At 63.2% G+C, this 54,044-nt stretch carries 66 protein-coding genes (1 of these 66 running past the window's edge); 53 read left to right on the top strand and 13 right to left on the bottom strand.

Features of this window, described 5'->3' with window-relative positions; translation table 11 throughout:
• Window positions 1–2,769, top strand: partial view of a DNA-directed RNA polymerase subunit beta' gene (gene rpoC, locus SAZ10_RS18805; protein WP_318610893.1) — the 3' portion only. Its footprint begins 1,428 nt before the window's first position; the window shows 2,769 of its 4,197 coding nt (coding positions 1,429–4,197); its start codon lies off the left edge, out of view; its stop codon occupies window positions 2,767–2,769.
• Window positions 2,770–2,858: 89 nt separating this feature from the next.
• Here the strand turns inward: rpoC and SAZ10_RS18800 are convergent, their stop codons facing one another.
• On the bottom strand, window positions 2,859–3,731 hold the full coding sequence (locus SAZ10_RS18800; protein WP_318610892.1) for an alpha/beta hydrolase family protein: 873 nt from the start codon (window positions 3,729–3,731) through the stop codon (window positions 2,859–2,861).
• A gap of 238 nt (window positions 3,732–3,969) precedes the next feature.
• Here SAZ10_RS18800 and SAZ10_RS18795 point away from each other — a divergent pair, with 238 nt between their 5' ends.
• From SAZ10_RS18795 to SAZ10_RS18785, 3 genes are all read left to right on the top strand, one after another.
• Entirely contained in the window at window positions 3,970–5,073 is a 1,104-nt protein-coding gene (locus tag SAZ10_RS18795) for an NAD(P)/FAD-dependent oxidoreductase (RefSeq protein ID WP_318610891.1), read from the top strand.
• Between the two features lie 83 nt (window positions 5,074–5,156).
• The gene (locus tag SAZ10_RS18790; protein ID WP_318610890.1) at window positions 5,157–5,822 is read left to right on the top strand and encodes an O-methyltransferase; all 666 of its coding nucleotides are present in this window, start codon (window positions 5,157–5,159) and stop codon (window positions 5,820–5,822) included.
• 87 nt (window positions 5,823–5,909) lie between these two features.
• Window positions 5,910–6,440 carry a methylated-DNA--[protein]-cysteine S-methyltransferase gene (locus SAZ10_RS18785; RefSeq protein WP_318610889.1) on the top strand — a complete coding sequence of 177 codons (531 nt, stop codon included), beginning with the start codon at window positions 5,910–5,912 and terminating at the stop codon, window positions 6,438–6,440.
• 101 nt (window positions 6,441–6,541) lie between these two features.
• Here the strand turns inward: SAZ10_RS18785 and SAZ10_RS18780 are convergent, their stop codons facing one another.
• Together SAZ10_RS18780 and SAZ10_RS18775 are read right to left on the bottom strand one after the other, a co-directional pair.
• Window positions 6,542–7,483 carry a Gfo/Idh/MocA family oxidoreductase gene (locus SAZ10_RS18780; RefSeq protein ID WP_318610888.1) on the bottom strand — a complete coding sequence of 314 codons (942 nt, stop codon included), beginning with the start codon at window positions 7,481–7,483 and terminating at the stop codon, window positions 6,542–6,544.
• Window positions 7,484–7,680: 197 nt separating this feature from the next.
• The gene (locus SAZ10_RS18775; protein WP_318610887.1) at window positions 7,681–7,962 is read right to left on the bottom strand and encodes a transcriptional regulator; all 282 of its coding nucleotides are present in this window, start codon (window positions 7,960–7,962) and stop codon (window positions 7,681–7,683) included.
• Window positions 7,963–8,433: 471 nt separating this feature from the next.
• Here SAZ10_RS18775 and rpsL point away from each other — a divergent pair, with 471 nt between their 5' ends.
• The 33 genes from rpsL (at window position 8,434) to SAZ10_RS18610 (ending at window position 30,561) form a co-directional block, all read left to right on the top strand.
• Window positions 8,434–8,805: a 30S ribosomal protein S12 gene (gene rpsL, locus SAZ10_RS18770; RefSeq protein WP_144864310.1), complete on the top strand. Its 372-nt coding sequence runs from the start codon at window positions 8,434–8,436 to the stop codon at window positions 8,803–8,805.
• A 62-nt stretch (window positions 8,806–8,867) separates the two neighbouring features.
• Window positions 8,868–9,338: a 30S ribosomal protein S7 gene (rpsG, locus tag SAZ10_RS18765; RefSeq protein ID WP_318610886.1), complete on the top strand. Its 471-nt coding sequence runs from the start codon at window positions 8,868–8,870 to the stop codon at window positions 9,336–9,338.
• 30 nt (window positions 9,339–9,368) lie between these two features.
• Window positions 9,369–11,459 carry an elongation factor G gene (gene fusA / locus SAZ10_RS18760; protein WP_318610885.1) on the top strand — a complete coding sequence of 697 codons (2,091 nt, stop codon included), beginning with the start codon at window positions 9,369–9,371 and terminating at the stop codon, window positions 11,457–11,459.
• A gap of 66 nt (window positions 11,460–11,525) precedes the next feature.
• Entirely contained in the window at window positions 11,526–12,701 is a 1,176-nt protein-coding gene (tuf, locus tag SAZ10_RS18755) for an elongation factor Tu (RefSeq protein WP_318610884.1), read from the top strand.
• A 66-nt stretch (window positions 12,702–12,767) separates the two neighbouring features.
• Complete coding sequence (gene rpsJ / locus SAZ10_RS18750; protein WP_007066362.1) at window positions 12,768–13,076, top strand: 30S ribosomal protein S10; 309 nt, start codon at window positions 12,768–12,770, stop codon at window positions 13,074–13,076.
• 61 nt (window positions 13,077–13,137) lie between these two features.
• Window positions 13,138–13,848, top strand: a complete 711-nt coding sequence (rplC, locus tag SAZ10_RS18745) for a 50S ribosomal protein L3 (protein ID WP_318610883.1) — start codon at window positions 13,138–13,140, stop codon at window positions 13,846–13,848.
• On the top strand, window positions 13,848–14,468 hold the full coding sequence (gene rplD, locus SAZ10_RS18740) for a 50S ribosomal protein L4 (RefSeq protein ID WP_318610882.1): 621 nt from the start codon (window positions 13,848–13,850) through the stop codon (window positions 14,466–14,468). Before rplC ends, rplD begins: the two co-directional genes overlap by 1 nt.
• Window positions 14,465–14,758, top strand: coding sequence for a 50S ribosomal protein L23 (locus SAZ10_RS18735; protein WP_318610881.1), 294 nt, complete (start codon window positions 14,465–14,467; stop codon window positions 14,756–14,758). Before rplD ends, SAZ10_RS18735 begins: the two co-directional genes overlap by 4 nt.
• A gap of 17 nt (window positions 14,759–14,775) precedes the next feature.
• Complete coding sequence (rplB, locus tag SAZ10_RS18730; RefSeq protein WP_318610880.1) at window positions 14,776–15,609, top strand: 50S ribosomal protein L2; 834 nt, start codon at window positions 14,776–14,778, stop codon at window positions 15,607–15,609.
• Window positions 15,610–15,625: 16 nt separating this feature from the next.
• On the top strand, window positions 15,626–15,904 hold the full coding sequence (gene rpsS, locus SAZ10_RS18725) for a 30S ribosomal protein S19 (protein WP_318610879.1): 279 nt from the start codon (window positions 15,626–15,628) through the stop codon (window positions 15,902–15,904).
• A gap of 2 nt (window positions 15,905–15,906) precedes the next feature.
• Window positions 15,907–16,296, top strand: coding sequence for a 50S ribosomal protein L22 (rplV, locus tag SAZ10_RS18720; protein ID WP_318610878.1), 390 nt, complete (start codon window positions 15,907–15,909; stop codon window positions 16,294–16,296).
• A complete protein-coding gene (gene rpsC, locus SAZ10_RS18715) occupies window positions 16,296–17,000 on the top strand; it encodes a 30S ribosomal protein S3 (protein ID WP_318610877.1) in 705 nt (234 codons plus the stop codon). The genes rplV and rpsC overlap by 1 nt, the downstream gene beginning before the upstream one ends.
• Before the next feature lie 25 nt (window positions 17,001–17,025).
• Complete coding sequence (gene rplP / locus SAZ10_RS18710; RefSeq protein ID WP_318610876.1) at window positions 17,026–17,439, top strand: 50S ribosomal protein L16; 414 nt, start codon at window positions 17,026–17,028, stop codon at window positions 17,437–17,439.
• A 13-nt stretch (window positions 17,440–17,452) separates the two neighbouring features.
• Entirely contained in the window at window positions 17,453–17,653 is a 201-nt protein-coding gene (gene rpmC, locus SAZ10_RS18705; RefSeq protein ID WP_318610875.1) for a 50S ribosomal protein L29, read from the top strand.
• Window positions 17,654–17,663: 10 nt separating this feature from the next.
• Window positions 17,664–17,906, top strand: a complete 243-nt coding sequence (rpsQ, locus tag SAZ10_RS18700) for a 30S ribosomal protein S17 (RefSeq protein ID WP_318610874.1) — start codon at window positions 17,664–17,666, stop codon at window positions 17,904–17,906.
• Between the two features lie 60 nt (window positions 17,907–17,966).
• Window positions 17,967–18,335 (top strand): 50S ribosomal protein L14, encoded by a 369-nt coding sequence (gene rplN / locus SAZ10_RS18695; RefSeq protein ID WP_318610873.1) that lies wholly within the window; start codon window positions 17,967–17,969, stop codon window positions 18,333–18,335.
• Between the two features lie 11 nt (window positions 18,336–18,346).
• Complete coding sequence (gene rplX / locus SAZ10_RS18690) at window positions 18,347–18,661, top strand: 50S ribosomal protein L24 (protein ID WP_318610872.1); 315 nt, start codon at window positions 18,347–18,349, stop codon at window positions 18,659–18,661.
• The gene (gene rplE / locus SAZ10_RS18685; protein ID WP_318610871.1) at window positions 18,654–19,265 is read left to right on the top strand and encodes a 50S ribosomal protein L5; all 612 of its coding nucleotides are present in this window, start codon (window positions 18,654–18,656) and stop codon (window positions 19,263–19,265) included. The genes rplX and rplE overlap by 8 nt, the downstream gene beginning before the upstream one ends.
• Window positions 19,266–19,290: 25 nt before the next feature.
• The gene (gene rpsN / locus SAZ10_RS18680) at window positions 19,291–19,596 is read left to right on the top strand and encodes a 30S ribosomal protein S14 (RefSeq protein ID WP_318610870.1); all 306 of its coding nucleotides are present in this window, start codon (window positions 19,291–19,293) and stop codon (window positions 19,594–19,596) included.
• A gap of 12 nt (window positions 19,597–19,608) precedes the next feature.
• A complete protein-coding gene (rpsH, locus tag SAZ10_RS18675; RefSeq protein ID WP_318610869.1) occupies window positions 19,609–20,007 on the top strand; it encodes a 30S ribosomal protein S8 in 399 nt (132 codons plus the stop codon).
• 44 nt (window positions 20,008–20,051) lie between these two features.
• Window positions 20,052–20,585 carry a 50S ribosomal protein L6 gene (rplF, locus tag SAZ10_RS18670; RefSeq protein WP_318610868.1) on the top strand — a complete coding sequence of 178 codons (534 nt, stop codon included), beginning with the start codon at window positions 20,052–20,054 and terminating at the stop codon, window positions 20,583–20,585.
• Window positions 20,586–20,698: 113 nt separating this feature from the next.
• A complete protein-coding gene (gene rplR / locus SAZ10_RS18665) occupies window positions 20,699–21,061 on the top strand; it encodes a 50S ribosomal protein L18 (RefSeq protein ID WP_318610867.1) in 363 nt (120 codons plus the stop codon).
• Window positions 21,062–21,132: 71 nt separating this feature from the next.
• Complete coding sequence (rpsE, locus tag SAZ10_RS18660) at window positions 21,133–21,699, top strand: 30S ribosomal protein S5 (RefSeq protein WP_318610866.1); 567 nt, start codon at window positions 21,133–21,135, stop codon at window positions 21,697–21,699.
• Between the two features lie 23 nt (window positions 21,700–21,722).
• Window positions 21,723–21,920 carry a 50S ribosomal protein L30 gene (gene rpmD, locus SAZ10_RS18655; RefSeq protein WP_318610865.1) on the top strand — a complete coding sequence of 66 codons (198 nt, stop codon included), beginning with the start codon at window positions 21,723–21,725 and terminating at the stop codon, window positions 21,918–21,920.
• A 23-nt stretch (window positions 21,921–21,943) separates the two neighbouring features.
• Window positions 21,944–22,417, top strand: a complete 474-nt coding sequence (gene rplO, locus SAZ10_RS18650; RefSeq protein WP_318610864.1) for a 50S ribosomal protein L15 — start codon at window positions 21,944–21,946, stop codon at window positions 22,415–22,417.
• A 209-nt stretch (window positions 22,418–22,626) separates the two neighbouring features.
• Window positions 22,627–23,967 carry a preprotein translocase subunit SecY gene (secY, locus tag SAZ10_RS18645; protein ID WP_318610863.1) on the top strand — a complete coding sequence of 447 codons (1,341 nt, stop codon included), beginning with the start codon at window positions 22,627–22,629 and terminating at the stop codon, window positions 23,965–23,967.
• Window positions 23,964–24,569 (top strand): adenylate kinase, encoded by a 606-nt coding sequence (locus SAZ10_RS18640; protein ID WP_318610862.1) that lies wholly within the window; start codon window positions 23,964–23,966, stop codon window positions 24,567–24,569. The genes secY and SAZ10_RS18640 overlap by 4 nt, the downstream gene beginning before the upstream one ends.
• Before the next feature lie 177 nt (window positions 24,570–24,746).
• The gene (gene rpsM / locus SAZ10_RS18635; RefSeq protein WP_318610861.1) at window positions 24,747–25,115 is read left to right on the top strand and encodes a 30S ribosomal protein S13; all 369 of its coding nucleotides are present in this window, start codon (window positions 24,747–24,749) and stop codon (window positions 25,113–25,115) included.
• Window positions 25,116–25,261: 146 nt separating this feature from the next.
• Entirely contained in the window at window positions 25,262–25,651 is a 390-nt protein-coding gene (gene rpsK / locus SAZ10_RS18630; RefSeq protein WP_318610860.1) for a 30S ribosomal protein S11, read from the top strand.
• Between the two features lie 109 nt (window positions 25,652–25,760).
• Window positions 25,761–26,771: a DNA-directed RNA polymerase subunit alpha gene (locus SAZ10_RS18625; protein WP_318610859.1), complete on the top strand. Its 1,011-nt coding sequence runs from the start codon at window positions 25,761–25,763 to the stop codon at window positions 26,769–26,771.
• Window positions 26,772–26,868: 97 nt separating this feature from the next.
• Window positions 26,869–27,300, top strand: a complete 432-nt coding sequence (gene rplQ, locus SAZ10_RS18620; RefSeq protein ID WP_318610858.1) for a 50S ribosomal protein L17 — start codon at window positions 26,869–26,871, stop codon at window positions 27,298–27,300.
• Window positions 27,301–27,540: 240 nt separating this feature from the next.
• On the top strand, window positions 27,541–29,103 hold the full coding sequence (locus SAZ10_RS18615) for a DegQ family serine endoprotease (protein ID WP_412535243.1): 1,563 nt from the start codon (window positions 27,541–27,543) through the stop codon (window positions 29,101–29,103).
• 141 nt (window positions 29,104–29,244) lie between these two features.
• Entirely contained in the window at window positions 29,245–30,561 is a 1,317-nt protein-coding gene (locus SAZ10_RS18610) for a replication-associated recombination protein A (RefSeq protein ID WP_318610856.1), read from the top strand.
• Between the two features lie 5 nt (window positions 30,562–30,566).
• Here the strand turns inward: SAZ10_RS18610 and SAZ10_RS18605 are convergent, their stop codons facing one another.
• From SAZ10_RS18605 to SAZ10_RS18590, 4 genes are all read right to left on the bottom strand, one after another.
• Entirely contained in the window at window positions 30,567–31,322 is a 756-nt protein-coding gene (locus SAZ10_RS18605) for a hydroxypyruvate isomerase family protein (RefSeq protein ID WP_318610855.1), read from the bottom strand.
• Entirely contained in the window at window positions 31,322–31,975 is a 654-nt protein-coding gene (otnC, locus tag SAZ10_RS18600; RefSeq protein ID WP_318610854.1) for a 3-oxo-tetronate 4-phosphate decarboxylase, read from the bottom strand. The genes SAZ10_RS18605 and otnC overlap by 1 nt, the downstream gene beginning before the upstream one ends.
• Complete coding sequence (gene otnK / locus SAZ10_RS18595) at window positions 31,972–33,240, bottom strand: 3-oxo-tetronate kinase (protein ID WP_318610853.1); 1,269 nt, start codon at window positions 33,238–33,240, stop codon at window positions 31,972–31,974. Before otnK ends, otnC begins: the two co-directional genes overlap by 4 nt.
• 86 nt (window positions 33,241–33,326) lie before the next feature.
• Window positions 33,327–34,508 (bottom strand): Gfo/Idh/MocA family oxidoreductase, encoded by a 1,182-nt coding sequence (locus SAZ10_RS18590; RefSeq protein WP_318610852.1) that lies wholly within the window; start codon window positions 34,506–34,508, stop codon window positions 33,327–33,329.
• 278 nt (window positions 34,509–34,786) lie between these two features.
• Here SAZ10_RS18590 and SAZ10_RS18585 point away from each other — a divergent pair, with 278 nt between their 5' ends.
• The 8 genes from SAZ10_RS18585 (at window position 34,787) to SAZ10_RS18550 (ending at window position 43,758) form a co-directional block, all read left to right on the top strand.
• The gene (locus tag SAZ10_RS18585; RefSeq protein ID WP_318610851.1) at window positions 34,787–35,659 is read left to right on the top strand and encodes a MurR/RpiR family transcriptional regulator; all 873 of its coding nucleotides are present in this window, start codon (window positions 34,787–34,789) and stop codon (window positions 35,657–35,659) included.
• A 94-nt stretch (window positions 35,660–35,753) separates the two neighbouring features.
• Window positions 35,754–36,536, top strand: coding sequence for an SDR family oxidoreductase (locus tag SAZ10_RS18580; RefSeq protein ID WP_318610850.1), 783 nt, complete (start codon window positions 35,754–35,756; stop codon window positions 36,534–36,536).
• Window positions 36,533–38,038 (top strand): mannitol dehydrogenase family protein, encoded by a 1,506-nt coding sequence (locus tag SAZ10_RS18575; protein ID WP_318610849.1) that lies wholly within the window; start codon window positions 36,533–36,535, stop codon window positions 38,036–38,038. The genes SAZ10_RS18580 and SAZ10_RS18575 overlap by 4 nt, the downstream gene beginning before the upstream one ends.
• A 41-nt stretch (window positions 38,039–38,079) precedes the next feature.
• Window positions 38,080–38,994: a sugar phosphate isomerase/epimerase gene (locus tag SAZ10_RS18570; RefSeq protein WP_318610848.1), complete on the top strand. Its 915-nt coding sequence runs from the start codon at window positions 38,080–38,082 to the stop codon at window positions 38,992–38,994.
• A gap of 51 nt (window positions 38,995–39,045) precedes the next feature.
• Entirely contained in the window at window positions 39,046–40,086 is a 1,041-nt protein-coding gene (locus tag SAZ10_RS18565) for an ABC transporter substrate-binding protein (protein WP_318610847.1), read from the top strand.
• 179 nt (window positions 40,087–40,265) lie between these two features.
• Window positions 40,266–41,801: a sugar ABC transporter ATP-binding protein gene (locus SAZ10_RS18560; RefSeq protein WP_318611077.1), complete on the top strand. Its 1,536-nt coding sequence runs from the start codon at window positions 40,266–40,268 to the stop codon at window positions 41,799–41,801.
• Window positions 41,798–42,772, top strand: a complete 975-nt coding sequence (locus SAZ10_RS18555) for an ABC transporter permease (RefSeq protein ID WP_318610846.1) — start codon at window positions 41,798–41,800, stop codon at window positions 42,770–42,772. Before SAZ10_RS18560 ends, SAZ10_RS18555 begins: the two co-directional genes overlap by 4 nt.
• A complete protein-coding gene (locus SAZ10_RS18550; protein ID WP_318610845.1) occupies window positions 42,769–43,758 on the top strand; it encodes an ABC transporter permease in 990 nt (329 codons plus the stop codon). The genes SAZ10_RS18555 and SAZ10_RS18550 overlap by 4 nt, the downstream gene beginning before the upstream one ends.
• 96 nt (window positions 43,759–43,854) lie before the next feature.
• On the opposite strand, the gene SAZ10_RS18545 is transcribed toward SAZ10_RS18550, so the two are convergent.
• From SAZ10_RS18545 to SAZ10_RS18525, 5 genes are all read right to left on the bottom strand, one after another.
• Window positions 43,855–44,289, bottom strand: a complete 435-nt coding sequence (locus SAZ10_RS18545) for a type II toxin-antitoxin system VapC family toxin (RefSeq protein WP_318610844.1) — start codon at window positions 44,287–44,289, stop codon at window positions 43,855–43,857.
• A complete protein-coding gene (locus SAZ10_RS18540; RefSeq protein ID WP_318610843.1) occupies window positions 44,286–44,534 on the bottom strand; it encodes a hypothetical protein in 249 nt (82 codons plus the stop codon). The genes SAZ10_RS18545 and SAZ10_RS18540 overlap by 4 nt, the downstream gene beginning before the upstream one ends.
• A 45-nt stretch (window positions 44,535–44,579) precedes the next feature.
• Entirely contained in the window at window positions 44,580–46,115 is a 1,536-nt protein-coding gene (locus tag SAZ10_RS18535; RefSeq protein ID WP_318610842.1) for a cation:proton antiporter, read from the bottom strand.
• 328 nt (window positions 46,116–46,443) lie between these two features.
• Window positions 46,444–47,523, bottom strand: a complete 1,080-nt coding sequence (locus SAZ10_RS18530; protein WP_318610841.1) for an S-adenosylmethionine:tRNA ribosyltransferase-isomerase — start codon at window positions 47,521–47,523, stop codon at window positions 46,444–46,446.
• Window positions 47,520–48,248: an SDR family NAD(P)-dependent oxidoreductase gene (locus SAZ10_RS18525; protein ID WP_318610840.1), complete on the bottom strand. Its 729-nt coding sequence runs from the start codon at window positions 48,246–48,248 to the stop codon at window positions 47,520–47,522. The genes SAZ10_RS18530 and SAZ10_RS18525 overlap by 4 nt, the downstream gene beginning before the upstream one ends.
• 85 nt (window positions 48,249–48,333) lie before the next feature.
• On the opposite strand from SAZ10_RS18525, the gene soxR reads away from it, so the two are divergent.
• The 8 genes from soxR (at window position 48,334) to SAZ10_RS18485 (ending at window position 53,810) form a co-directional block, all read left to right on the top strand.
• Entirely contained in the window at window positions 48,334–48,768 is a 435-nt protein-coding gene (gene soxR, locus SAZ10_RS18520) for a redox-sensitive transcriptional activator SoxR (RefSeq protein WP_318610839.1), read from the top strand.
• 117 nt (window positions 48,769–48,885) lie between these two features.
• Window positions 48,886–49,746 carry an SAM-dependent methyltransferase gene (locus SAZ10_RS18515; RefSeq protein WP_318610838.1) on the top strand — a complete coding sequence of 287 codons (861 nt, stop codon included), beginning with the start codon at window positions 48,886–48,888 and terminating at the stop codon, window positions 49,744–49,746.
• Between the two features lie 40 nt (window positions 49,747–49,786).
• Window positions 49,787–50,194, top strand: coding sequence for a fluoride efflux transporter CrcB (gene crcB, locus SAZ10_RS18510; protein WP_318610837.1), 408 nt, complete (start codon window positions 49,787–49,789; stop codon window positions 50,192–50,194).
• Window positions 50,191–50,697 carry a fluoride efflux transporter CrcB gene (crcB, locus tag SAZ10_RS18505; protein WP_318610836.1) on the top strand — a complete coding sequence of 169 codons (507 nt, stop codon included), beginning with the start codon at window positions 50,191–50,193 and terminating at the stop codon, window positions 50,695–50,697. Before crcB (SAZ10_RS18510) ends, crcB (SAZ10_RS18505) begins: the two co-directional genes overlap by 4 nt.
• A complete protein-coding gene (locus SAZ10_RS18500) occupies window positions 50,694–51,041 on the top strand; it encodes a DUF190 domain-containing protein (protein WP_318610835.1) in 348 nt (115 codons plus the stop codon). Before crcB (SAZ10_RS18505) ends, SAZ10_RS18500 begins: the two co-directional genes overlap by 4 nt.
• Window positions 51,042–51,119: 78 nt before the next feature.
• Window positions 51,120–52,106 carry an RluA family pseudouridine synthase gene (locus SAZ10_RS18495; protein WP_318610834.1) on the top strand — a complete coding sequence of 329 codons (987 nt, stop codon included), beginning with the start codon at window positions 51,120–51,122 and terminating at the stop codon, window positions 52,104–52,106.
• Window positions 52,103–53,017 carry a DMT family transporter gene (locus SAZ10_RS18490; RefSeq protein ID WP_318610833.1) on the top strand — a complete coding sequence of 305 codons (915 nt, stop codon included), beginning with the start codon at window positions 52,103–52,105 and terminating at the stop codon, window positions 53,015–53,017. The genes SAZ10_RS18495 and SAZ10_RS18490 overlap by 4 nt, the downstream gene beginning before the upstream one ends.
• A 4-nt stretch (window positions 53,018–53,021) precedes the next feature.
• Entirely contained in the window at window positions 53,022–53,810 is a 789-nt protein-coding gene (locus tag SAZ10_RS18485) for an ATP12 family chaperone protein (RefSeq protein WP_318610832.1), read from the top strand.
• Here the strand turns inward: SAZ10_RS18485 and SAZ10_RS18480 are convergent.
• Window positions 53,807–54,044, bottom strand: a 238-nt coding sequence (locus SAZ10_RS18480; RefSeq protein WP_318610831.1) for a hypothetical protein, incomplete at its 5' end; no start/stop codon positions are given. The two genes, SAZ10_RS18485 and SAZ10_RS18480, sit on opposite strands and share 4 nt — an antisense overlap.

The following is a 54,044-nucleotide window of genomic DNA, read 5'->3' as shown; positions in this document are numbered from 1 at the left end:
GAAGCGCAGCTCGAAGCGCGCGTGCTGATGATGTCGACCAACAACATCCTGCACCCGGCCTCCGGTGCTCCGATCATCGTGCCGTCGCAGGACATGGTTCTCGGCCTCTACTACCTGTCGATCGTCAATCAGAACGAGCCGGGCGAGGGCATGGTGTTCGCCGACATGGGCGAGCTGCAGCATGCGCTCGAGACCAAGGCGGTAACGCTGCACGCCAAGATCAAGGGCCGTTTCCGGACGGTCGACGAGCAGGGCAATGTCGTGTCGAAGATCTATGACACGACGCCCGGCCGCATGATGATCGGCGAGCTCTTGCCGAAGAACCCGAACGTGCCCTTCGACATCTGCAACACCGAGATGACCAAGAAGGCCATCTCCAAGATGATCGACACGGTCTATCGCCACTGTGGCCAGAAGGAGACGGTTATCTTCTGTGACCGCATCATGGCGCTCGGCTTCACGCAGGCTTGCCGGGCCGGCATCTCGTTCGGCAAGGACGACATGGTGATCCCGGATGCCAAGGCGAAGCTGGTGGCCGACACCGAGGCGCTCGCGAAGGAGTACGAGCAGCAGTACAATGACGGCCTGATCACACAGGGCGAGAAGTACAACAAGGTCGTCGACGCCTGGGCGAAGTGCTCGGAAAAGGTCGCCGACGAGATGATGGGCGGCATCAAGGCGGTCGAGTTCGACGACAACGGCCGGCAGAGGCCAATGAACTCGATCTACATGATGAGCCATTCGGGCGCCCGCGGCTCGCCGACGCAGATGCGTCAGCTCGCCGGCATGCGTGGCCTGATGGCCAAGCCGTCGGGCGAGATCATCGAGACGCCGATCATCTCGAACTTCAAGGAAGGCCTGACCGTTCTGGAGTACTTCAACTCCACGCACGGCGCCCGCAAGGGCCTCGCCGACACCGCGCTGAAGACGGCCAACTCCGGCTACCTGACGCGCCGCCTCGTCGACGTCGCCCAGGACTGCATCGTCACGACTATCGACTGCGGCACCGACAAGGGCCTCACCATGCAGCCGATCGTCGATGCGGGCCAAGTGGTGGCCTCGCTCGGCCAGCGCATCCTTGGCCGCACGGCGCTCGTGGACATCGCCCACCCGGTCTCCGGCGAGGTGCTGGTCAAGGGCGGCAAGCTGATCGAGGAGCGCGACATCGATGTGATCGAGAAGGCCGGCATCCAGTCGGTGCGCATCCGCTCCGCGCTCACCTGCGAAGTGAGGACGGGCGTCTGCGCGGTCTGCTACGGGCGCGACCTGGCGCGCGGCACGCCGGTCAACATCGGCGAGGCGGTCGGCGTCATCGCGGCGCAGTCGATCGGCGAGCCAGGCACCCAGCTCACCATGCGTACCTTCCACATGGGCGGCACGGCGCAGGTCGTCGACCAGTCCTTCCTGGAAGCCTCGTATGAGGGCAAGGTGCAGATCCGCAACCGCAACGTCGTGCGCAACTCCGACGGCCAGCTCATGGTGATGGGCCGCAACATGGCGGTTCTGATCCTGGACGAGGCCGGCAAGGAACGCGCGACGCACCGCGTCACCTACGGTTCGCGCATCTTCGTGGACGACGGCGACAAGGTGAAGCGCGGCCAGCGCATCGCCGAGTGGGACCCGTACACCCGGCCGATCCTCACCGAAATCGAGGGTCACGTGGCGTTCGAGGATCTCGTCGACGGCCTTTCGGTGCAGGAGACGACCGACGAATCCACCGGCATCACCAAGCGCGAGGTCATCGACTGGCGCTCGACGCCGCGTGGCTCGGACCTCAAGCCGGCGATCACCATCCTCGATGCGAAGGGCAAGGTCGGCAAGCTGGCCAAGGGCGGCGACGCCCGCTTCCAGCTCTCGGTCGAGGCGATCCTTTCGGTCGAACCGGGCGCTCATGTGAAGCCCGGCGACGTGATCGCGCGTATTCCGATGGAGAGCGCCAAGACCAAGGACATCACCGGCGGTCTGCCGCGTGTGGCCGAGCTGTTCGAGGCGCGTCGTCCGAAGGATCACGCCATCATCGCCGAGATCGACGGTACGGTGCGTTTCGGGCGCGACTACAAGAACAAGCGCCGCGTCATCATCGAGCCGCACGACTCGACGCTGGAGCCGGTCGAGTACCTGATCCCGAAGGGCAAGCCGTTCCATCTTCAGGACGGCGACGCCATCGAAAAGGGCGACTACATCCTCGACGGCAACCCGGCGCCGCACGACATCCTGGCGATCAAGGGCGTGGAGGCGCTGGCCTCCTACCTCGTCAACGAGATCCAGGAGGTCTACCGGCTGCAGGGCGTGGTGATCAACGACAAGCACATCGAGGTGATCGTTCGCCAGATGCTGCAGAAGGTCGAAATCACCATCCAGGGCGACTCGACCTACATCCCGGGCGACCACGTCGACGTGATCGAGCTGGAGGAGGTCAACGACCGCCTGATCGAGGACGGCAAGAAGCCGGCGGAAGGCCAGCCGGTGTTGCTCGGCATCACCAAGGCCTCGCTGCAGACGCCGTCCTTCATCTCGGCCGCCTCCTTCCAGGAGACGACGCGGGTGCTCACCGAAGCGGCTGTCGCCGGTAAGGTCGACACGCTGCAGGGCCTCAAGGAGAACGTCATCGTCGGCCGCCTGATCCCGGCCGGCACCGGTGGTACGATGAGCCAGATCCGGCGCATCGCGACCCACCGCGACGAGCTCATCCTCGACGAGCGCCGCAAGGCCTCGGGCGTGGAAGTCGCCGAGCCGATGCTCGCCGACATGTCGACCGCCGCGCAGTAAGGCACGGCGGAAGGCAATGCGAATTGAAAAGGGGCCCGTTTTCGGGTCCCTTTTTCTTTAAGCTCCGATGTTGCTCAAGGCAGCCAAGGCTACCTCGCGCATGTCCGATCGAGCTTCGGCGCCAGCCACTCAAGAGCCGGGATGATCGCCTGCTGCCAGGTGTCCCAGAAGTGACCGCCTTTGCCGATGCGTAGCGTGGTGTCGATCCCGAGCTCGCGCAACTTGTTGTGGAACAGGGCGGATGCCTCGATGAGATCGGGATAGTCCTGATCGCCGATCGTCAGGTAGAAGGCGGGTCGTTGGGAGGCCATGCGCAGCTTGCCCACGCGGTTGAATGCGTTGGCGGCATTGAAGCGCTCACGATCGAACGGGTCGCCGAAGACATTTCGGTAAAGCGACGGGATCCATCTCAGGCGCGGGTCATCCTGGGCCAGGGGCTGATGGAGGGCACCCGAAAGGCTCATCACTGCGACGTAGGTGTCGGGATGGTTCAGGCCCTGCAGAACCGCGCCTGCCCCTCCCATGGACAACCCGCCGACGGCGCGGCCGAACCTGCAGGCAGCAGTGGGGAACCTGTAGTCCACGGCGTGAACGAGGTCGGTGGCGAGTGCGGTGTCCACCCTGCCGTATCCGCCCGGATCGGGATTATCCACATACCAGCTGTCGCCGAACCCTGGCGCGACCACTATCAGTGGAGGAATGCGACCGTCGGCGATCGCCTGGTCGAGAATCGGTCCGAGATTGCCCCAGGTGAACCAGTCGCGGTCCTTTCCGGTCAGCCCGTGCAGCAGGTAGACGACCGGCCAGCGCTCGCCTTCTGCAGGATGGGGGAACGGCTTGTAAGCCGCGTAAGGGATCGGGCGGCCGAGGACAGGGCTGTCGGCCTTGAGCCCGTATTCGACGATGCCGGCAGCGTTCGCTCCGGCGACGATGCCGAACAGCGCGAAAAGGGCAAGGCTCACGAGCTTTTGAGTTTTTCCAAGCAAGACATCCCCCACCAGCAGCTAGGAAAACGTTTTCCCATGGTCTGTAGCTTTCACCAATGGCACGGAGAAAGCAAGCTTCGGGGAGTGAAGAAGCAAGTTCCCGGTGAGCCGGTTCAGCCGTTGCACTTCGATCAACCGGAAGAAATGGGGGAGGAGGCAGCCAACCTTTTGGCTGAATTGCTCATCAGTTCAAAAAGGTGAGTACATTCAAGGCATGGAGAACATTGACTGCCTAGTTGTCGGTGCGGGTGTCATCGGTCTTGCTATCGCGCGCGCTTTGGCCCGAGCGGGTCGCGAGGTGGTCATCCTCGAGGCGGAACAGGCAATCGGCACCGGTATCAGCTCGCGCTCGAGCGAGGTGATCCATGCAGGCATCTACTATCCGACTGGACTGGCGAAAACGCGGGCCTGCGTTACCGGCAATGAAAGGCTCTATCGCTTCTGCGAGGAGTACCAGGTGCCGCACCGACGATGCGGCAAGCTGCTCGTTGCGACCGGCGAGGCCGAACTGCCGAAGCTCGAGGCCATTCGTGCGCAGGCAACGGCCAACGGCGTGCATGATCTCCGTCCGCTCTCGGCTGCCGAGGCAAGGGCAATGGAGCCGCAGCTCTCCTGCGTCGCTGCAGTCATTTCTCCCTCCACCGGAATCGTCGACAGCGCCGCGTTCATGAACGCGCTGCTCGGTGATGCCGAAGCGCACGGGGCAATGCTCGCGCTTGGCACACCCGTTCTCGGTGGCGCAGTCGAGAATGAAGGCATCGTCGTGGAAACAGGTGGGGTCGAGCCGATGCTGCTCCGCGCGAGGCTGCTGATCAATGCCGCGGGCCTCGCTGCGCAGACGGTAGCCCGAAGCCTGCGCGGCATGCCGGAAGGCAAGATACCGCGCCTGCATCTGGCCAAGGGCAACTACTATTCGCTGGCAGGCCGCGCGCCGTTCAGCCGTTTGATCTATCCCATGCCGGAAGGAGGCGGGCTCGGCGTTCATCTCACCCTCGACATTGGCGGACAAGCCCGCTTTGGCCCGGACGTCGAATGGGTCGATGAAATCGACTACCAGGTCGATCCGCGGCGTGCAGATGGCTTCTACGCTGCGATACGGCGATACTGGCCCGACCTACGCGACGGCACGTTAGAGCCCGCTTATGCAGGCATCAGGCCCAAGATCGAGCGGCCAGGCGGACCGTCGACAGATTTCATGATCCAGACCGCTGGCTGTCACGGGATTCCCTCGCTCGTGAATTGTTTCGGCGTGGAGTCCCCAGGCTTGACTTCGAGTCTTGCAATTGCCGAAGGGGTTCTTGCTCAAATAGCGGTATGATCGGCACCGCCTCACGGTGACGAGCGCTCGCGGCAAGCCGACGCGCGCCTTTCCAGCACATGGACAACCGAACGGAGAGAAGCATGAGCCAGAAAATCTGGACCGCGGTAGACAACTATATCGCGCAAAGCCTCATTCCCGCCGATCCGGCCCTCGATGCCGCGCTCGAAGCGAACCGGGAGCATGGCCTGCCGGCGATTGACGTGTCGCCGGCGCTAGGCAAGCTGCTCAACCTGCTCGTTCGCATGAGCGGTGCCAGACGGATCCTCGAGATCGGCGCGCTCGGCGGCTATTCGACGATCTGGCTCGCTCGCGCGCTGCCGGCCGGCGGCCGGGTCGTGACACTGGAGCTCGATCCGCGCCACGCCGAGGTGGCGAGTGACAATATCAGGCGGGCAGGGCTCTCCGAGCGCGTCGACCTGCGCGTCGGGCCTGCGTTGGAATCCCTGTCGAAGCTCGAAGCCGAAGGCGCAGAGCCGTTCGATTTCATTTTCATCGACGCCGACAAGCCGAACAATCCCAACTATCTCGTCTGGGCGATGAAGCTGTCGCGGCCGGGCAGCGTCATTATCTGCGACAACGTCATCCGCGACGGTGCGGTGTTGAATACCGACGGCGGAGACCTCAATGTCGAAGGCGCGCGGGCGGCGTTCTCCTTCATCGGAGGCGAGAAACGGCTTGCGGGCACTGCAATCCAGACCGTCGGCGCGAAGGGCTATGACGGGTTTGCGATCGCGGTCGTGGAGTAGCTGCAAGAATCGGTATGCGAGGCGCTCGCCCACCGTCTAGATTGAGATGGTGGACCAGACGGCAGCAACGGAGAATCGATCTTTCAAATGGACGCGGTTCCAGACCTCACCTGCGAGACGATCGAGACCCCAATCGGCGACCTGCTGCTGATCGCCGATGGGAACGGGGCGTTGCGCATTGTGGAGTTCGCCGACTGCCGGCACCGTATGGATTGTTGGCTCGCCCGCCGATTTCGCTCGGGTAGTTCCGTTATCGAAGGCAGGGTGTCGGAGGCGATCAAGGCGTCTTTTGCGGCTTATTTCGACGGCAATCTCGCCGTTCTCGAACAAATCCCGGTGGCGCTCGACGGCACCGCATTCCAGATCGAGGTCTGGTCTGCGCTGCGTCGAATTGTGCCAGGCCGGACCTTTGCTTATGGCGCCTTTGCGGAGAGCCTCGGCCGCCCACAATCGGCGCGAGCGGTCGGTCACGCCAACGGAGCCAATCCACTGTCGATCGTGATTCCCTGCCATCGCCTGGTCGGCGCCGACGGAGCGCTCACCAACTATGGCGGCGGCATCGAGCGCAAGCGGTGGCTGCTCGAGCATGAGGCGCGCCACGCCGTCGGCCTGGTTTAGAGCGGCGTGCAATCAAGCGAAAGATCGCGGCGTCGCTCTAACTATTTGTCCAGGCATTGGATTTTATCCGAAAACCACTACGCACTTTCCGCTTCGGTCCTTTAATCGAAGAAGGGTTCCACGACCCGGCGCTTACCGAGCATGAAGGCGTCGGCAACATGCTGCAGCGGCGCGATATCGACATCGGAGACACCGGTGCGGACGACTTCGGCGAATCGCTCATAGAGCCTAGGATACTCCGCTTCCGGCTCCTCGTGCAAAGTCTTGCCGTCTATGGCGAGCCTGGCCCCGCCCGAGGAAAGCACCATGCGCCCGGCGGCGGTCTCGGCGACGATGTCCCATGTCTGCGGGCCGGTCTGCAGCCAGTCGAGATCCATGGTCAACGGCATGCCATTCGAGGCACTGAAGCTGATCTCGGCGGCGACCGGCGCATCGCGGTTCTCGGGAAAATCCAGCGTGGCGGAGGTGACGAAGAAGGCGGTCGGAATGATGTGAGTGGCGATCGAAAGCGCATTGATGCCCGGATCGAAGACGCCGAATCCGCCCGCTCGCCAGATCCATTCCTGGCCGGGATGCCAGCGGCGGACATCTTCCTTCCAGGTGATCGTGACCGAGTTTGGCGGGTTGGCTGCGAGGAACGCCCGAGCAGCTTCGACGGCGGGCGCATAGCGCGAATGCCAGCTGGCGAAGAGGGAGACCCCTTTGTTTGCGGCGAGTACCTTGAGGTCCTCGACCTCGCTGACGGTCGCGCCCGGCGGCTTTTCCAGGAAGACATGCTTGCCGGCTTCGAGCGCCTGGCGCGCAGCCTGGTAACGGACCTGCGGCGGCTGGCAAAGTGAGACTGCGTCGAGCTCCTTTACCGCATCGAGCATCTCCTCGATCGAGGTGAAGCTCTGCACGCCGTCGACGGTTGCATTGCGGCTGGCGGTTGCGACGAGACGATAGTCGGGGTTCTTGGCGAGCGCCGGCAGATGCTGGTCGCGCACGATCTTGCCGACGCCGACAATGCCGAGGCGGATGGGCGAGGTGGTGTTTGCCGGCATGGAGGCTCCCGCGTGGTTGATGAAGGGTGCGCTGTCTTAGCAGAACGGGGGAGGCGGGCAAGTTGCAGCAGGCTGCGGGCGGGCCGTTCTGTCGGCGGCGCAAGGCTGCTTGGAACAAGCCTGCGACATCGCCTTCATCTCTGGCTCGACCGCTTCAAGGTATCTCGTCGACGAACGCCGCGGTTTTCCAGAGATCTTCAGTCGCTCTCGTCGAACGTCACGATCGAGACTTCGCCCTCCAGCGCGCCCTGATAGGCCGACAGGTGCGGCTCCTCGTCGGGTGCGCCCTCCATGTCGCCGATCTGGTCAAGCTCGGCTTCCGCATAACCTTCGCTCGTGAGCGCATTGAGCGCCGCACGGACAGCCGAATCGTCATCGGGGGCGGTGAGCATGATGTGGACGCCCTCGGGCCTGCCGCCCTTCCTGCGCCAAACCCGGCCAGTGATGATCGTCACCGGCCGCTGCTCGTTGTCGTTCATGGCTTGATTCCTCGGTTTCATGACCCAACATATAGGGCCTTCGCCAGGATTGGCAGGAAGTTCGGCATGCCGGAATGCGGTGCGCCATTTTCTGCCGTCAGCGCATCTAGAAGCGACAGAAAATTTCATGTCGAGCTCCTTTTGGAGTGCGGCTGATATCAAGCTGCGGTCCGGCAAAGATTATTGGCCGGGCGGGGTTGACGGGTAAGGGTCTTCACAGTATGACCCGCGCCGTCTGAGCCGATGTGAGGCTTCTCTTTTCGGAGCGACGCGCTCTGGAGTTCGCCTCAAACAGGGTTCGTTTTACGAGCGACTAGACAATCCGGCGTGCATGAAGCGGGCTTCCGCTTCCTCTGCTTTTGTTCGGGCGCTACCGCGGTAATGCGGTTTGTGGCCCGAATTTGCGTATGGAAACGGTGCTCGCGAAAGGCCCTTGGGCTTTAGACACAGGTTTGAGAAAGAGGAAGGTTGATGCCTACCGTAAACCAGCTGATCCGCAAGCCGCGCGTTGCGCCGGTGAAGCGCAATAAGGTTCCGGCCATGCAGGCCAACCCGCAGAAGCGGGGTGTTTGCACGCGCGTCTACACGACGACGCCGAAGAAGCCGAACTCTGCGCTGCGCAAGGTGGCGAAGATCCGTCTGACCAACGGTTTCGAGGTGATCGGCTACATTCCGGGTGAAGGTCACAATCTTCAAGAGCACTCCGTGGTGATGATCCGCGGCGGTCGCGTGAAGGACCTTCCCGGTGTGCGCTATCACATCATCCGAGGCGTGCTTGACACGCAGGGTGTGAAGAATCGCAAGCAGCGCCGTTCGAAATACGGTGCCAAGCGTCCGAAGTAAGGTTTTCCCGGCTTCGGCGCTTTTGTTCTGCGCTGATGCCGACGAAGTGAGAGACGAGAAACATGTCACGACGTCACAGTGCAGAAAAGCGCGAGATCAATCCGGATCCGAAGTTCGGTGATCTGGTCGTCACCAAGTTCATGAACGCCGTCATGTATGACGGCAAGAAGTCGGTCGCCGAGACCATCGTGTACGGCGCGCTCGACCAGGTGCAGGTCAAGACCAAGCAAGAGCCGGTCTCCATCTTCCATCAGGCGCTCGACAACGTTGCGCCTCATGTTGAAGTTCGCTCGCGTCGCGTCGGCGGTGCCACCTACCAGGTGCCGGTCGATGTGCGTCCCGAGCGCCGCCAGGCGCTTGCAATCCGCTGGCTCATCCAGGCTGCGCGCAACCGCAATGAGCAGACCATGGTCGACCGCCTCTGCGGCGAGCTGATGGATGCCGCCAACAATCGCGGCACTGCCGTGAAGAAGCGCGAAGACACTCACAAGATGGCCGAGGCGAACCGCGCCTTCGCTCACTACCGCTGGTAACGGCGCGACCGAACCAAAGAGGCACCTCCCATGGCCCGCGAATACAAGATCGAGGACTACCGAAACTTCGGTATCATGGCGCATATCGACGCCGGCAAGACGACGACGACCGAGCGCGTTCTCTATTATACCGGCAAGTCGCACAAGATCGGCGAAGTCCATGACGGCGCGGCCACCATGGACTGGATGGAGCAGGAGCAGGAGCGCGGCATCACGATCACGTCGGCTGCGACCACGACCTTCTGGAAAGGTCGTGACGGCAAGACGCGCCGGTTCAACATCATCGACACGCCCGGCCACGTCGATTTCACGATCGAGGTGGAGCGCTCGCTCCGCGTGCTCGACGGTGCGATCGCGCTGCTTGACGCCAATGCCGGCGTGGAGCCGCAGACCGAGACCGTCTGGCGCCAGGCCGACAAGTATCATGTGCCGCGCATGATCTTCTGCAACAAGATGGACAAGATCGGTGCCGACTTCTACCGCTCGGTCGAGATGATCGGTTCCCGCCTCGGCGCGACGGCTGTCGTCATGCAGCTGCCGATCGGCGCCGAGAACGAGTTCAAAGGCGTGGTCGACCTCGTCGAGATGAAGGCGATGGTGTGGCGCGACGAGTCGCTGGGCGCGCAGTGGGACGTGGTTGAGATCCCGGCCGACCTCAAGGCAAAAGCCGAGGAATACCGCGAAAAGCTGATCGAAGCGGCCGTCGAGATGGATGAGGTGGCGCTCGAGAAGTACCTTGAGGGCAATCTTCCGTCCAACGACGAAATTCGGGCGCTGATCCGTAAGGGCACGATCGAAGTCAAGTTCTTCCCGATGTTCTGCGGCTCGGCCTTCAAGAACAAGGGTGTGCAACCGCTTCTGGACGCTGTTGTCGATTACCTGCCGTCGCCGATCGACGTGCCGCCGATCAAGGGTATTGATCCCAAGACGGAAGCCGAGGTGGTGCGCAGGCCGGACGACAACGAGCCGCTGTCGATGCTCGCCTTCAAGATCATGAACGATCCGTTCGTCGGCTCGCTCACTTTCTGCCGCATCTATTCGGGCAAACTCAGCAAGGGTGTGTCGCTCGACAACACGGTGAAGGGCAAGAAGGAGCGCATCGGCCGCATGCTGCAGATGCATGCGAACTCGCGAGCAGACATCGAGGAAGCCTATGCGGGTGACATCGTAGCGCTCGCGGGCCTCAAGGAAGTGACGACCGGCGACACGCTTTGCGACCCGCTGAAGCCTGTGATCCTTGAGCGCATGGAGTTCCCCGAGCCGGTCATCCAGATCGCGATTGAGCCGAAGACCAAGAACGACCAGGAGAAGATGGGCCTTGCGCTGCATCGCCTGGCCGCCGAAGACCCATCCTTCCGCGTCAAGACTGACGAGGAATCCGGCCAGACCATCATCGCCGGGATGGGCGAATTGCATCTCGACATCATCGTCGATCGCATGCGGCGCGAGTTCAAGGTCGAGGCCAATGTCGGCGCTCCGCAGGTCGCCTATCGTGAGACGATCACACGCGCTGCCGAGCATGACTACACGCACAAGAAGCAGTCGGGCGGCTCCGGCCAGTTCGCACGCATCAAGGTGCTGTTCGAGCCCAACACCGAGGGCGAGGATTTCGTTTTCGAATCCAAGATCGTCGGTGGCTCGGTGCCGAAGGAATACATTCCTGGCGTTGAGAAGGGCATCGAGAGCGTGATGGGCTCCGGTCCGTTCGCGGGTTTCCCGATGATCGGCGTGAAGGCGACGCTCATCGACGGTGCGTATCACGATGTCGACTCGTCGGTGCTGGCGTTCGAGATCGCGGGCCGTGCCTGCTTCCGCGAGGCGGCGCCGAAGCTTGGCGTGCAGCTGCTCGAGCCGATCATGAAGGTCGAGGTGGTGACGCCGGAGGATTATGTCGGCAACGTCATCGGCGACCTGAACTCGCGGCGTGGCCAGATCCAGGGTCAGGAGTCTCGCGGCATCGCGGTTGTCATCAATGCGATGGTGCCGCTCGCCAACATGTTCAAGTACGTCGACAATCTGCGTTCGATGTCGCAGGGCCGTGCCCAGTACACGATGCAGTTCGACCACTATGAGCCGGTGCCGACGGCAGTCGCCCAGGAAGTACAGAAGAAATACGCGTGATCCGAATGGGTTACGTCGGAAACATCATGTAAGGCCGCAGTCGGCTGACAGGAATGGAGACCTCAGATGGCCAAGGGTAAATTTGAGCGCAACAAGCCGCATGTGAACATCGGGACGATCGGGCATGTCGACCACGGCAAGACGAGCTTGACGGCGGCGATCACGAAGTTCTTCGGCGAGTACAAGCCATACGACCAGATCGACGCGGCGCCGGAGGAGAAGGCGCGCGGCATCACGATCTCGACGGCGCATGTGGAATATGAGACGGCGGTGCGCCACTACGCACATGTCGACTGCCCCGGCCACGCCGACTACGTGAAGAACATGATCACCGGCGCGGCGCAGATGGACGGCGCGATCCTGGTTGTGTCGGCGGCCGACGGCCCGATGCCGCAGACGCGCGAGCACATCCTTCTGGCCCGCCAGGTCGGCGTGCCGTCGATCGTGGTGTTCCTGAACAAGGTCGACCTCGTCGACGACCCGGAGCTTCTGGAGCTGGTCGAGCTCGAGGTGCGCGAGCTGTTGTCGAAATACGAGTTCCCCGGCGACGACATTCCGATCGTGAAGGGCTCGGCGGTTGCCGCCCTCGAGGACAGCAACAAGGAAATCGGCGAGAACGCGATCCGCAAGCTGATGGAAGAGGTGGACCGCTACATCCCCACCCCTGAGCGTCCGATCGACAAGCCGTTCCTGATGCCGATCGAGGACGTGTTCTCGATCTCGGGCCGCGGCACGGTGGTGACGGGGCGCGTGGAGCGCGGCATTGTGAAGGTCGGCGACGAAATCGAGATCATCGGCATCAAGCCGACCTCGAAGACGACGGTGACGGGCGTCGAGATGTTCCGCAAGCTGCTCGACCAGGGCCAGGCCGGCGACAACATCGGCGCGCTGCTGCGCGGTGTCGACCGCGAGGGCGTGGAGCGCGGCCAGGTGCTTGCCAAGCCGGGCTCGGTGACGCCGCACACCAAGTTCAAGGCCGAGGTCTACATCCTGACCAAGGAGGAGGGCGGGCGCCACACGCCGTTCTTCACCAACTACCGTCCGCAGTTCTACTTCCGCACGACGGACGTGACCGGTGTGGTGCAGCTGCCGGAGGGCACGGAAATGGTGATGCCGGGCGACAACGTGTCGATCGACGTCGAGCTGATCGTGCCGATCGCGATGGAGGAGCGTCTGCGCTTCGCTATCCGCGAGGGCGGCCGTACCGTCGGCTCCGGCATCGTCGCCAGCATCGTCCAGTAATAAGAAGAAGCAACCGATCCGGCCGGAGCGCGAACTCAGTGCTCCGGCGGAACAAGGAAAAGACGCATGAACGGACAGAATATCCGCATCCGCCTCAAAGCGTTCGATCACCGAGTGCTCGATGCTTCGACGCGTGAGATCGTGTCGACGGCCAAGCGCACCGGCGCGAACGTCCGCGGCCCCATTCCGCTGCCGACGCGGATCGAAAAATTCACCGTGAACCGCTCGCCGCACATCGACAAGAAGAGCCGCGAGCAGTTCGAGATGCGTACGCACAAGCGGCTGCTCGACATTGTCGACCCGACGCCGCAGACGGTCGATGCGCTCATGAAGCTCGACCTGGCGGCAGGTGTGGACGTCGAAATCAAGCTCTAACGAGCCAAGACCATGAGCCGGCCGGGCTTGCCCGAAGGCTCCTCTGAAGGAAGATGAACCGATGCGTTCAGGAGTGATTGCACAGAAGGTCGGGATGACCCGCGTCTACAACGACGCAGGGGAGCATGTTCCCGTGACGGTGCTGCGCATGGAAAGCTGCCAGGTCGTGGCACAGCGCACCGAGGAGAAGAACGGCTATACCGCCGTTCAGCTCGGCGTCGGGCTGTCGAAGGTGAAGAACACCTCGAAGGCGCTACGCGGCCATTTTGCGAAGGCCGAGGTCGAGCCGAAGGCGAAGCTCGCCGAGTTCCGGGTTACTCCCGAGAACCTGCTCGACGTCGGCGTTGAGATCACGGTCGACCATTTTGTCGCCGGCCAGAAGGTCGATGTGACGGGCACGTCGACCGGCAAGGGCTTTCAGGGCGTCATCAAGCGCCACAATTTCGGCGGCGGCCGCGCGACCCACGGCAACTCGGTGTCGCACCGCACGCACGGTTCGACCGGCCAGCGCCAGGATCCCGGCAAGGTGTTCAAGGGCAAGAAGATGGCCGGCCATATGGGCACGTCGCGCGTCACCACGCAGAACGTCGAGATCGTTTCGACCGATGCGGACCGCGGGCTGATCCTGATCCGCGGCGCGGTTCCCGGCACGAAGGGCTCCTGGATACTGGTGCGCGACGCCGTGAAGGCACCGCTCCCGGCCAATGCGCCGAAGCCGGCCGCCATCCGCACCAAGAAGAATGAGGCTCCGGCCGAGAAGGGGGCTGAATAATGGACATCACGATCACCACGCTTGCCGGTGCAGATGCAGGCAAGGTGAAGCTCTCGGAAGAGATCTTCGGCCTCGACCCGCGGGAGGACATCCTGCAGCGCGTCGTGCGCTGGCAGCTTGCCAAGCGCCAGCAGGGCACACATCAGGCCAAGGGCCGCGCTGATATCGCCCGCACCGGTGCCAAGATGTACAAGCAAAAGGGCACGGGCCGCGCCCGCCACCATTCGGCACGCGCTCCGCAGTTCCGGGGCGGCGGCAAGGCGCATGGCCCGGTCGCTCGCAGCCATGAGCACGAGCTGCCGAAAAAGGTGCGCGCGCTCGGCCTGAAGCACGCGCTGTCGGCCAAGGCTAAGGCAGCGAGCCTGATCATTGTCGACGATCTGAAGCTTGCCGAGGCCAAGACCAAGGGGCTCTCCGAGAGCTTCGCCAAGCTTGGCCTGTCGAACGCGCTGGTCATCGGCGGCGCCGAGCTCGACCGGAACTTCAAGCTGGCGGCGGCCAACATTCCGAATATCGACGTGCTGCCCGTCCAGGGCATCAACGTCTACGACATTTTGCGCCGCGGCACGCTGGTTCTTTCCAAGGCGGCTGTCGAGGCACTCGAGGAGCGCTTCAAATGACTGACCTTCGCCACTACGACGTGATCGTCAGCCCGGCCATCACCGAGAAGTCGACAACGGCTTCCGAGCACAACCAGGTCGTCTTCAACGTGACCCGGAAGGCTTCGAAGCCCGAAATCAAGGCTGCCGTCGAGGCGCTGTTCGGCGTCAAGGTGACGGCGGTGAACACGCTTCTGCGCAAGGGCAAGATGAAGCGGTTCCGCGGAACCGTTGGCCGCCAGAGCGACGTGAAGAAAGCGATTGTCACGCTGGCCGACGGCCATTCGATCGACGTCGCGACGGGCCTCTAAGGCACGAGGGCTAGAAAATGGCACTGAAGAAATACAAGCCCGTAACGCCGAGCACCCGCCAGCTGGTGCTGGTCGACCGTTCGGCTCTCTACAAGGGCAAGCCTGTCAAGGGACTGACCGAGGGGCTCACCTCGTCCGGCGGCCGCAACAACTACGGCCGGGTGACGGCGCGTTTCCAGGGCGGCGGCCATAAGCGGGCCTACCGCATCGTCGACTTCAAGCGCCGCAAGCTTGGCGTGGCGGGAACGGTCGAGCGGATCGAGTATGACCCGAACCGCACAGCCTTCATCGCGCTGGTGAAGTATGAGGATGGTGAGCTGTCCTACATCCTGGCGCCGCAGCGCCTCGCCGCCGGCGACCAGGTCGTCGCCGCCGAGACCGCCGACGTCAAGCCCGGCAATGCGATGCCGCTCTCGGCCATGCCGGTCGGTACGATCGTGCACAATGTCGAGCTGAAGCCCGGCAAGGGTGGCCAGGTCGCACGCTCGGCAGGCTCCTACGCGCAGCTCGTCGGCCGCGACCAGGGCTGGGCGATCCTGCGCCTGAATTCCGGCGAGCAACGCGTCGTTCACGGCTCGTGCTTCGCCACCGTTGGCGCGGTGTCGAACCCGGACCACGGCAATGTCAATCTCGGCAAGGCCGGCCGTAAGCGCTGGCTGGGCAAGCGTCCGCACAACCGCGGCGTCGCCATGAACCCGGTCGACCATCCGCATGGCGGCGGCGAGGGCCGCACCTCCGGCGGCCGTCACCCGGTGACACCGTGGGGCAAGCCGACCAAGGGCAAGAAGACGCGGTCCAACAAGGCGACCGACAAGTTTATCATGCGCTCGCGCCACCAGCGCAAGAGCTAAGAAGGGATAGTCAGACGTGACCCGTTCAGTTTGGAAAGGCCCGTTCGTCGACGGCTTTCTGCTCAAGAAGGCAGATAAGGTCCGCGAGGGCGGCCGCAACGAGGTGATCAAGATGTGGAGCCGCCGCTCCACCATCCTGCCGCAGTTCGTCGGCCTCACCTTCGGTGTCTACAACGGCCAGAAGCATGTCCCGGTGCTGGTCTCCGAGGAAATGGTCGGCCACAAGTTCGGCGAATTCGCTCCGTCCCGGACCTATTACGGTCATGGCGCGGACAAAAAGGCGAAGAGGAAGTAACAATGAGCAAGGCCAAGGCCCCGCGAAGGCTTGCCGACAACGAGGCACGTGCGGTTCTGCGCACGATCCGCATCAGCCCGCAGAAGCTGAACCTCGTCGCGGCGCTGATCCGCGGCAAGAAGGTCGCGACTGCGCTGAACGACCTGGAGTTCTCGCGCAAGCGCATCGCCGGCACCGTCAAGAAGACGCTGGAATCGGCGATCGCCAATGCTGAGAACAACCACGATCTCGATGTCGACGCGCTCGTCGTGGCCGAGGCCTATGTCGGCAAGTCGATCGTCATGAAGCGGTTCCATTCGCGTGGTCGTGGCCGCGCCAGCCGCATCGAGAAGCCGTTTTCGCACCTCACGATCGTCGTTCGTGAAGTCGAAGAGCAAGGGGAGGCCGCCTGATGGGCCAGAAAGTCAATCCGATCGGGCTTCGTCTCGGGATCAACCGCACCTGGGATTCGCGCTGGTTCGCGAACACCGGCGAATATGGTGACCTGCTGCACGAAGACATCAAGATCCGTGAATACCTGAAGAACGAGCTCAAGCAGGCTGCGGTCTCCAAGGTTGTCATCGAGCGCCCGCACAAGAAGTGCCGCGTCACGATCCACGCAGCGCGTCCGGGTCTCATCATCGGTAAGAAGGGTGCGGATATCGAGAAGCTTCGCAGGAAGCTCACCGAGATGACGAAGTCGGAAACGCACCTCAACATCGTCGAGGTTCGCAAGCCCGAGATCGACGCGACGCTGATTGCGCAGTCGATCGCACAGCAGCTCGAGCGGCGCATCGCGTTCCGCCGCGCCATGAAGCGTGCGGTGCAGTCGGCGATGCGGCTGGGTGCCGAAGGCATCCGCATCAACTGCTCGGGTCGTCTGGGCGGCGCCGAAATCGCGCGCATGGAATGGTACCGCGAAGGTCGCGTGCCGTTGCACACGCTGCGCGCCGATGTCGATTACGGCACGGCTGAGGCGCAGACCGCCTACGGCACCTGCGGCGTCAAGGTGTGGGTGTTCAAGGGCGAGATCATGGAGCACGACCCGATGGCGTCGGAGCGCCGTGCCACCGAAGGTGATCATGCGCCGAGCGCGCGCCGTCGCGAAAACGCGTGACGGCAAGATACTGGAGTAACTAGAGATGCTGCAGCCAAAGCGCACGAAGTTTCGCAAGCAGTTCAAGGGCCGTATCCACGGTGTCGCCAAGGGTGGCACGAACCTGGATTTCGGCGGCTTCGGACTGAAGGCAATGGAGCCGAACCGCGTCACCGCGCGCGAGATCGAAGCTGCGCGCCGTGCGATCACCCGCGAGATGAAGCGCCAGGGCCGTGTCTGGATCCGTGTGTTTCCGGACGTGCCCGTCACCTCGAAGCCAACCGAGGTGCGTATGGGTAAGGGCAAGGGCGCGATCGACTACTGGGCATGCCGCGTCAAGCCCGGCCGCATCATGTTCGAGATCGACGGCGTTCCGGAGGAAACTGCGCGCGAGGCGCTGCGTCTCGGCGCTGCCAAGCTCTCGGTGAAGACGCGCTTCGTACAGCGCATCGCTGAATAGGAAGGCCAGGAACATGAAAGCCGAGGATATTCGGACCAAGACTCCGGACCAGCTTGCCGACGAACTCGCCGCCCTCAAGAAGGAGCAGTTCAACCTGCGCTTCCAGAAGGCGACCGGCCAGCTCGAGAAGACCGCGCGCGTCAGGCAGGTCCGCAGGGACATCGCGCGCATCAAGACCATCACGGCCCAGAAGGCCGCAGCCAAGAAGGCTTAAGGACAAGATCATGCCAAAGCGCGTCATGCAGGGCACTGTCGTCAGCGACAAGAACGACAAGACGGTCGTCGTCCAGGTCGAGCGCCGCTTCACGCATCCGATGATGAAGAAGACGGTTCGTCTCACCAAGAAGTACAAGGCGCACGACGAGAACAACACGTTCAAGGTCGGCGACACGGTGCTCATCGAGGAATCGAAACCGATTTCCAAAGACAAGCGCTGGGTCGTGATCACCGAACAGCAGGCGCAATAAACAACCGGGAAGCCGGGGAGGGCGATGCCGCTCCCCTAGATAAGAAGAAGGCGGCCAGTCATGATTCAGATGCAAACAAACCTCGACGTCGCGGACAATTCCGGCGCTCGTCGTGTCATGTGCATCAAGGTGCTGGGCGGCTCGAAGCGGAAATATGCTTCGGTCGGCGACATCATCGTCGTGTCGATCAAGGAAGCTATTCCGCGCGGCCGCGTGAAGAAGGGCGATGTGATGAAGGCGGTCGTGGTGCGCACGGCCAAAGACATCCGCCGTCCGGACGGCAGCGTGATCCGTTTTGACAACAACGCGGCCGTACTGGTCGATAACAAGAAAGAGCCGATCGGCACGCGTATCTTCGGGCCGGTTCCGCGCGAGCTGCGCGCCAAGAACCATATGAAGATCATCTCGCTCGCGCCTGAAGTGCTGTAAGGAACCGGGAAATGCAGAAGATCCGCAAGGGCGACAAGGTCGTCGTGCTCGCCGGCAAGGACAAGGGCCGCACCGGTGAAGTGCTGTCGGTCTCGCCGAAGGAAGAAAGAGCCGTGGTGCGCGGCATCAACATGATCGTGCGCCATCAGAGGCAGACGCAGTCTCAGGAGGCCGGCCTCATCCGCAAGGAAGCGCCGATCCACCTGTCAAACCTCGCTATCGCCGACCCGAAGGACGGCAAGCCGACGCGCGTCGGCTTCCAGACCCAGAAGGACGGCACGAAAGTTCGAGTCGCCAAGCGCTCGGGAGAAGTCATCAATGGCTAAGGCAGCAGAAGCAGGGAAGGCAGAGGCCGCGAAGGCGGCCGGCGACGCTCGCCCGAAGGATTACACGCCGCGCCTCAAGAAGGTCTATCAGGAGACCATTCGCAAGGCATTGCGCGATCAGTTCAAGTACGACAACGAGATGCAGGTTCCGCGTCTCGACAAGATCGTCATCAACATGGGTATCGGCGAGTCGACTGCCGATTCCAAGAAGCCGACGGTGGCGGCCGAGGATCTCGCGCTGATCGCCGGCCAGAAGCCGGTCATCACCCGCGCCAGGAAGTCGATCGCCGGCTTCAAGGTGCGCGAGAACATGCCGATCGGCACCAAGGTGACGCTGCGCCAGGAGCGCATGTACGAGTTCCTCGACCGGCTCGTGAACATCGCTCTGCCGCGCGTGCGAGACTTCCGCGGCTTGAACCCGAAGAGCTTCGACGGACGCGGCAACTACGCGCTCGGCATCAAGGAGCACATCGTTTTCCCCGAGATCAACTACGACAAGGTCGACCAGATCTGGGGCATGGACATCATCGTTTGTACGACTGCGAAGACGGACGACGAGGCACGAGCTCTGCTCAAGGCCTTCAACTTCCCCTTCCGGCAGTAACGGCAGCGAGAAAAGGATTATCTGAATGGCAAAGACCAGCTCAGTCGAGAAGAACAACCGGCGCCGCAAGCTCACCGGCCGTTACGCCGCCAAGCGCGCCGCGCTGAAGGCGATCGTGATGGATCAGAAGAAGCCGATCGAGGAACGTTTCCGCGCACAGCTCAAGCTGGCAGCGCTGCCGCGCAACTCGTCCAAGGTGCGTATTCGCAACCGCTGCGAGGTCACGGGCCGTCCGCGCGCCTACTATCGCAAGCTCAAGATGTCGCGTATCGCGCTGCGCGGGCTGGGCGCGCTCGGTGCCATTCCCGGCTTGGTCAAGTCGAGCTGGTAAGGAGGACTTAACATGTCTTTGAACGATCCTCTCGGCGATATGCTGACACGCATCCGCAACGCTTACGGCCGCAAGAAGACCAAGGTCTCGACGCCGGCCTCGCGGCTGCGCGCCCGCGTCCTCGAAGTGCTTAAGGCGGAAGGCTACATCCGCGACTACAGCCAGGTCGACTATGACAACGGCAAGTCGGAAATCGAGATCGAGCTGAAGTATTTCGACGGCGCTCCGGTCATTCGCGAGATCTCGCGCGTCTCCAAGCCGGGCCGTCGCGTCTATGTTTCGGTCAAGTCGATCCCGCAGGTCGCCAACGGGCTCGGCGTCTCGATCCTGTCGACGCCCAAAGGCGTAATGACCGATCACCAGGCGCGGGAGAACAATGTTGGCGGCGAGGTGCTCTGCCAGATCTTCTGATCGGGCAGGCGAGCCGTCTAAGAACAAGGAACGAGGACAGGAAAATGTCTCGTATTGGCAAGAAACCGGTGTCGCTGCCGCAGGGCGTGACGGCTTCCGTCAGCGGCCAGACCGTGACCGCGAAGGGCCCGAAGGGCGAGCTGCAGTTCGTCGTCAACGACGAAGTGCTGGTCAAGATGGAGGATAACCAGATCTCTGTCGAGCCGCGCGATCAGTCGAAGGACGCCCGCTCCAAGTGGGGCATGTCGCGCACGCAGATCGTCAACATCGTCGAGGGCGTGCGGAACGGCTTCGAGAAGAAGCTCGAGATCAATGGCGTCGGCTACCGCGCGGCGATGCAGGGTAAGAACCTGCAGCTTGCTCTGGGCTTCAGCCATGACGTGATCTACGAGACGCCGAAAGGCATCACGATCAGCGTGGGGAAGCCGACCGAGATCACGGTGTCGGGCATCGACAAGCAGCAGGTCGGCCAGGTGGCCGCCGAGATCCGCAAGTTCCGCGGCCCCGAGCCCTATAAGGGCAAGGGCGTCAAGTATGCCGCGGAGCGGATCGTGCGCAAGGAAGGCAAGAAGAAGTAAGAGAGCGAATGGCGAGTGGCAAATAGCGAATAGAGTGGCTGGCGCCACACTCGAGCTAAGCGGCCCTATTCGCTATTCACTATTTCGCTACTCGCTTATGTAAGGAAAACGCCATGGCTTCATCCAAGGAAATCGGCCAGCGCCGCGCCGCCCGAGTGCGCCGCCAGCTCAAGAAGGTAGCGGGCGATCGGCCGCGCCTTTCGGTGCACCGCTCGTCGAAGCATATCTATGCGCAGATCATCGACGACGCGAAGGGGCATACCCTTGCCGCAGCCTCGTCGCTGGAGGGTGATCTGAAGGGGTCGCTCAAGACCGGCGCCGACACGGCAGCAGCCAGCGCCGTCGGCAAGCTGATTGCGGAGCGGGCGGTGAAGGCGGGCGTCAAGGACGTCATCTTCGACCGCGGCGCTTATATCTATCACGGCCGCGTCAAGGCGCTCGCCGACGCCGCCCGTGAGGGTGGCCTGAACTTCTAATCGTCCGCCGGCCGCAGAGGCCGGGGATCAACGTCAACCGTGCTACCGGAAAAGAACAAGGAACCAGGATAATGGCACAAGACCGCAGGGAAGGCCGCGAGCGCGGCCGTGACCGCGAGGAGCGCGACAGCGAGTTTGTCGACAAGCTCGTCCACATCAACCGTGTCGCGAAAGTTGTGAAGGGCGGCCGGCGTTTCGGTTTCGCCGCTCTGGTTGTCGTGGGCGACCAGAAAGGCCGCGTCGGCTTCGGCCACGGCAAGGCGCGTGAAGTACCGGAGGCGATCCGCAAGGCAACCGATGCCGCCAAGCGCGATATGATCTTCGTGCCGCTGCGTTCGGGCCGCACGCTGCATCACGACGTGGAAGGGCGTTGGGGCGCGGGCAAGGTGTTGCTGCGCTCTGCCAAGGTGGGTACCGGCATCATAGCCGGTGGTCCGATGCGCGCCGTTTTCGAGACGCTCGGCATGCATGACGTGGTCGCCAAGTCGATGGGCTCGTCGAATCCGTACAACATGGTGCGCGCCACCTTCGAGGCGCTGAAGAGCCAGCTGCATCCAAAGGATGTCGCCGCCCAGCGCGGCATCAAGTATTCGGCGCTGCAGGCACGCCGCGGCGCCGCCGTAGCGGCAGACGAATAAGGCCGGGATCAAGGATAACGATCATGGCAAAGAAGGATAACAAGACGATCGTCGTCGAGCAGATCGGCAGCCCGATCCGCCGACCGGGGGTGCAGCGCGCGACCCTCATCGGCCTCGGCCTGAACAAGCTGCATCGCAAGGTGACGCTCGAGGATAGTGCTTCCGTACGCGGCATGATCGCTGCGGTTCAGCACCTCGTCCGCGTCGTGGACGAGGCGTAAGCCGGAGCCTCAGGAGAAAGACTATGAAACTCAACGAACTCCGCGACAAGGAAGGCGCTACCCATTCGAAGAAGCGCGTCGGCCGCGGCATCGGCTCGGGCTCCGGCAAGACTGCCGGGCGCGGCGTGAAGGGCCAGAAGGCCCGCTCAGGCGTGGCCATCAATGGCTTCGAGGGCGGCCAGATGCCGCTCTATCGGCGCCTGCCGAAGCGCGGCTTCAGGAATATCTTCGGCAAGGACTTCAACACAGTGTCGCTGGCGCGCATCCAGGCCGCTGTCGATGCCAAGAAGCTCGACGCCAAGGAAACCGTAAATGCCGAGGCGCTGGTGAAGGCCGGCGTGATCCGCCGGGTAAAGGACGGCGTACGCCTGCTCTCCGGTGGCGAGCTCAAGGCGAAGCTTTCGTTCGACATCGCCGGCGCCTCGAAGGCGGCGGTCGAGAAGGTCGAGAAGGCCGGGGGTTCGGTGAGGCTGCCCGAAAGGGCAGCGGCCGAATAAGGGGGCCTTCTTCGAAGCGGCCGTCCTTGCGGACGGCCGCTTGCATCTTGTATCGACGAAGCCTATGTCGAGGTTTCATCGACACGCGCTTTGCTCGCTGCGGGCCTGCCTGCGTGACCTGGAACGAGAGGCATGATCCTGCCCGAAAAGTATGCAGTTTCCGCTCAGCTGACCTTCGGTTGCGGATCGTGCCCTAGCGGAGAATACTGATGGCGTCGGCCGCTGAACAACTCGCCTCGAATCTGAATTTTGCCGCCTTCGCCAAAGCCGAAGACCTGAAGAAGCGCATCTGGTTCACGCTGGGTGCGCTGCTGGTCTACCGGCTCGGCACCTATATCCCGCTTCCGGGAATCAATCCCGACGCCTTCGCCCAGGCTTTCAACAACCAGAGCGGCGGCGTGCTCGGGATGTTCAACATGTTCTCGGGCGGGGCGGTGCAGCGCATGGCGATCTTTGCGCTGGGCATCATGCCCTACATCTCCGCCTCGATCATCATGCAGTTGATGACCTCGGTCGTTCCCTCGCTCGAAGCCCTGAAGAAGGAGGGCGAGCAGGGCCGCAAGGTCATCAACCAGTACACGCGCTACGGGACCGTGCTTCTGGCGGCCGTGCAGGCCTATGGCATCTCGGTCGGGCTCGAGAGCGGCAACGGAATCGTGGTCGATCCCGGCTGGTTCTTCCGACTGTCCTGCGTCATCACGTTGACCGGTGGAACCATGTTCCTGATGTGGCTCGGCGAGCAGATCACGGCGCGCGGCATCGGCAACGGCATTTCGCTGATCATCTTCTCCGGGATCGTGGCGAACCTCCCAAATGCGATCAGCCACACGCTGGAACTCGGACGCACCGGCGCGCTCTCGACCGGGATCATCCTGGCGATCATCGTCTTTGCCGTGGCTGTGGTGGCGCTGATCGTGTTCTTCGAGCGCGCACAGCGGCGGCTGCTGATCCAGTATCCGAAGCGGCAGGTCGGCAACCGCATGTTCCAGGGCGATACCTCGCATCTGCCGCTGAAGCTCAACACCTCCGGCGTTATCCCGCCGATCTTCGCCTCGTCGCTGCTGCTGCTGCCGGCAACGATCGCCGGCTTCTCGCAGACGACCGGCCTGCCTGGCTGGGCCAGCTCGATCCTGGCCGCACTCGGGCACGGCCAGCCGCTCTACATGGTGCTCTACGGCGCGATGATCGTGTTCTTCGCCTTCTTCTACACGGCGATCGTCTTCAACCCGAAGGACACCGCCGACCAGCTGAAGAAGCATTCCGGGTTCATCCCGGGTTACAGGCCGGGCGAGCGGACAGCCGAGTATATCGACTATGTGCTGACGCGCATTACCGTCATTGGTGCGCTTTACCTCGTCGTGATCTGCATGATACCGGAGTTTCTGATTTCAGCGACCGGCGTGCCCTTCTATCTCGGCGGAACCTCGCTTCTGATCGTGGTTTCCGTGACGCTCGATACGGTTGCGCAGATCCAGGGTCATCTCATTGCTCATCAGTATGAGGGGCTGATCAAGAAATCGAAGCTCCGGGGAGGAAAGAGAGCACGATGAGGCTTATTCTGCTTGGGCCGCCTGGGGCGGGTAAGGGGACACAAGCGCAAAGACTGGTCGAGAAGCACCGGATTCCCCAACTCTCCACAGGCGAGATGCTGCGCTCCGCTGTCGCAGCCAGGACGCCCGTAGGGCTCAGGGCAAAGGCGGTAATGGACGCGGGCGAGCTTGTGTCGGATGCGATCGTCAACGCTATCGTCGCGGAGCGGATCGATCAGGAGGATTGCGCCAGGGGCTTCATCCTTGACGGATATCCTCGGACGCTTCCGCAGGCCGATGCTCTTGAGGCGATGCTCAGGGAGCGCAGTCTCAAACTGGACGTGGTGATCGAATTTGCGGTGGACGACAAGGCGCTGGTCGGTCGCATCCTCAAGCGGGCCGAGGAGATGAAGGCAGCCGGGCAGCCCGTGCGCAAGGACGACACCCCGGAGGTTTTCGAGGAGCGCCTGCGCGAGTACTACAAGAAGACCGCGCCGCTGATCGGCTATTACTGGGCGAAGCGCAAGCTGAAGACCCTGGACGGCATGGCCGGCATCGACCAGGTGACGAAACAGATCGAGGCGATTCTCAAGGACTTCGCCGAGAAAGAAAAAGTCGCTTGACGCGATTGACTGGTAAGGGGGACTGGCGTATAGGCGCGCGTCTCCCAATCAGGACAGGCTGATCGGGCCGTATAGGCTTTGGTCACGCGCTTGACGGGAAACCCGCAGGGGCCGGCCTCCACCGGACGCGGGTCAACATTGAAGCGTCGGCAGTGCCGACCCATATGGAGAAGCAGCATGGCTCGTATAGCGGGCGTCAACATACCCACGAATAAGCGCGTTGTGATCGCGCTGCAGTATATCCACGGGATTGGTCCCAAGTTCGCGCAGGAGATCATGGACAAGGTCGGCATCCCGACCGAGCGCCGGGTCAACCAGCTGACCGACGCCGAAGTTCTGCAGATCCGCGAGACGATCGACCGTGACTACCAGGTCGAGGGTGACCTGCGTCGCGAGGTGTCAATGAACATCAAGCGGCTGATGGATCTTGGCTGCTATCGCGGCCTGCGCCATCGCCGTTCGCTGCCGGTACGCGGCCAGCGCACGCATACCAATGCGCGCACGCGCAAGGGCCCGGCCAAGGCGATTGCCGGGAAGAAAAAGTAAGTTAAGGGAATAGGGGAGTAAGGGAATAGGGCAGTAGGTGCGGGAAACGCATTCCTTATTCCCCTACTGACATATTCCCTTACTCCCCTAAACCAGGTGTAGCCGCTGGAAGTACGGCGGTGTCGAGATCATTCGAAAGGAAATAAATGGCCAAGGAAGCCGTCCGTGTTCGCCGGCGCGAACGCAAGAACATCTCGTCGGGCGTGGCGCACGTCAACTCGACCTTCAACAACACGATGATCACCATCACCGACGCGCAGGGCAATTCCATCGCCTGGTCTTCGGCTGGTGCGCAGGGTTTCAAGGGCTCGCGCAAGTCGACCCCCTTCGCGGCGCAGGTTGCCGCCGAGGATGTCGCCAAGAAGGCGCAGGAGCACGGCGTGCGTACGCTGGAAGTCGAGGTTTGCGGACCCGGCTCCGGCCGTGAATCGGCGCTTCGCGCGCTGCAGGCGGCGGGTTTCACCATCACGTCGATCCGCGACGTGACGCCGATCCCGCACAATGGCTGCCGCCCACGCAAGAAGCGTAGGGTCTGAGCCCGATTTTTGCTTAGCCGCCGCATGAGCGCCAGCCTGGCGCTCCTCTACGGCTTTCCAGATCGCCGGCCACGATTGGATGGTGGCAGGGAAACGGAAGGAAAAGAATATGATCCAGAAAAACTGGCAGGAACTGATCAAGCCGAACAAGATCGACTTCACGTCGAAGGGCAAGACGCTGACCACGCTCGTCGCCGAGCCGCTCGAGCGCGGCTTTGGCCTCACGCTGGGCAACGCGCTGCGCCGGGTGCTGCTGTCATCGCTGCGTGGTGCCGCTGTGACGGCGGTGCAGATCGACGGCGTGCTGCATGAATTCTCCTCGATTGCCGGTGTGCGCGAGGACGTCACCGACATCGTCCTGAACATCAAGGAAATCGCAATCCGTATGGAAGGCGACGGGCCGAAGCGCATGGTCGTGCGCAAGCAGGGCCCTGGCACGGTGCTGGCTGGCGACATCCAGACCGTGGGCGATGTCGAGATCCTGAACCCCGACCACGTGATCTGCACGCTCGACGAAGGGGCGGAGATCCGCATGGAGTTCACCGTCAATAGCGGCAAGGGCTACGTGCCGGCTGATCGCAACCGCGCCGAGGACGCGCCGATCGGGTTGATCCCCGTCGACAGCCTCTATTCGCCGGTCAAGAAGGTCTCCTACAAGGTCGAGAACACCCGCGAGGGCCAGGTTCTGGACTACGACAAGCTTACAATGACGATTGAGACCGACGGCTCGGTGACGGGTGAGGACGCGGTCGCGTTCGCGGCTCGCATCCTGCAGGACCAGCTCGCGCTGTTCGTCAACTTCGAGGAGCCTCAGAAGGAGGCTGCGGCAGAGGCCGTGACCGAGCTCGCCTTCAATCCGGCGCTGCTCAAGAAGGTCGACGAGCTCGAGCTTTCGGTTCGTTCGGCCAACTGCCTGAAGAACGACAACATCGTCTATATCGGCGACCTCATCCAGAAGACCGAAGCGGAGATGCTGCGCACTCCGAACTTCGGTCGCAAGTCGCTGAACGAGATCAAAGAAGTTCTCGCGGCTATGGGCCTGCATCTGGGCATGGAAGTGCCGGACTGGCCGCCGGAGAACATCGAGGACCTCGCCAAGCGTTACGAAGATCAATACTGAGCGTGATCCCAAGAAGTGGCAGACTTCTTGGGAAGATCACGGGGCAGACGGAACACGGGCGCAGAGCGCCCTATTAGGGAACTGAAGGAGAAAAGCGATGCGCCATGGGTTTGCAGGCCGTCGGCTCAGCCGCAGCATCAGCCACCGCAAGTCGATGTTCGCCAACCTCGCGACCTCGCTCATCGAGCATGAGCAGATCGTGACGACGTTGCCGAAGGCGAAGGACCTGCGCCCGATCGTCGAGAAGCTGGTCACGCTGGGCAAGCGCGGCGACCTGCATGCGCGCCGCCAGGCGATTTCGCAGCTTCGCAATGAGGCCGCGGTGAAGCGCCTGTTCGACACGCTTGCTCCGCGTTATGCGGATCGCCATGGCGGGTATCTCCGCATCATGAAGGCGGGCTTTCGTCAGGGCGACAACGCCGCGATTGCGGTGATCGAGTTCGTCGATCGCGACACCTCTGCCAAGGGTGCGGCCGACCGCGCCCGCACCGAGGCAGAAGGTGGCGCCGAGGAAGCAGCAGCGGCGTAATTCGGACGAGATGCCGATGCATGAGGGGCCGTGAGGCCCCTTTTGTTTTTTGCGGCGAGTGTTGGGGCGGTGTGCGCTCAAGCTGGATCACCACACCGCTCCGTCTCCTTATCGACGCACCGGATTGTCCCACAACCGCTGCGCATTTTTCGGTACGATGCTTTAAGTCGCAACCATTGCGGCCTTTCAATTTGCACATTCATGGCCAGAATGCGCGGCTCACAATTCGGAGGATTCGCGATGCGCCTTATGGCGTCGAGACGCTTCTTTGCAACGGTCCTGATTGCGTTCGCGCTCGCCTTGCCGATTGGCCCGGCTACCGCGGAGGAGGGCAGCGGCACGCTAGGCGACTTCTTCAAGGAGTTGCTGCGGGGCGGCGCCGACGAAACGCAGTCGCCTGCCGACAAGAATGCGTCTCCAGCGGGTGGGGGCAATGCGACCGAAGCGACGCCGCCCGCTGCCCAGCCGCCGGCGAAACCGGACAAGCGTGTGCCCTTCGGCCGCGAGGATGTGGAACTGTCATTCGCGCCGCTGGTGAAGAATACCGCGCCGGCGGTGGTCAATGTCTACGCCTCGCAGAAAGTCCGCGTGCGTTCGCCCTTCGAAGGCGACCCGTTCTTCGAGCAGTTTTTCGGCGATCGGGGAATAGCGCCGCGCATGCAGCAGTCGCTGGGCTCCGGCGTCGTCGTTGATCCGTCCGGCCTCGTGGTGACCAACTTCCACGTGATCAAGGATGCCGATACGGTCAAGGTGGCAACCTCTGACGGCCGCGAGTTCGAATCGAAGACGCTGCTGAAGGACGAGTCCCTCGATCTTGCGGTGCTCAAGATCTCCTCGCCCCAACCGTTTCCAAGCGTGCCGGTCGGCGATTCCGATGCGCTCGACGTCGGCGATCTCGTGCTCGCGATCGGCAACCCGTTCGGCGTCGGCCAGACCACGACGAGCGGCATCGTCTCGGCGCTCGCGCGCTCGCATCTCGGTATTTCCGACTTCGGCTTCTTCATCCAGACCGACGCGGCGATCAATCCTGGCAATTCCGGCGGTGCGCTGATCAACATGCGCGGCGAACTGGTCGGCATCAATACGGCGATCTACAGCCGGTCGGGCGGTTCGATCGGGATAGGCTTCGCTATCCCGTCCAATATGGTGCGGGCCGTGTTGCAGTCGGCCAGAAACGGCAACGACTATTTCGAGCGTCCATATGTCGGCGCTACCTTTGAGGAGGTTACGCCGCAGATCGCCGAAGCGCTTGGGCTGAACAAGCCGCAGGGCGCTCTGGTTTCGGACGTCGTGGCAGGCGGGCCGGCGGCCGCGGCGGGCGTCAAGCCGGGCGACGTTGTGCTCTCGATGAACGGCACGGCGATCGAGCATGTCGAAGCTCTGGGATATCGGCTCGCCACTCAGCCGATTGGCAGTACGGTGACGCTGGGCATTTTCAGCAAGGGCGGCAACAAGGCGGTCAACGTGGCGTTGCAGCGCGCGCCGGCAGGTCAGTCCACGGAGCAGGTCACGATCGGCGGACGCAGCCCCTTCGCCGGCGCCAAGGTGGCGGAGCTCTCGCCGCGGCTTGCACAAAGACTGGGCCTGAACACTGAAACCAAGGGCGTCGCCATGGTCGACATCGCGCCCAACTCACCGGCCGCCGGCTTTGGTTTTCAGCCGCGCGACATCGTGCGCGAGGTGAACGGGGAAGAGATCGACACGCCTCAGAAGCTGAAGGAAGTCGCGGAATCGAATTCGCGCTGGTGGCGCTTCACGGTAGAGCGCGATGGCCGGCTTATCCGCCAGATGCTGCGCTACTGACGCTTCAGTCTTTGCCTAAACTGCCGCCCGCACCTACGTTCTGCGGATGAGTGAAGGGCTGCATGACGAGATCGCTACATCAATCCCGAGGCGATTGTAGTGCGGCGCGGTAGGAGTTGCTTTGGGTGAAGCGGGATTCTGATGGCTGATCTTTTCGAGCCGGATCGACAGGAGGAGAAGGCGCCTGCCGCGCGGCCGCTCGCGGACCGGCTGCGTCCGAAGAGACTGGAGGACGTGGTCGGCCAGGAGCATCTCACCGGCCCGGATGGCGCGCTGACGCGCATGATCCGCTCGGGCTCGCTGGGCTCGATGATCTTCTGGGGCCCGCCGGGTACAGGCAAGACCACGGTCGCGCGGCTGCTCGCCGGCGAGACCGGGCTCGCCTTCGAGCAGATCTCGGCGATCTTCTCGGGCGTGGCTGACCTGAAAAAAGTGTTCGAGACGGCCAGGCTTCGGCTCGCGAACGGCCGCCAGACATTGCTCTTCGTGGACGAGATTCATCGTTTCAACCGTGCCCAGCAGGACAGCTTCCTGCCGGTGATGGAGGACGGCACGGTGATCCTGGTCGGGGCCACGACGGAGAACCCGTCCTTCGAGCTCAACGCCGCATTGCTGTCGCGAGCGCGGGTGCTCGTCTTCCACTCTCTCGGCGAGGATAGCCTCGGGAAGCTGCTTGCGCGGGCCGAAGAGGCGGAGGGCAAGCGACTGCCGCTCGACGAGGAGGCGAGGGCGGTTCTCCTGCGCATGGCGGACGGCGACGGCCGAGCCTGCCTTACGCTCGCCGAAGAAGTCTGGCGCGCGGCCAAGCGCGACGAGGTCTTCGATGCCGCAGCGCTGCAGGCGATCGTACAGCGCCGCGCACCGATCTACGACAAGGGCCAGGACGGCCATTACAATCTGATCTCGGCGCTGCATAAATCGGTGCGCGGCTCCGATCCCGATGCCGCGCTCTATTATCTCGCGCGCATGTTCGATGCCGGCGAGGATCCGCTCTATATCGGCCGCCGGCTGGTTCGCATGGCCACCGAGGACATCGGTCTCGCCGACCCGCAGGCGCTGGTGATCGCAAATGCGGCCAAGGACGCCTATGATTATCTTGGCTCGCCCGAAGGCGAACTCGCCTTTGCCCAGGCCTGCGTCTATCTCGCCACCGCACCGAAATCGAATGCCGTCTACAACGCTTTCTCGGCGGCCACGGCGGCGGCGAAGCAATACGGCTCGCTCCTGCCGCCCAAGCACATTCTCAATGCGCCGACCAAGCTGATGAAGGCTGAAGCTTACGGCAAGGGCTATCTTTACGACCACGACCAGCCCGATGCCTTCTCCGGTCAGGACTACTTCCCGGAGAAGATGGGCCGCCAAACCTTCTATGAGCCGCCCGATCGGGGCTTCGAGCGAGAGATCAGGAAGCGGCTAGATTATTGGGCGAAGCTCAGGAAGGAACGGGGCGGCGCTTAGGGCAACTAGCGTTCGCCATAGTCCCCTAGCCAGGCGAACGATCCGCTCAGTTGCTTGTATTCGGCACCGAAGAAGCCGCTATAGCCTGCGCTGGCAAAGGCGGGCAGCAGCCAGCCAAAATTCACCTCGCCATGATCCGGCTCTGCGCGATCGGGCACGGCCGCAAACTGGATATGGCCGATGGCATCCAGGTGCTGCTCGACCGTCCGGAGAAGGTCTCCGTGTACGATCTGCATATGGTAGCAGTCGTACATCACCCGGACCGCGCCATCTGTGGCTTCGATGACGCGCAGCGCCGTCGGCAGGTCGGCCAGAAAATAGCCGGGCGCATCCCGCGGATTGAGCGGTTCGATCAGGATACCGATGCCGTGCGGGGATGCTTTCTCGACGGCGTAGCGCAGATTGTCCGTGAATGCCTGGAATGCTCTTTCTCCGGCGGATCTTCCTGCCATGACGTGGATATTGCGACAGCCCGTGACAACGGACCAGGCAACCGCCTGATCGATTGCGGCGCGTGCTTCAGCCTGCCGTTCCGGCAGGGCCGAGAGGCCGAAGTCGCCCGCCGCGACATCGCCTCGCGCCGTGTTGACGCCGAGCAGCGGCAAGCCCGTTTCGGCGAGCGCGGCGGCCACCGCTGAAGCATCGGTCTCGTAGGGCCAGTGCATTTCGACGGCATCGAAGCCTTGCCGCTTCGCCGCACGGATGGCCTCGGGCAGTTCGAACTCGCGGAAGAGAAATCCCAGATTGGCGGATATACGCATCAGTCGTCCCATTCGATGTCGAAATGCTCAACCAGTCCACGCACTTCGGCGTCGGAGAGAAGTTTGGGCCGCATGCCCTGGGTCAGGAACGTGAGCTTCGCCGTCTCCTCGAGTTCTTCCATGGCATATGCGGCGGCCTCCAGATCCTTGCCCGCGACGACCGGCCCATGATGGGCGAGCAGGACGGCCGAGCGCTTGCCGGCCAGCCCGCGCACCGCATTGCCCATCGCCGGATCTCCTGGACGGAAATAGGGGAGCAGCTTGACCTTGCCGAGGCGCATGATGGAGTAGGCCGTCAGCGGCATGAAAACGCTGTCCGGATCGATGTCAGGCAGCAACGAGACCGCGACGGAATGGGCGGAATGGAGATGCGTCACGGCGCCCGTTTTCACTGGCCGCGTCTCGTAGAACGCCGTGTGCAGCGGCATCTCCTTGGTCGGCTTGTCGCCGGACACGAATCTACCGGCGGCATCGAAGAGACAAAGGCGCATCGCATCGAGTTGGCCGAAGGACGAGCCTGTCGGCGTCACCAGAAGCCGGCCGTCCCCGAGGCGCGCCGAAATGTTCCCCGAACTCCCAGCGGTCAGGCCACGCGCAAACATCGATGCGGCAATGCGGCAGATCTGTTCGCGCAGCCTGGTTTCCTCGCTCATCGTCCGAGATCTCCCGCGAGAACGCGCGCCGCTTTGGCAAAGAAGTCGGGGCCGCCGAAATTGCCCGATTTCAGCGCTAGCGTCATGCCCGTGTCGCCCGCCCTCAATGATGGCACGCCGGGGTCTATCTCTGGCCCGATTTCAAAGGACGGTATGGCAAGTGCCGATACGACCGCACCAGATGTCTCGCCGCCAGCCGTGACCAACCGGCGTACCCCGCGCGTGACCAGTTCGCGGGCGAGCGCCGCGAAAAAGCCCTCCACGGCCTGGGCGACCCGCTCTCTCCCGAACCGCTTCTGGGCCATGGCAACGGCGTTTGGCTCGGCCGAGGAATAGACCAGCGGCGGTCCGCCTGCGCTCTGCTCGGCGATGACCCATTCCGCATACTCGGCCGAATAGGCGACGCCAGCTACGATCGAGTCAGCGTCCGCTTCGCGAGCCGGGAATCTCGCACGATGTTCTGCGATCTGACGCCGGCTCATGGTTGAGCACGAGCCGCACAAAGCTGCCGACGGACCTTCAGCGCCCATCCATTCTGAACCCGCCGAGCCGATCAGGCCGGCGCGCCGGAAGTTTTCGGGCAGCCCCAGCGCGATGCCCGATCCGCCGCTCAGCAGGATGTCGCCGGCTGCAGCCTTGCCAATCGCGGCCAGGTCCTCGTCGCGTATCGCATCGACGACCAGGTATCGCGCGCCTGTTGCCGCAGCCGTTTCTATCGCGTCGGCGATCGCTTCCGGACCCTTGGCTACGGCACCATAGGCGACATGGCCGATCTGCTGCGGAGTTTGCAAAGCGAGCCAGCGTCTGAGATCCGGATCGGTCATCGGTGTCAGCGGATGCTTCTCCATTCCGGATTCGCTCAACAGACGGTCGTTCACGAAGAGATGACCCTGATAGATCGATCTGCCCGTCGCAGGAAAAGCGGGGCAGACAATGGCGCGAGCAGCGCCTAGCGCCTCCGAAAGGGCATCGAGGACGGGACCGATATTCCCCGCGGGCGTCGAATCGAAAGTGGAGCAGTATTTGAACAGGAACTGACGGCATCCTTGCCGCCTCAGCCAGTCCAGTGCGGCGAGCGACTGCTGTACGGCGACAGCGGCCGGGATGGTGCGGGTCTTCAGCGCTACGACACCGGCCTCTACGGCTGGATCGGCGGGAATGGACGGCACGCCATTGAATTGCACCGTCCGCATGCCGCCCTTCGCCAGCGTGTTCGCCAGATCGGAGGAGCCCGTGAAATCATCCCCAATGCAACCAAGGATCATGTCTCAGCCCACCTCCGACTTTACGAATTCGGCTTTGCACAAAATGCTCTCTCGAAGGATTGCATGCTGGGCAGGACCACATCATCTCAAAGGAGCGCGGGCGTCCAGACTCCACCTGCGGATTGCGATGCGACGGCTGCCGCGACGAATTTCACGCCGCGGGCGCCATCCTCGACATCCGGCACCAGGCTGGTGCGTGCCGGATCGACCGCACCGCCCCTTCTATGCGCCCGAATGATCTCGGCGGCGTCGCGGTAGAAATTCGCGAAGGCCTCGATATAGCCTTCCGGATGGGCGGCCGGCATGCGCGAGACGCGGCGGCTTTCTCCAAACGAGCCGTGCCCGCCGCGCATGAGCGTGCGGCTTTCCTCACCATAGGGAGAAAAGCGCAACTCCTCCGGCCGCACGCCGTTCCATTCGAGGCCAGCCTTGTCGCCGTAGATGCGGACCGACAGGTCGTTGTAGTGGCCCGGCGAGGTCTGGCTTGCCAGGATCGTGCCGCGGGCGCCGCCCGACCAGCGCACCAGCACATGGGCATTGTCGTCGAGCCGCCGACCGGGCACGGCCGTGAAGAGATCGGCTGCGACCGCTTCGGCTTCGCGTCCCGAGACGAAGCAGGCAAGGTTGAACGCGTGCACGCCGATATCGGCGAGCACGGCCGATTGGCCGGCGCGCGCGGGATCTGTGCGCCATTCGGCCTGCTTCTGGCCCTCGGCGTCGATCGGCTGCGTCAGCCAATCCTGGATATAGGATGCGTGGATGGCGACCAGTCGCCCAAGCTCGCCGGAAGCGACCATTTCCCGCGCCTGGCGCACCATGGCATAGCCGGTGTTGTTGAGCGTCACGACGAATTTGCGCCGGCGTTCGCGCGTGAGGGCCACCAGCGCTTCGGCTTCGGCCAGCGTCGTGGAAAGCGGCTTGTCGCAAATGACGTCAATGCCGGCCTCGAGAAAGGCGGTCGCGACAGGCGCATGGAGGTGGTTCGGGGTGACGATGACCACGGCTTCTATTCCGTCGGGACGGGCGGCCTCGGCACGGGCCATCTCTCGGTAATCCGTATAGCTGCGATTGGCTGGAAGGCCGATCTCCGCGGCCGACGCCATGGCATTTTCTGGATCCGAGGACAGCGCTCCGGCCACCAATGCGATCTGGTCGTCGAGCCGCATGGCCAACCGATGCACGGCACCTATGAAGGCATTGCGCCCGCCGCCGACCATTCCGACCCGCAGCCGTTCGGCCCTCGACCCGTCAGCAGTTGCGTAGACCATCTTGCAGTTCCTCCCTCGAGGCTCGATGTGACGACGGGTAACTATACGGAATTGGAGCTCATTTCGAAGCAGATTTCCATTTTTCGAATTGTGAAAATTGTCGTACCGTCAAAAACCTGCCGCCTCCGGCAAGTCGACATTTCGTGTCAGCGATCCGGTTGGGCGACATCAGGGGCCGTCTCCACAGATCGATGCCGGGGAATTGTATGGCCAACGGGACGACGCGGAACTCCAGAAGGCCGGCCGAAGCTGGTGTGCGGAAAAGCGACTCAGCCAAAATGCTGCCGAAGAAGCAGGGCAGGGCTCGAGGCGAGGCAGCTCTCGGCTATGCCAAGCCGCGGACCTATGAGGATCTTAGAGCGGTGCTCTCGTCGGGCACGCTTCACTTTCCCAAGCGCTTGCGCCAAGTCGCGATCTTCCTATGGCAGCATCCAAAGGATGTTGCTCTCGGCACGATCAGCCAGGTTGCTGAACAGGCCGGCGTACAGCCCTCGACCCTGGTCCGTTTCGCCAAGATCTTCGGCTTTGGCGGCTTCTCGGATTTCCAGGAAATCTTCAAGGAGCATATCAAGGGATCCTGGCCGGATGCGAAGAGCCGAAACGGTCTGCAGCGCAACGGCACCCCGGCACCCCCCAATCTGCATTTCGTGCATGGGCTGGTGCGCGCCTCACAAGCTTCTCTCGGCCGCATCGGCGACAGCTTCGACATAGAAAGCTTCGAACGGATGATTGGAGTGCTGGCCGAGGCAGATCTCATCTACGTGATCGGCAGCAAGCGCGCCTTCCCCGTCACGGCCTATGTGTCGCTCGCTTTGTCGCAGCAGGGAGTGCGGAACGTGCTGATCGACAATGTCGGGTCCACCGCTCTCGATCAGGTAAGCTGCGTCGGCGCGAAAGATGCGGTGCTCGCCGTCAGCTTCAGCCCGTACAACTCCATTACTCCCGACCTTGTGGCCGCGGCCCGCGAAAGGAACGCGCGGATCGTTTCGATCACCGACAGCATGTTCAGTCCACTGGTCAAGCTCTCCGACACCTGGGTCGAGGTGATCGAGTCCGATTTCGCCGGCTTCCGTTCGCTCGCCGCTACCCTGGCAGTCGGTATGGCGCTGGTGCACGGCATCGCCGCGCGGCGCTCGCTTGAGCAGGGCTGACCTTCGGTCGGGGATCAGGCTCTGTCGGTTGACGCCCAGGAAGTCTCGTTCCATATTGCCAAAAATAGAAACTTCGTTCCAGGAGGAGGGAACGTTGGAAGCTCGGATCGATGGCAAGGTGACGCTCGTCACCGGCGCAACGCAGGGTATCGGACGCGCGATAGCGGAAGCCGCCGCCCGCTCTGGGGCCGCCGGCCTTCTGCTAACGGGTCGCGATTCCGACCGCGGTGCTGCGGTGGCAAAGCAGCTTTCCGATGAAGGGGTGCCGACTTTCTTCGTGGCAGCCGACCTTGCTGATGACAGCGCTCCCGCCCGGCTCGTTTCTGAATGCCTCGGCCGCTTCGGACGGATCGATGCGCTGGTCAACGCGGCTGCCCTCACCGACCGGGGATCCATCCTCGACGCGGATGTCGACCTTTGGGCGGCGCTCTTCGCCGTCAATGCACGCGCGCCTTTCTTTCTGATGCAGGAGGTCATCAAGGCAATGCGTGAGCGAGGGCAGGGTGGGGCAATCGTCAACATCCTGTCGATCAACGCATATTGCGGCGCGCCCGAGCTCGCGGTCTATTCGGCGACAAAGGCGGCGTTATCGCTGCTGACCCGCAATGCCGCAAATGCCCATCGCTTCGACCGCATCCGCGTCAACGGCATCAATATGGGCTGGACCGACACCCCTGGCGAGCGCGTGATGCAGGCAGAGACGCTCGGCAATGGCCCGGGCTGGCTCGAACAGGCAGGGGCGTCTCAGCCCTTTGGACGTCTGTTCGTGCCGGAAGACGTCGCCAATCTTGCGATCTTCCTGCTGAGCGACGCCGCAGGGCCGATGACCGGTGCGCTGATCGATCAGATGCAATCGGTGATCGGGGCGAACGCATGAGCCGATCGGAGATGCTCAGTCCGTCTTTCCTGGGCCGCCTTCCCAACGCCGTGCGGAGACCGGACTACGACCGCGGTTCACTCGCGGTCGGCATGGCCCATATCGGCGTCGGCGCCTTCCACCGCTGCCATCAGGCAGAGTATACGGACGATCTTCTCGGACAGCGCTTCGACAGATGGGGCGTCGTCGGAATCAACATCCGCAATCCGTTGCTTGCCGACACGCTGGGGCGGCAAAGCGGTCTCTACACGCGTCTTCTACGCGAGGACGGCAAGGTCGATGCGCGCGTCATCGGTTGCATGCTGTCGGTGGTGGACAGCCAGGCAAGCCCTCAGCCGGCTCTCGAAGTGCTCGCCTCTCCAGAATTCGACGTGATCACCCTCACGGTCACGGAGAAGGGCTATTGCCACAGGCCGGCGAGCGGCGACCTGAATACGGATTTGCCCGATGTCGTCCACGACATGTCCAATCCCGGCACACCGCGCAGTCTCCCGGGCCTGCTCGTGCGCGCATTGGAGCTGCGCAGGCTTTCGCATGGCCGCCCAGTTACCATCATCAGCTGCGACAACATTCCGGCGAACGGCGCCATCCTCGGCAATGTCGTGCGGTCGCTTGCCCAGCGGCGGGGAGATGATCTGCTCAGCTGGATCGAGGCAAACGCGGCCTTCCCCTCCACAATGGTCGATCGCATCGTTCCGGCGACCTCGGCGGCGGATATGGAAGCGCTGCAGCAGGACTATGGCTATCGTGACAATGCGGTTGTCGTCGGCGAGCCGTTCCGGCAATGGGTGATCGAGAACCGCTTCGCGGGCCGGGTGCCGCAGTGGGATCTTGCAGGTGCGACGGTCGTCGACGACGTGACGCCGTTCGAGCACATGAAGATGCGGATCCTCAATGCGGCGCAGTCGACGCTCTCCTATCTCGGCGTGCTTGCCGGGCATGCGCACACCTCGGATGATATGGCCGACCCGCTGCTTGCGGGCTTCGTTCGCCGCATGCTCCTCGAAGAAAGCGTCCCGACGCTTCAGCCGGTGCCGGGCATGCCGGCGGAGGACTATGTCGAGCAAAGTCTCGCCCGGCTGCGCAACACGGCAATCCGCCACCGCAACCACCAGATCGCCACCGACGGGTCGCAGAAGATCGTGCAGCGCATCCTCAATCCTATCCGCGAGCGGCTGCAGCGCGGGCAGGGCATTGCGCTCCTTTCCGTGCCGGTTGCAGCCTGGATGACCTATCTCATCTGCTCGTCAGCGAGGTTCGGCAAGAAATGGGTCGTGGAGGACCCCTATGGCGATCGCGTCGCTGCCATAGCCGAACGGGTCGGCCATGACGTGACCGCGCTCGTGGCCGAGATCCTGGCGATTGACACGATTTTCGACCCGGAGCTCGCGGCAAGCGCAGTCTTTCGCGACGCCATCGTCGCGAGCCTGAACGGCTTCTTGTCGGACGACCCGCTCGCCTGTGTCCGGCATATCTGCGGACTCGCACCGGACAGGAGTTGAATCCGGCGATCAAACGGCTTAGTGCGAAACAGGGAGGAGATATGAAGCTTGGGCTGTTAACCGCGCCGTTTCCGGCTACGCGGCTGTCGGACGTTGCCGAATGGGCAAGTTCCGCTGGCTTTGAGGCTTTGGAGATTGCCTGCTGGCCGCAATCATCCGGGCCGAGCCGCCGCTATGCGGGAACATCGCATATCGATGTTGCCGGGCTCTCGGCCTCCGAGGCCAAGGAGACGGTCGCCGCGCTTTCGGAAAAGAAGCTGACGGTCTCCGCGCTCGGTTATTACCCGAACCCGCTGCATCCTGATCCGGCTCACCGCCAGGCTGTCATCGATCACCTGAAGAAGGTGATCGCCGCCGCCGGTAGGATGGGCATCGGCCTGGTCAACACTTTCTGCGGCGGCGACGCGTCGAAGCACGTCGATGCAAACTGGGAAGAAGCGCAGAAAGTCTGGCCCGACATCATCGCGCATGCGCGGGATAACGGCGTCAAGCTGGCCTTCGAGAACTGCCCGATGATCTTCAGCTACGACGAGTGGCCGGCCGGGCACAACATCGCCTACTCGCCTTACGTCTGGCGCAGGATCATCGAAAGCTGGGACGGGGCGGTCGGCATGAACTTCGACCCGTCTCATCTGGTCTGGCAGATGATCGACCAGGCTCGCTTCATCCGCGAATTTGGCCCGCACATCAGCCATGTGCATGCCAAGGATCTGATGATCGACCGCGATGGCCTCTACGAGCGCGGCATCATGTCGGCAGGCATGGGCTGGCAGATCCCGCGCATGCCTGGACTCGGTGACGTCGACTGGAGCGTGATCTTCTCCGGCCTCTACAGGGCGGGATATGACGGGCCGGTCATCATCGAGCACGAGGACCGCCGGTTCGAGGGCAGCGACGAGCTGGTGAAGCGCGGGTTCCTGCTCGCGCGCGACGTGTTGAGCCCCTTTGTCAAATGAGGGCCAAACAGAATAAGGTTCACTGAGCACTTCGGAGGAAAGGAACGTTCAATGAGTAAGGTAAGATATCTGGCAGCGCTCCCGCTGCTCGCCGGCGTGGCCGTGATGGCCTCGGTGGCCGCGTCGGCTGCCAAGGACAGCTACACGATCGGTGTCTCCAATACCGTGCAAGGCAATGGCTGGCGCGAGGAGATGGTCTGCGCCATGAAGGCGGAGGCGCTCGCCTCGGGCAAGGTCTCGAAGCTCAATATCGCCCATCGTAATACCGACGCCGCCGGCCAGCTCGAGGACATCCGCAACCTGATCAGCGCCGGCGTCGACGCGATCGTCGTGAATCCGGCTGATCCAGCGGGAATCAACGCGGCGCTCAAGGAGGCCACCGGCAAGGGCATCGTGGTCGTTGCCGTCGACCAGGCCGTGACCGAGCCTTCTGCCTATGTGATCTCGAATAACCAGGAACAGTACGCCTATTTGGGTGCCAAATGGCTGTTCCAGAAGATGGGCGGCAAGGGCGACGTGGTCTATATGCGCGGCGCTGCAGGCGCGTCTGCGGACAGCGACCGCGACAAGGGCTTCAAGAAGGCGCTGGCCGAGTTCCCGGACGTGAAGGTCGTGCATGAGGTCTTCACCGGATGGCAACAGGACCAGGCCAAGCAGCAGATTCTCGACTTCATAGCGAGTGGAGTGCCGTTCAACGGCATCTGGACCTCCGGCATCGACAACGTGATCGTCGATGCGCTGGTGGAATCGCAGGCTCAGCTTGTCCCGGTCGTCGGGGCAGACAATGCGGGCTTCGTCGGCCAGCTCAATTCGGTCAAGGGACTTGAGGGGGCGGCGGTGACCAATCCCGGTTCGATCGGAGGCGCCGGCGTGACGCTTGCCCTGCAGATCCTGGACGGCAAGAAGCCCGCACAGCAGACCGTTCTGGTCGACCCGCAGATCTGGGACAATGCATCCGACGAGGGCAAGGCCAAGCTCAAGGCCGCTGCCGATCCGTCGCTCAACCCGGAATGGCCGGTCAGCATCTCGATCCCCGACTGGACCACCTACACCAAGGATCAGATCATCGCCTGCAAGGGCCCGGGGGAATAAGCCGCAAAAGCAGGCATTCGTGGGTTGTCCCATGAATGCCTGCGTATCCTTTGTTTGTCGCAGGATCTCGTCGCAAACCGTGTGAGGCTTGTGCAGACCTGCTTACCTGAACGAGACTCGGGGACGCAGTCGAATCCTGCCGTCCCCGCTCAGCAACTTGATCGGCAATGCTCACGCCAGTGACGACGAAACCGCTCCTGCACGCTACCGGCGTGGCGAAAAGCTACGGCGCAGTGGCTGCGCTGCGCAACGCATCGCTCGCCGTTCTGCCCGGTGAGGTGCATGCCCTCATGGGCGCGAACGGCGCGGGCAAATCCACCCTCGTCAAGATTCTCACCGGCGCCGTCAGGCCGGATACCGGGCAGATTCTCATCCGCGGCGAAGCCCGCTCCGTCAATTCCCCAGCCTATGCCCGGCGTTCAGGGCTGGTGCCCGTCTACCAAGAGCCGTCGCTTATTCCTGACCTCGACATTGCCTCGAACCTTCGGCTAACGCGTACGCCTGTGGAGCCGTTCATCGGCTGGGTTCGCGAACTCGGCGTTCCCGATCTCGATCTGCGCGACGCCGCCCGCGATATTCCGCTGGCGGTGCTGCGCGTGCTCGATCTTGCGCGCGCCCTCGCGGTCGAGCCCGATGTGCTGCTTCTGGACGAGATGACCGCGGCGCTGCCGGCCAATCTGGCCGAGCGGGTGCTCGACGTGGTGCGCCGCCAGAGCAAGGCAGGGCGATCGGTCATCTTCATATCCCACCGGTTCGTGGAGATTTCAGCGCTCTGCGACCGGGCCACCGTACTGCGCGATGGCCAGACTGTCGGCGTGGTCGTCATCGCGCCCGGCGTGGAGGAACGGATCGTAGAGCTGATGCTCGGCGCCCGTATCGAGAAGACCCGCACCGCGGTCCGCCGCACGGTCGAAGCCAGCAGCCCAGCCGATGATCGTCCTCGCCTCAGCGTCCGCAATCTGCGCGTCGGCACCAAGCTCAACGACGTTTCGTTCGATCTTCGCAATGGCGAGGTGGCCGGTGTCGTGGCGCTCGAAGGCCAGGGCCAGGACGAGCTTTTTGCGGCGCTTGCCGGATCCATCCGGCCGGCTAGCGGCTTGATCGAGGTCGATGGCAAACCGGTCAGGTTCAGTCATCCGTCCGACGCGATCGGTGCCGGCATCGCCTATGTCCCCGGCGATCGCAGCGACGCCCTTTTGATGCAGCGTTCGGTGCGCGAGAACATCGCCTTGCCGTTCAGCGCACGGCTCCGCCATTGGGGACCAATCGACATTCGGCGGGAGCGGGCGCGCGTGGTGAGCGCCATCGAGCGGCTGCAGATCGACACGCGCGCACAGCGTGAAGTCCAGAGGCTTTCGGGCGGCAATCAGCAGAAGGTGACAATCGCCCGCTGGATAGCGGCGGAGGCGCGCACGCTGCTCTGCTTCGACCCGACACGGGGCATCGATGTCCGCACCAAACAGGAAATCTACAAGCTGCTGCGCGAGCTCGCCGCCCAAGGCTGTTCGGTGCTGTTCTACACTTCCGAGCTCGAGGAGATTCAACTTGCCTGCGACCGCGCCATCGTCATTTTCGGAGGGCGCGTGGTAGACGTGCTTCCTGTTGAAATTGCCGACGAAGCGGCGCTCACTCGGGCGGCCTACGGGCTGCCGCGCGATGCAAAGCAGGACGTCGGCGTGCTTGCCGACCCCGGCAGTTCGGCGAGCGCGCCGTGACCAGTGTCATTCGTCGCCAAGGCTGGGTTTCGGGCCTGGTCGTCCTGCTCGCGCTCCTTTTCGTCGTCACGAAGCTGATCCAGCCCGGCTACGGTGCGGGGGACTTCGGCTCGCTTGCTCGCGCCGTCTTGCCCTACGCTTTTGCCGTCGCGGCCCAGACGATCGTCGTCATTGCCGGCGGCATCGATCTCTCGGTGGCCGCGATGATGGCGCTGACCAGCGTCACCGCCGCCTCCATGATGAACGGCGCCAGCGAGGAATTTGCCGCGCTGGTCGTGGTGTTCGTGCTTTTGATGGGCTTCGTGCTTGGAGCTTGTAACGGTCTCCTGATCGTGGTCACCCGGGTGCCGGACATCGTCGTCACGCTGGCTACCTTGTTCGTGCTGCAGGGCGCGGCTCTGCTCGTCCTCGAAGCGCCGGGCGGCGCTGCGGCAGAGTGGTTGAAGGCGCTGATCGTCGGGACGGTTCCGATCCCTGGTGTCCCCGAGGCGATAACGGCCTGGATCCCCAAGGCGCTCGTGCTTCTCATTGTCTGTCTCGGCATCGTCTGGATACCCTTGAAGCGTTCGAGGCTTGGACTCTCTATCTACGCCATCGGCAGCAGCGAGCTTGCAGCGTTCCGCAGCGGCGTGCCCGTCGCAAGCACGAAGATCATCGCCTATGCGCTTGGCGGGCTATTCGCCGCGATGGGCGGGCTCTCGCTCACCATGAGCACGGGTATCGGCGCTCCCATTCCCGGCCCGTATCTTCTGGCCAGCGTAGCGGCGGTCGTGCTTGGCGGCGTCACGCTCGGCGGCGGTCGCGGCGGACTCGTTGGTCCTATCGTGGCGGTGTTCATACTTCGGCTCGTCCGCACCGACCTGACGCTTCTTGCCGTCGACCCGAACGTGACCACCATCATCGAAGGCGTGATCATGGTCGTCGTCGTGATGCTCGGTGCCTTCATCGCCATGAGAGGTCGGTCGTCATGAGCGAAATCGCGTCAACACCGCAGGCGGTGTCGCTGGGTCGCCGGATCAGGCGCTTCATGAGCGACCAGCCGCTGGTGCCGCTCGTCATCCTGCTCGTCCTGCTGGTCGTTCTCTTGCAGATCCTGCGCCCGGGCATCGTCAACGAGCGCTGGATCGCCAATACCGTGAAGTTTGCGATCCCGCTCGCGATCCTTGCGGGATGCCAGACCATGACCATGTTGACCGGCGGCATCGACCTGTCGGTCAGCACAGTCGCGACCATGAGCGCCTTCATTATGGCCTCGCTGGCGTCTGCCTATCATCCGGCCACGGCGATCGCGATCGCGCTCATTCCCGCGTTGCTGATAGGTGTCGCCAACGGGATTGGCATCGGCATTTTTCGCGTCCATCCGCTGATCATGACACTGGGCACGAGCCTGATCGGAACGGGCTTCTTGCAGGTCTATCAGCGCACCGTGATCTCGACGGGCACGAAGATCCCGGATTTCCTCACCTGGCTCGGAACCGGGCTCACCTACGGATTTCCCAACGCGCTACTTCTCTTCGTGCCGGTCGCCGCACTGATCATCTTCACGCTCAATCGGACAGGGTTTGGAAGGCTCCTCTACGCGGTCGGCGACAACGAGAAGGCGACCAGACTTTCGGGCGTCATCTATTCGCAGGTGATCATCGCCCTTTACGTCGTGTCGTCGCTGCTCGCAGGCGTCGCCGGATTTCTCTATGTGGGGCTGATCAAGGCGCCGTCGTCCTTGTCGCTCGCCGAGCCGCTGTTACTGCCCTCCGTCGCAGCGGCGGTCGTGGGCGGCACATCCATCTTCGGCGGCCGGGGCGGCTATGCCGGCACGATTGTCGGTGCGCTCATCCTGACCGTGCTGACGACCCTGCTTACGATCCTGCAGATGCCCGAGGGGTCGCGGCGAATCCTGTTCGGGGCGATCGTCCTGCTCGTCACGGCCGCCTATCTGCGCATCGTCGAGGATCGCTGAGAGTCCACGTTCCAGCGCAGCGGCGATCAAGACCGCCGTGATGCGCGGTGAACCGTTCCCGGGCTTGCTCGTTGACAGGTCAGGTCTCAACGCGTATCAGTTCACGGTCAACGGGTTCGTCCACTTCAAGCCGGGAAACCGGGAAAAGTCACGGTCGGTCGTGCAAAGGACAGAGCCGTGTTCAAGGGCTATGGCGGCGAGGACGGCATCCATGACGAGCGGCCCGGTCGCCTGGCCGTGGCGGACCAATCTACATAGAATATCCCAGTGACGATCGCCCGGCTCGAGAACGCTGACAGCGGGCTGAGCAAGCCATGAGGAAATCGCCGCTTCGGCTTCTGCGGCGGAGAGTGGTCGCTCGAACACGCGTGGATTGGTACTGATCCTCAGGAAAGCCCAAAGCGTAAGCCACGCGAAACGGACGAGGTCTGGCCCAGCAAGCGCCATCTCAAGCCAAGCCTTGCTTTTCGCATGTTGTTCTGCTCTCGGATTGTAGGCGTAGAGCAGAAGGTTCGCGTCGATGAGTATCACCTGTGAAGCGGGCCTTCGATCTGCTCGATGAGTTCGGCCACATTGTCGAGAGAAATTCCGGGCTTTAGCTCGCCGAGATCGCGCACTTTTATTTTGAAGGGCCCCCGCGTAGCGGTACTGCGCTTGCCCGCCAATCCATGGCGCAATGTCTCGTTGACGACGTCTCGGAAGGAACGGCCAGAGCGGTGCGATTCGGCCTTGAGCTTGGCCGCAACGTCGTCATCCAGTGTCAGGGTGGTTCGCATGCATTGATGCTAGGTGCGAGGCATCATGATGTCAACGCCGAAGCATCAGGTCGTGAGCGGCTGGAAGCGGCCGGCCGGTGCGGCGTCGAGCTCGGCCCAGTCGATCTCCTCCTCCAGCCGATGAAAGGCTTCGTCGCCTATCGTTCCGCTCGCACGTAGCCGGTAGAGCGCCTCGCGCTGATGCTTGACGGCTCGAAGCCGCAATTCGTCGTAGTCGGTCGAGGCCTGGGGGTTGGCGGCATCTTCGGCGACGCCGCGCGCGGCGAGATACTGCTTGCGCATGACTTTGGCTGCTATCGAGTCGTCGCCTTCAAGGCTGTCGAGCGCAGCCTGGAGGACGACAACGCGGCCGCGTGAGACGTCGTCTTCCACTGACCGATCCTCCTCGAAACGCAACAGCCTGAGCAGCGGCTTCAGCGTCAGACCCTGCAGGACCAGCGTGCCGAGCACGACGAAAAATGCGGATAAGACGATCGGGTCACGGCCAGGAAAACCGGCCGGCAGCGCGAACGCCGTTGCGAGCGTGACCAGTCCACGGACGCCGCACCAGGATATCAGCACGTCGCCGCGAAAGGCTGATTTGGTCTGCTGCGAGCGTCGAAGGCTCCGCTGGGCGGCCCCGCTGGCAAGCACCCACATTATGCGCACGGCAGTGACGGTTGCCAGCACGGCAATTGCCAGCGCGAGCGCTTCGAGCAGGTGTTCCTTGGAAAGCCCCGCAAGGATGGGGCGAGCCTGGAGGCCCATGATCAGGAAGGCAAGCACGTTGAGAACGAAGACCGCCGTCTCCCACACGGAATAGGAACTTACCCGGTTGCGAGCCGGCATGCGGCTCGGGGCTCGTTGGGCGAGCGTCATGGCATACACGACCATCGTGATGATCGCCGAGAGACCGATGCGCTCGGCGAGCAGCCAGACGCCAAACGTCCCGACGAACTGAAGGATGGTGCCGCTGGGCGCATCGTGAACGGGAGCGGTCGCGACGATGTAGAGCCGGCCGAGCAAATAGCCGGCAGCCACGCTTGCAACGGCGAGCAAAACAAACACCGGACCGTCGCTGGCCAGCATGAACGAGCCGGTCGCGGCGGTTACGGCCATGCGGTAGATCACAAGCGCCGTCGCGTCATTGAGCAGAGTCTCGCCCTGCATGATGGCGAGCAGCCTGCGTGGCGGACGGAATTGGCTGAGCACGGCGCTGGCCGCCGCCGCATCGGGAGGCGCGACAATTGCGCCCAATGCGATCGCGGCCGCCAAAGGCAGCCCGGCAATCTTTTGGCCGACAAAGGCGACAGCCGCGGTCGTGAGTACCACCGCGACCAAAGCGAGGGAGGCGATCGGCCAGGCATAGCGCCGGATGTCGCGCGGCGAGGTGTCGAAGGCGGCATCGAGCAGCACCGGCGCGATGAAGAGCGCGAGGGCGAGATCAGGTTCAATGGTGATCGTCGGAGCGAAGGGCAGGAAGCCGATCGCCGCGCCGGCGGCCGCAAGGAACGGCGGGTAGGGAACGCCTAGCCGCCTGGCCACGCCGGCCAGCAGGACCGCAACAAGCAGCAGCGCGAGGGTTAATTCGAAGAGAACCATGTCTCACCAGGGTGTGCCGGCGGTGAATTCTTAGCCTGCCCTGCGGTGCCATCATAGCACCCTGCAGGTTTCCTGCGATCGCGTTGGCGCACTTACCTCATGGAGGTAGTGTGCCCATCGCCTGCAGGGCGTTCGCCGATGAGATCGACCCCACTCCGGTTCGCTTCGCGAACCACCTCCCCCTCTCGATGGAGGAGAGGAAGCGCCGGCCCGTAATGCCAGGCGCACTTCCTCTCCCGTTTTGAGGGGGAGAGGTGCCGAGCGAAGCGGTGGGCCTGCCGTGTCATTTGCGATTGTCCTGCTATCGCCTGGGGAATGCAGACAGGCTTCAGGCGGAGATGCTGAGCGCCGAACGCGCACGATCGCTTTCGCGGGGCAGAGCCGGGCGCCAGCGCTCGAGCAGCATGGAATCGCCAAACTCGTGAGCGCGGTAGCCGTTCCTGTCGAGTGTTGCGGAAATTCGGTCCAACTGTGTATCGCCGGCAAACGCCCTGAGCAGCTCGAAATGGCTTTCGCCCGGCTGATGGACACCCGTGAGGATCGCATCGACGACGCTAAGACGCGTCTCTCGCCCTATGCGGCCGCTCGCGAGGCCCATCCCGGCGTGCACGCCGCCATCCGGCTTTGCCGCCGCTTCGAGCGCGCGTACGACCGTCGTGCCGATTGCGATGATGCGCCGCCCCTGCGACTTTGCGCGAAAAACGGCCGCGGCGGTAGTGTCGGGTATATGGTACGGCTCGTCGAAGGGTAGCCGTTGGTCAAGAACGGGATCGCCGGTCGATGAGATTCCGGCGGCGTGGGTAAGGGTCATGAAGCCAGCGCCGCGTTGCCGCCAGTTGGCGAGGGTGTGCCAGTCCAGCGCGAAACCAGCCGATGGCGGCTCGAATGATACAGGCTCGGCGGCGATTGCCGTCCAGACATCCCATAGGGCAAGCGGCTCGGGAACGTGCGCGTATTGGATCGGCCGTCCGTGACGTGCAATCCCGGCGAGCAGGGCTTGAGGATCTCCCGTGAAGCGCAGCTCGACCAGGCGAGGGTGATCCAGAACACGCTCCACGACCGCCTTTAGCGGGCCGAGTTGAAGGCAGTCGCCCGGCGACAGCGCCGGCGGGGATGGTCGATCTTCGGTACGCATGCGGTAGTCGCCTGCTCCAAAGGCTATCGCTGCAAACCGCGTCGGGTCCGCGGCCGACACCCAGCCAGCCAGGCGGATTTCGACAGGCTGGCCGGTGGCCGTGCGGATACCTGCCAGGCTCGCAGGCAATGTCGCGGCGTCGTTCGCCACGATCAGATCTGCTGGGCCGAACAAGGCTGCGAGAGCGGCCCGCGGCAAGTTGCGGATCGAGCCATCCGCCTCGACAACGAGCAGCCTCGCGGATCGCCGGTCAGGGTGGTCGGCGGCGATCATGCCTCTGCTCCAGTGCGCTCTTCGACGGCGATTGGCAGCGCGGCCAGCATCTTCCCGATGATCTCCGCAGCGGCTGTATTGGGGTGCTTCAATGTAGAAGTGTCGGCGTCGGGCACGGCGAGAGCGTGCAGCGGCGTATCCATGTCGCCGGGGTCGACGGCGAGAAAACGCACGCCGTGATCCTTCGCCTCCTCGTCCCAGATCGCCGTCATATGGGCGAGCGCGGCTTTGCTCGCGCCATAGGCGCCCCAGCCCGGATAGGCGTTTACGGCCGCGTCGCTCGATATGTTGATCACGAGCGCGCCCCGGCGATCGCGTGCGGAGGCGGCGAGCGCCCCGAACAGGGCTTTGGTCAGGCGAAATGCGCCGACAAGGTTGACGGCAAGGGCAGCCTCAAGCTCCTCGCACTCGGTGTCGGCGAGAAGCGCGAGCGGCACCGGGCCGAGGCTCGACGCGTTGTTAACCAGCACATCGAGCCCGCCGAGAGTGCCCGCAATCTGCATTGCGATCGGGTAGATGTCGGTCTTCCGCGCGACGTCTCCGACAATCCCGTATGCGCCCGTTTCCGCGGCTGTACGCTCGACGGCCGAGGCTGTGCGGGCAACGAAGGCGACGCACGCGCCGCGCGCCGTTAGCAGATGCACCAATGCCAACCCCAGGCCGGAGGTCCCGCCTGTGATAGCCACGCGAAGTTCCCTGAGATCAGTAGCCTTTTTCCTCTGCATTGCTGCCGTTCCTTCTTTCGAAGATCGCTTGCTACAAGTTCAAGTGAACTTGAAGTCAAGCGGAAATCATGCTTGAAATCGAGTCATGGATTCCATGCTGACCATCAGCGACGTCTCGCGGCGCAGCGGCGTCGCATCGTCGGCCCTACGCTTCTATGAGGAGCGTGGGCTGATCACATCGGAGCGGGCAGGCTCGGGACATCGCCGCTTCCCGCGCTCGGTGCTCCGACGTATCGCCTTCATCGTGTTCGCGCAGCGGATCGGGTTGTCGCTCGAGGAGATCGGCGCGGAACTCGCCAAGCTGCCGGCCGACCGCGTTCCCACGCGCCGCGATTGGGCGCGATTGTCAGGCGAGTGGACGAAGCGTATCGACCAGCGCATAGCCGAGTTACAGCGACTGAGGTCGGGACTGACCGAATGTATCGGCTGCGGATGCCTGTCGATCGACCGTTGCAGCCTGGCGAACCCGGCGGACCATGCCGGGCGCAAGGGCCCGGGGCCGCGCTATTGGGTCGGCTGAACACACTGCCGGAACTAGATTTTCCAACAGGCTGCCGGGATTCACCGCCAGACTCGGTTCTGTGGCATTGTTAGAGTGAACACCGAACTGCACGCGAGTTTTCTGGTAGGAGAATGGATGGCCATGGCCCGCCGGAGCAGGCACCTTGAGGAAGCCCGCACCCTTTATGCGCGGATGATGGCGGCGGCGAGCGGTTCGACCGACCCCAGGCTGGAACGCATCTTCGAACTGGTGCCGCGCGAAGCCTTTCTGCCGCCCGGCCCCTGGCACATCAAGGTCGAGCACGGCCTGGTCGAGACGCCGAGCGCCGACCCGGCGCTGCTCTACCAGAACGCACTCGTCGTGCTCGACCAGCAGAAGGGCATCAACAATGGCGAGCCCTTTCTGCACGCCAGGTTGATCGGCGCGGTCGCGCCGCAGCCGGGCGAGACGGTGATCCAGGTCGGTGCCGGTGGCGGGTACTACACGGCGATGCTTTCCATGTTGGTGCTTCCGGACGGCAAGGTCTTCGCCTACGAGCTGGACGGACCCCTCGCGGAGGCGGCACGTCGCAACCTCACGCCGTTCGAGAACGTCACTGTGCTTCTTCAGAATGCAGTCGAGGGCGCGATCGAGCCGTCGGATGTCATCTATGTGAATGCCGGTGTGGTCGCGCCGCCACGGTCCTGGCTGACCGCCCTGAAGCGGGGAGGGCGCATCGTGTTCCCGTGGCGGCCGGCAAATGACATCGGGCTCGCGGTGCTCGCGCGGGCCGAACATGCCGGCTCCGAACCGATCGGGTTCTCGACTCGGATCCTGGGGAACGCTTGGTTCATCCCGTGCGAGGGCGCGTCGGACGAGGAGGCTTCGATCAGGAAGCCGACGGTGCGGGAGGCACGTCAGGCGAGGGCGATCTTCCTTCGTTCGCAGCGCGAGCCGGATGCATCAGCTGTCGCCGTCTATCCCGATCTCTGGTTTTCGTCGCAGGCGTTGCGGTAAGAGCCGGGTAATTTTCGCAAATACACGTGCTCTGGAACCAATGCAGGAATCTTTGTTCAACTTGATCTGGGTGGTGCTTGGCAGCGCCTTCGGCGGGGTAGCTCGCTTCTTCCTCTCCGGCTTTGTCGGCCGGCGGATCGGCGAAACGTTTCCCTGGGGCACGCTGGCGGTCAATATCAGCGGCGCCTTCACGATAGGGGCGATTGCTGCTGCGGCAGACGCCCGACTGCTGTTCAATGTACCGGAGGCGTGGGCGCTGGCCGTGACGGGGTTTCTCGGTGCCTATACGACCGTATCCTCATTCAGCCTGCAGACGTTGGCGCTCGCGCGTGAGGGCGACTGGCTGCGTGCCGGCGGCAACGTGGTTCTGTCGGTGGTGTTGTGCCTCACTGCTGCAACTTTGGGCTTCAACCTCGGGGCAAGGCTGCTTGCCGGAGCCGCGTTGTGAGCCGGCCGCTGAAGCGTGTACCCGAAGAGGGCGACAAGCAGCGGGAGGGCGGGCGTAGCAGCCCGGCCAGAGGCGGCGCACCCATGATCGGCGACGTCTTCCTGACCTATGCTGCAGTCGGGCTGGGAAGCGTGATCGGCAGCGTGCTGCGCGCCCTCGCGTCCCTGGCGAGCGTCGCGCTGTTCGGCGCTGGCTTTCCTCTGGGCACACTTTTCGTGAACGTGACCGGTTCGTTCCTGATCGGCTTCTACGCCACTCTGACCGGTCCGGAGGGCCGCCTTTTTGCGAGCTCGCGCGGGCGCCAGTTCATGATGACGGGAGTGTGCGGCGGCTACACCACCTTCTCTATGTTCAGCCTCGAGACCCTGCGCCTCGCACAGCGCGGCCAGTTGAACGCCGCCGGGCTGAATGTCGGAATCTCTGTCGTCGCGTGGCTGACAGCCGTCTGGCTCGGTCACGTCCTTGCTTCGCGCTTGAACCGTCTGAGAGGAGCAAAGCAATGAGGATACCGAACCAGGCGCAGCTGTTGCGCATCTTCATCGGCGAGAACGATCGCGACGAAGGCCGCCCGCTCTACGAATCGATCGTGCTCAAGGCCCGCCAGATGCAGATCGCCGGCGCGACCGTGCTCAGGGGTGCGATGGGATTCGGCCATTCCAGCCGGCTGCACACGACGAAGATTCTCCGGCTCTCGGAGGATCTTCCACTGGTGATCGAGATCGTCGACAGCGAGGAGAAGATCAGCGCATTCCTACCGGTGCTCGACGCCATCATGACAAGCGGCCTGATCACGCTCGAAAAGGTGCAGGTCCTTCAGTACGGGAGGGACGGCCGTTCACAGGCATGATCGTCGCCCCTTCGCTGGGACTGTGGTCAAAACCGGACAAAATGCTATTGCCCAGGCTCGACAGGGAAAGGCACTGAAGTGGCAGGTGTTGAACAGATAGCCGTCGAGCCGGGTGAGGCAGGCATGCGCCTCGATCGCTGGTTCAAGGCGCATTATCCGGGGCTCGGCTTCGGCGAACTCCAGAAGCTCTTGCGGTCCGGCCAGATCAGGGTCGACGGCGGGCGGGCCAAATCCGATACGCGCGTCGAGCCGGGCCAGGTGGTGCGCGTGCCGCCGCTCGCCGTCGACCGCAAGGGCAGCGGCGATCTCACGCCGCGCACCATGCGCGACAAGGGCGACGCTGAGCTGCTTGGCCAGATGCTGCTCTACGAGGACAAGAAGGTCTTCGTGTTCAACAAGCCGGCCGGCCTCGCTGTGCAAGGTGGGTCCGGCGTGTCGCGCAGCGTCGACCACATGCTCGAAGCCTGGCGCAACCAGAAGGGCGAGAAGCCGCGTCTCGTGCACCGGCTCGACCGCGACACTTCCGGTGTGCTGGTCGTGGCGCGCTCCCGGCTTGCAGCCATGAAGCTCTCCGAGGCCTTTCGTGGCCGTGATGCGAAGAAGACCTATTGGGCGCTGGTGCGCGGCGTGCCGAGGAAACGCGAGGGCGAGATCTCGACCTGGCTCATCAGGGAGCCGACCGAGGCCGGCGACCGCGTACGGGTCGCAAAGCATGGCGAGGAGGGCGCCGACCACGCCGTGTCGCGCTATCGTGTCGTCGAGCAGGCAGGACAGTCGCTTAGCTGGCTGGAGATGGAGCCGCATACGGGCCGCACGCATCAGCTTCGCGTGCATGCTGCCCATCTCGGGTGCCCGATCATCGGCGACCCGAAATATTTCGAGGCTGACCAGAATTGGGAGTTCCCGGGAGGCATCCAGAACAGACTTCACCTGCATGCCAGGCGCATCGTCATCCCGCATCCCGATGGCGGTGTGATCGACGTGACAGCGCCGCTGCCGCCGCATATGCGGCAAAGCTGGAATTTGCTCGGCTTCGACGAGTCGAGTGCAGAGGAAGAAGGATGAGCGCAGCAGTGGGGACGCTCGACCGGCGCGAATCAATAGACAGCGCGGCAGCCGCTCTCATGCTGCTGCTGACATTCTCCTGGGGTTTGAACGGTGTGGCCGCCAAGGTCTCCAATATCGGCTTCAGCCCGATATTCGTCACGGTCTCCCGGTCCATGATCGCGGCGGTCCTGGTTTTCCTGTGGTGCCGCTTCCGCGGCATCCGTCTGTTCGAGAAAGACGGGACGCTGTGGAGCGGTTTACTCGCCGGGCTGCTGTTCGGCGCCGAGTTCTTCTGCATCTTTTTCGGGCTCGACTACACCACGGTCGCGCGCAGCGCACTGATGGTCAATACTATGCCGTTCTGGGTGCTTCTCGGCGCGCATTTCCTGCTCGGCGAAAAGATTTCGACTACGAAGCTCGGCGGTCTGACCCTGGCTTTTGCCGGCGTCGTGCTGGTGTTTTCAGACAAGCTCAGCCTACCGGGCCCACAAGCGATCAAAGGCGATCTGCTGAGCCTGTGCGCGGGCGGATTGTGGGCGGCCACCACGCTCGTCATCAAGTCGACGAAACTCACCCATGCGAGCGCGGAAAAGACCCTGCTCTATCAACTCGCCGTTTCGGCCGTGCTCGTGGCACCGTTGATTCCGCTCGCCGGACCGGCGCTACGCGAGGTCTCCGCGCTAAGAACCGGCGCGCTGCTGTTCCAGGCGATCTATGTCGTCGCGTTCACATACATCCTGTGGTTCTGGCTGATGCGCCGCTATCCGGCCGCCGGCCTGTCGAGCTTTGCTTTCCTGACACCGGCGTTCGGCGTCTTGCTTGGCGGGTTGCTGTTGAAAGAGCCGCTCAGCATCCGCATCTTCCTGGCATTGGCGTTGATCGCCGTAGGGCTGATCATCGTCAATCGGCCGCAACGGAAGAAGGCTTGATGTAATGCGTGAACTTCTGACCGATCTCGAAGCAGGGCGTCAGCTCAGCGATCCGGATCCCGTGCGCCGGGCGCAGAACCAGATGAAGTCGGCCGCCGCCCGACGATTCTATAAGACGGTCACGGTAGAGCGGGAGGGCGACGGCTTCTCCGTGCTGCTCGATGGCAGGGTGGTGAAAACGCCTTCCGGCAATGCGGTGATACTGCCGACCGAGAAAGCGGCGCGGCTCGTCGCCGAGGAGTTCGACAGTCAGGGCGACAGGATCGACCCGCTCACCATGCCGGTCACCAGACTGGTCAACACCGCAATCGACGGTGTCGCCGCCGATACACAGGCCGTGCTCGAGGACATTCTTCGCTTCTCGTCCTCTGATCTCGTCTGTTACCGTGCGGAGAGCCCGGACGCGCTCGTCGCCCGACAGGCCGAAGCATGGGATCCGGTTCTCGATTGGGCTCGTGCAGCACTTGGTGCCCGCTTCTTTCTCGCCGAAGGCGTCATGCATGTCGAGCAACCGCGCGAGGCGATCGGGGCGGTCGGCCTGCATCTGCGCCAGCGCGAGGACGCGTTTCGCCTCGCAGCGCTTCACGTCATCACGGCGATCACCGGCTCAGCGCTGCTCGCCCTCATGTTCGAGGCGGGTGCTCTCGATGCGGAAGCGGCATGGAATGCTGCGCATGTCGATGAGGACTGGAATATCGAGCATTGGGGGCTCGACGCAGAGGCCGCCGCGCGCCGGACAGCCCGCAAGCGCGACATGATAGGCGCGGCAGCTCTCATCGAGGCACTGCACTAGCGGCGTGCGTTCAAATTGAACCACCACGCCGCTCTATCTCTTTGTTTCCGCATCGGATTCGTCCGAAAACCGCTTTCGCACTTTTCGGCCGATGCGCTAGGCAGTCGGCCGTGAAGAATTGCCAAGTCGCTGATTTGCAGTGGGAATTTGGGGCAGTCGAAGCTGCCGATTTTGCCGGAAAATAAGTCTTCGGCTGGGGATTCCTTGCAAAATGGATTTGTGATTCCGTTGCGC

Source organism: Mesorhizobium sp. BAC0120, assembly GCF_033542235.1.
In the GTDB taxonomy this organism is placed as follows: Bacteria; Pseudomonadota; Alphaproteobacteria; order Rhizobiales; family Rhizobiaceae; genus JAWRCU01.
This window is presented reverse-complemented; position numbering and strand designations above follow the sequence as displayed.

Bases quoted from the DNA above. Each gene is read 5' to 3' on its own strand.
- SAZ10_RS18795 (WP_318610891.1), top strand. From the start codon at position 3,970: ATGGAGAACATTGACTGCCTAGTTGTCGGTGCGGGTGTCATCGGTCTT.
- SAZ10_RS18790 (WP_318610890.1), top strand. From the start codon at position 5,157: ATGAGCCAGAAAATCTGGACCGCGGTAGACAACTATATCGCGCAAAGC.
- SAZ10_RS18785 (WP_318610889.1), top strand. From the start codon at position 5,910: ATGGACGCGGTTCCAGACCTCACCTGCGAGACGATCGAGACCCCAATC.
- SAZ10_RS18780 (WP_318610888.1), bottom strand. From the start codon at position 7,483: ATGCCGGCAAACACCACCTCGCCCATCCGCCTCGGCATTGTCGGCGTC.
- SAZ10_RS18775 (WP_318610887.1), bottom strand. From the start codon at position 7,962: ATGAACGACAACGAGCAGCGGCCGGTGACGATCATCACTGGCCGGGTT.
- rpsL (WP_144864310.1), top strand. From the start codon at position 8,434: ATGCCTACCGTAAACCAGCTGATCCGCAAGCCGCGCGTTGCGCCGGTG.
- rpsG (WP_318610886.1), top strand. From the start codon at position 8,868: ATGTCACGACGTCACAGTGCAGAAAAGCGCGAGATCAATCCGGATCCG.
- fusA (WP_318610885.1), top strand. From the start codon at position 9,369: ATGGCCCGCGAATACAAGATCGAGGACTACCGAAACTTCGGTATCATG.
- tuf (WP_318610884.1), top strand. From the start codon at position 11,526: ATGGCCAAGGGTAAATTTGAGCGCAACAAGCCGCATGTGAACATCGGG.
- rpsJ (WP_007066362.1), top strand. From the start codon at position 12,768: ATGAACGGACAGAATATCCGCATCCGCCTCAAAGCGTTCGATCACCGA.
- rplC (WP_318610883.1), top strand. From the start codon at position 13,138: ATGCGTTCAGGAGTGATTGCACAGAAGGTCGGGATGACCCGCGTCTAC.
- rplD (WP_318610882.1), top strand. From the start codon at position 13,848: ATGGACATCACGATCACCACGCTTGCCGGTGCAGATGCAGGCAAGGTG.
- SAZ10_RS18735 (WP_318610881.1), top strand. From the start codon at position 14,465: ATGACTGACCTTCGCCACTACGACGTGATCGTCAGCCCGGCCATCACC.
- rplB (WP_318610880.1), top strand. From the start codon at position 14,776: ATGGCACTGAAGAAATACAAGCCCGTAACGCCGAGCACCCGCCAGCTG.
- rplV (WP_318610878.1), top strand. From the start codon at position 15,907: ATGAGCAAGGCCAAGGCCCCGCGAAGGCTTGCCGACAACGAGGCACGT.
- rpsC (WP_318610877.1), top strand. From the start codon at position 16,296: ATGGGCCAGAAAGTCAATCCGATCGGGCTTCGTCTCGGGATCAACCGC.
- rplP (WP_318610876.1), top strand. From the start codon at position 17,026: ATGCTGCAGCCAAAGCGCACGAAGTTTCGCAAGCAGTTCAAGGGCCGT.
- rpmC (WP_318610875.1), top strand. From the start codon at position 17,453: ATGAAAGCCGAGGATATTCGGACCAAGACTCCGGACCAGCTTGCCGAC.
- rpsQ (WP_318610874.1), top strand. From the start codon at position 17,664: ATGCCAAAGCGCGTCATGCAGGGCACTGTCGTCAGCGACAAGAACGAC.
- rplN (WP_318610873.1), top strand. From the start codon at position 17,967: ATGATTCAGATGCAAACAAACCTCGACGTCGCGGACAATTCCGGCGCT.
- rplX (WP_318610872.1), top strand. From the start codon at position 18,347: ATGCAGAAGATCCGCAAGGGCGACAAGGTCGTCGTGCTCGCCGGCAAG.
- rplE (WP_318610871.1), top strand. From the start codon at position 18,654: ATGGCTAAGGCAGCAGAAGCAGGGAAGGCAGAGGCCGCGAAGGCGGCC.
- rpsN (WP_318610870.1), top strand. From the start codon at position 19,291: ATGGCAAAGACCAGCTCAGTCGAGAAGAACAACCGGCGCCGCAAGCTC.
- rpsH (WP_318610869.1), top strand. From the start codon at position 19,609: ATGTCTTTGAACGATCCTCTCGGCGATATGCTGACACGCATCCGCAAC.
- rplF (WP_318610868.1), top strand. From the start codon at position 20,052: ATGTCTCGTATTGGCAAGAAACCGGTGTCGCTGCCGCAGGGCGTGACG.
- rplR (WP_318610867.1), top strand. From the start codon at position 20,699: ATGGCTTCATCCAAGGAAATCGGCCAGCGCCGCGCCGCCCGAGTGCGC.
- rpsE (WP_318610866.1), top strand. From the start codon at position 21,133: ATGGCACAAGACCGCAGGGAAGGCCGCGAGCGCGGCCGTGACCGCGAG.
- rpmD (WP_318610865.1), top strand. From the start codon at position 21,723: ATGGCAAAGAAGGATAACAAGACGATCGTCGTCGAGCAGATCGGCAGC.
- rplO (WP_318610864.1), top strand. From the start codon at position 21,944: ATGAAACTCAACGAACTCCGCGACAAGGAAGGCGCTACCCATTCGAAG.
- secY (WP_318610863.1), top strand. From the start codon at position 22,627: ATGGCGTCGGCCGCTGAACAACTCGCCTCGAATCTGAATTTTGCCGCC.
- SAZ10_RS18640 (WP_318610862.1), top strand. From the start codon at position 23,964: ATGAGGCTTATTCTGCTTGGGCCGCCTGGGGCGGGTAAGGGGACACAA.
- rpsM (WP_318610861.1), top strand. From the start codon at position 24,747: ATGGCTCGTATAGCGGGCGTCAACATACCCACGAATAAGCGCGTTGTG.
- rpsK (WP_318610860.1), top strand. From the start codon at position 25,262: ATGGCCAAGGAAGCCGTCCGTGTTCGCCGGCGCGAACGCAAGAACATC.
- SAZ10_RS18625 (WP_318610859.1), top strand. From the start codon at position 25,761: ATGATCCAGAAAAACTGGCAGGAACTGATCAAGCCGAACAAGATCGAC.
- rplQ (WP_318610858.1), top strand. From the start codon at position 26,869: ATGCGCCATGGGTTTGCAGGCCGTCGGCTCAGCCGCAGCATCAGCCAC.
- SAZ10_RS18615 (WP_412535243.1), top strand. From the start codon at position 27,541: ATGCGCCTTATGGCGTCGAGACGCTTCTTTGCAACGGTCCTGATTGCG.
- SAZ10_RS18610 (WP_318610856.1), top strand. From the start codon at position 29,245: ATGGCTGATCTTTTCGAGCCGGATCGACAGGAGGAGAAGGCGCCTGCC.
- SAZ10_RS18605 (WP_318610855.1), bottom strand. From the start codon at position 31,322: ATGCGTATATCCGCCAATCTGGGATTTCTCTTCCGCGAGTTCGAACTG.
- otnC (WP_318610854.1), bottom strand. From the start codon at position 31,975: ATGAGCGAGGAAACCAGGCTGCGCGAACAGATCTGCCGCATTGCCGCA.
- otnK (WP_318610853.1), bottom strand. From the start codon at position 33,240: ATGATCCTTGGTTGCATTGGGGATGATTTCACGGGCTCCTCCGATCTG.
- SAZ10_RS18590 (WP_318610852.1), bottom strand. From the start codon at position 34,508: ATGGTCTACGCAACTGCTGACGGGTCGAGGGCCGAACGGCTGCGGGTC.
- SAZ10_RS18585 (WP_318610851.1), top strand. From the start codon at position 34,787: ATGCTGCCGAAGAAGCAGGGCAGGGCTCGAGGCGAGGCAGCTCTCGGC.
- SAZ10_RS18575 (WP_318610849.1), top strand. From the start codon at position 36,533: ATGAGCCGATCGGAGATGCTCAGTCCGTCTTTCCTGGGCCGCCTTCCC.
- SAZ10_RS18570 (WP_318610848.1), top strand. From the start codon at position 38,080: ATGAAGCTTGGGCTGTTAACCGCGCCGTTTCCGGCTACGCGGCTGTCG.
- SAZ10_RS18565 (WP_318610847.1), top strand. From the start codon at position 39,046: ATGAGTAAGGTAAGATATCTGGCAGCGCTCCCGCTGCTCGCCGGCGTG.
- SAZ10_RS18550 (WP_318610845.1), top strand. From the start codon at position 42,769: ATGAGCGAAATCGCGTCAACACCGCAGGCGGTGTCGCTGGGTCGCCGG.
- SAZ10_RS18540 (WP_318610843.1), bottom strand. From the start codon at position 44,534: ATGCGAACCACCCTGACACTGGATGACGACGTTGCGGCCAAGCTCAAG.
- SAZ10_RS18535 (WP_318610842.1), bottom strand. From the start codon at position 46,115: ATGGTTCTCTTCGAATTAACCCTCGCGCTGCTGCTTGTTGCGGTCCTG.
- SAZ10_RS18530 (WP_318610841.1), bottom strand. From the start codon at position 47,523: ATGATCGCCGCCGACCACCCTGACCGGCGATCCGCGAGGCTGCTCGTT.
- SAZ10_RS18525 (WP_318610840.1), bottom strand. From the start codon at position 48,248: ATGCAGAGGAAAAAGGCTACTGATCTCAGGGAACTTCGCGTGGCTATC.
- soxR (WP_318610839.1), top strand. From the start codon at position 48,334: ATGGATTCCATGCTGACCATCAGCGACGTCTCGCGGCGCAGCGGCGTC.
- SAZ10_RS18515 (WP_318610838.1), top strand. From the start codon at position 48,886: ATGGCCATGGCCCGCCGGAGCAGGCACCTTGAGGAAGCCCGCACCCTT.
- crcB (WP_318610837.1), top strand. From the start codon at position 49,787: ATGCAGGAATCTTTGTTCAACTTGATCTGGGTGGTGCTTGGCAGCGCC.
- SAZ10_RS18500 (WP_318610835.1), top strand. From the start codon at position 50,694: ATGAGGATACCGAACCAGGCGCAGCTGTTGCGCATCTTCATCGGCGAG.
- SAZ10_RS18490 (WP_318610833.1), top strand. From the start codon at position 52,103: ATGAGCGCAGCAGTGGGGACGCTCGACCGGCGCGAATCAATAGACAGC.
- SAZ10_RS18485 (WP_318610832.1), top strand. From the start codon at position 53,022: ATGCGTGAACTTCTGACCGATCTCGAAGCAGGGCGTCAGCTCAGCGAT.